We start from the raw sequence: 55,865 nt of genomic DNA on the forward strand, positions 1-55,865 counted from the left end.
GCGGCTCACCCCGCCACAGGCACCGGGTTCGGTGGCGACCGGAGCCGCGAGGGGGTGCAGGGTGGCCTTGATCCTCTCCGCGTCTTCGACGGTGCCGTAGCCCTTGAGGCGCACTCCGCCGTGGCCGTCCTCGGCGAAGGACAGGTGCCGGGCGTGGTGGGCAGCGCGTTCGGCCTTCGCCTTCTCCTTCTCGGCGTCGACGATCGCGCTGTCGGGGTCGAGGTCGCGCACCACGTCGCTGAACGCGGTCTGCAGGCCGGACGCGTCGTGGCCGTGGGTGTCGACCAGGTCCAGCATCGCGCCGGCGACCGCGGTTCGGAACTGCGGCACCCGCGGCAGGGTGTGCACCTTGGACGCGATCGCGCGGGCCTGGGGCAGGGTGACCCGACCAGTCTCGAGCGCGGCCTGGACCTCGGGCAGGTCCCGCAGCTGCTCCACCGCCCGGACCAGCCCACCACCGCTGCCCTTGTGGCCGCCGGTGAGGTGGGTCAAGAAGTCCTTGACCGTCGCCCACCCGAGGCCACGCACCGCGTCGGTGGCCTCGACACGTGCGATGCCCCGCAACAGGGCGGCATCGAGAAACGAACGGGCGGCGGTGATCGCCTCCACGCCCGCCACCGCGTCCGGACCGGCGAGCACGTCCCAGTCCTCACCGGCCAGCTCCGCGGCACGCTCGGCCACGGCTGTGGCCTGGTCGAGCGCCCCGAGAGAAGACATGCGCTCAGTCTAGTCGAACACATGTTCGAGTCAAGAGTCTCGGGGGGCGAGTTCCTTGTGATGTCTCAGGACATCGGTGACAGTTCTGCATCAGGACATCGGTGACATAGGGAGGGGTGTCGGTGGTGCCGCTCCTGCCCCGAAGGTCGGGCCGTGGCCGCCCAAGAACCCATCGATCCCCGTGTCCGGCTCGCGATCTCACAGTGGCCTGACGACGCACCCCGAACCCGACGCCCGAAGGCGAGTCCGTCGAGGCTGGGCGACGAGACCAGGGGCAAGCCGCCCGGGTCCGAGCCGCGCTGGAGTCTCGGGTCTACGCTGCGGACCGATGAGCGTGCACGACGAGATGCACGCGACGGGCCTTCGCGCCGTGCCCTCGACGGCAGCACCGTTCCGCTACCTCGACGACCAGCTCCTCGATGGCTTGCCCCTGTTCGACCAACCCACCGCGGGCAGGCGCCAGCAGGCACGAGTGACGCCACCGGCCCGAACCCGACGTGCGCCAGGTCGGCAACGGCAGACCCCGCGGCCCACGCACCCCAACGACCGAAGTGTCACGGAGGCGCGGGCCGATATCGCAGGACGAGCGCCCCCGACCGGAACTCATGGCGATCCACCAGCTCGAGCTCGATGCGTTCGCGCAGACCGGCGAGCAACGTCGGACCGCGTCCGGCAAGGACCGGATGCACGACGAACTCGTACTCATCGATCAGTCCCAGATCCGCCAATGCCAGCGGCAGCGTCACCCCGCCCAGCCACAGGCCCTCACCTGGCGCCTGCTTGAGCCGCCGAACCGCCTGACCCAGGTCGCCTTGCACCAGCTCGGCATTCCAGTCGACCGCGCTCAGCGTGCTCGACACGACGTACTTCTTGGCCCGGTCGATGGACTCGGCGAACGGGACATCCCACTCGTCCATCCAGTCCGGCCAGGTGCCCGACGTCGGCCTCCGCCAGGCCGACTCCATCATCTCGTAGGTCACCCGGCCGTAGAGCAGCGCATCGGCCCGCGCCATCTCGGCGGTCCAGTAGCGCATCGACTCCGCGTCCGGCGCGAGACCGGCCTCGTGATGGCAGCAGCCGTCGAGGGTGAGGTTGATCGAGTATCGAAGTGGTCTCATCTCGCCACGCTCCTTGATGCGCCCCGCGTTCACCGGTCGATACCTCCGACTCCCGACCGCACCCATTCTCATCGGTGCCCGGGGGTTTCGAGGCTCGTCGCTAGCGCTCCTCGCACCTCAACCACCGGGCGGCGCATCGCTAGCGCTCCTCGCACCTCAACCACCGGGCCGGCTCGTCGCTAGCGCTCCTCGCACCTCAACCACCGGGCGGCGCTTCGCTGGCGCTCCTCGCACCTCAACCACCGGGCGGCGCATCGCTGGCGCTCCTCGCACCTCAACCACCGGGCAGGCCCGGCCGCAGGAACGCCGACGGCCCGGCCCCTCCGAGGAGGGACCGGGCCGTCGTACGTCGCCGTCGTCTCGCGACGACCTCAGATCAGCTGCAGCCGGAGGTGCTGCCGCAGCCCTCGCAGACGTAGCAGGACCCGGCCGGCCGCATCTTCGTGCCACACGTCATGCACAGCGGGCTGTCGACGGCATGGCCGGTGATCTGCTCGAGGAGTTCGGCGGTGGTCTTGGCGACCTTCACCTCGGGGGCGCCGGCGAGGGGGTCCTCGTCGGCGACCTCGACGACCTCGGCCTCGACCGGGGCCGCCTTGGCGGGGGCACTCTCGACGAGCTCGGAGGCGTTGCCGGTCTCCTCGATCGGCTCGTAGGAGCCGGTCTCGAGGTGGCGCTGGCGCTCGTCGGCGGAGTAGATGCCGAGGGCCGAGCGCTCATCGAAGGACAGGTAGTCGAGCGCCAGGCGGCGGAAGACGTAGTCCATGATCGACTGGGCCATCCGCACGTCCGGGTCGTCGGTGAGGCCGGCGGGCTCGAAGCGCAGGTTGGTGAACTTCGAGACGTAGGTCTCGAGCGGGACGCCGTACTGCAGGCCGATGGACACGGCGATCGAGAAGGCGTCCATCACGCCGGCGAGGGTCGAGCCCTGCTTGCCGAGCTTGAGGAAGATCTCGCCGAGGGTGTTGTCGTCGTGGGCGCCCGAGGTCATGTAGCCCTCGGCGCCGGCCACCGTGAAGGAGGTGGTGCGGGCCTGGCGGGACTTCGGGAGGCGCTTGCGGGTCGGCGCGTAGACGACCTTCTCGACGACCTTCTCCACGACCTTGGCGTCCGCGTCGGCCGCCGCGGCGGCGTCCTTCTTGGCCTTGCCGCCGCCGTCGGCCAGCGGCTGGCCGACCTTGCAGTTGTCGCGGTAGATCGCGGTGGCCTTGAGGCCGAGCTTCCACGACTCCATGTAGATCTGCTCGATCTCCTCGACCGACGCCGACTCGGGCAGGTTGACGGTCTTGGAGATGGCGCCGGACAGGAACGGCTGGCAGGCGGCCATCATCAAGACGTGGCCCATGGGCTTGAGCGCACGCTCGCCCATGGCGGTGTCGAAGACCTCGTAGTGCTCCGGCTTGAGGCCGGGAGCGTCGACGACGTGGCCGTGCTCGCCGATGTAGGCGACAATCGCCTCGATCAGCTCCGGCTCGTAGCCGAGCTTCTTCAGGGCCCGCGGGATGGTCTGGTTGACGATCTGCAGCGAACCGCCGCCGACGAGCTTCTTGAACTTCACCAGGGAGAAGTCGGGCTCGATGCCGGTGGTGTCGCAGTCCATCATGAAGCCGATGGTGCCGGTGGGCGCGAGCACCGAGGCCTGCGCGTTGCGGAAGCCGTTGGTCTTGCCGAGGTCGACGACCTTGGCCCACTCCTCGGTGGCCAGCTTGTGGACCTCGGCGTCGGCGATGTGCAGGGTGCGCACGTCGTCGTTGGCGGCCTGGTGCTTGCGCATCACGCGCTGGTGGGCCTCGGCGTTGCGGGCGTAGCCGTTGTAGGGGCCGACGATCGCGGCGAGCTCGGCCGAGCGGCGGTACGACGTACCGGTCATCAGCGACGTGACGGTGGCCGCCATCGCGCGACCGCCCTCGGAGTCGTAGCCGAGACCCATCGCCATGAGCAGCGCGCCGAGGTTGGCGTAGCCGATGCCGAGCTGGCGGTAGTTGCGGGTGGTCTCGCCGATCGGCTCGGTCGGGAAGTCGGCGAAGCAGATCGAGATGTCCATCGCGGTGATGATCAGCTCGACGGCCTTCGCGAACAGCGGGGCGTCGAAGGTGTCGTCGTCGCGCAGGAACTTGAGCAGGTTCAGCGAGGCCAGGTTGCACGAGGAGTTGTCGAGCGACATGTACTCCGAGCACGGGTTGGACGCGGTGATCCGGCCGGTCTCGGGGTTGGTGTGCCAGTCGTTGATCGTGTCGTCGTACTGCAGGCCCGGGTCGGCGCAGGCCCAGGCGGCCTCGCTGATCTTGCGGAACAGGGTGCGCGCGTCGACGGTCTCGATGACCTCGCCGGTCATCCGGGCGCGCAAGCCGAACTCGGTGCCGTTCTCGACGGCGCGCATGAACTCGTCGTTGACGCGCACGGAGTTGTTGGCGTTCTGGTACTGGACCGAGGTGATGTCCTTGCCGCCGAGGTCCATGTCGAACCCGGCGTCGCGCAGGGCGCGGATCTTGTCCTCCTCGCGCCACTTCGTCTCGACGAACTCCTCGATGTCGGGGTGGTCGACGTCGAGGACGACCATCTTGGCCGCGCGACGCGTCGCGCCGCCCGACTTGATGGTGCCGGCCGACGCGTCGGCGCCGCGCATGAAGGAGACCGGGCCGGACGCCGTGCCGCCGCTGCTGAGGAGCTCCTTGGAAGAGCGGATCCGGGAGAGGTTCAGGCCGGCACCGGAGCCGCCCTTGAAGATGAAGCCCTCCTCCTTGTACCAGTTGAGGATCGAGTCCATGGAGTCGTCGACGGAGAGGATGAAGCAGGCCGAGACCTGCTGCGGAGCGGTGGTGCCGACGTTGAACCAGACCGGGGAGTTGAAGGAGAAGTACTGGTTGGCCAGCAGCCAGGTCAGCTCGTGCTCGAAGACCTCCGCGTCCGCCGCGCTCGCGAAGTAGCCGTTCTCCTTGCCCGCCTTGACGTAGGTCGACACGACCCGGTCGATGAGCTGCTTGAGGCCGCGCTCCCGCTCCGGCGTGCCGACGGCGCCGCGGAAGTACTTGGTGGTGACGATGGTGGAGGCGTTGAGCGACCAGAACTCGGGGAACTCGACACCGAGCTGCTCGAAGACGGTCTCGCCGGTCCTCCAGTTGGTCTGGACGACGTCGCGCCGCTCCCAGGTGATCTCGTCGTACGGGTGCACCCCCTCGGTGCTGAAGACCCGCTGGATCTTCAGTCCCTTCTTGGGGTAGCGCGCCGTCTCGCTGGGCGTGTGGCTGCGGGCCGTCTCGGTCATGGCTCTCCTGGTCTCCTCTGTGCGGCGGGTCTGTGCGGCGTGCGGTCGTCGGCGATGCAGCAGGAGCAACAGGCTCCTGCCCGGAAGGGGAAGATGGTGGCCCGGCAGGCAGCTTCCCCACTACCTGCCGGGCGTTTGTGGTCAGCCCGTCGTGGCGGGCTGAGGTCCCTCGGACTGGAGCTGGCGCTCGGCCCGCATCAGGGAGATCTCGTTCTCGAAGTCGGCGGCCGAGTCGAAGCCGCGGTAGACGGAGGCGAAGCGGAGGTAGGCGACCTCGTCGAGGCGACGCAGCGGCGGGAGGATCGCCAGGCCCACCTCGTGGGCGGCGATCTCGGGGCTGCCGGCCAGCCGGAGCTGGTCCTCGACCTCCTGGCCCAGCCGGGCCAGGTCGTCCTCGTCCACCGGGCGACCCTTGCAGGCCTTGCGGACGCCGGCGACGGCCTTCTCGCGGGTGAACGGCTCGGTGGCGCCGGAGCGCTTGAGCACGGTCAGCTGCATGGCCTCGACGGTCGTGAACCGCTTCTCACAGCTCGGCGACTGGCAGACCCGGCGGCGCCGGATCGAGCAGCCGTCGTCGGCGACGCGGGAGTCGAGGACCTTGGTGTCGTGGTGCTTGCAGTACGGACAGTGCATGGTTCCCCTCCTCCCGAGGCGGCGAGCTGTGAACAAGGTCCCCAGCCTGTGGAAAAGGTGGGGCGATCTGTGGGTTTCCACTCCGGCCCTGTGAGTGACGGGACGTCACTCTGTGGACTAGATGTGGAGAACTACATAGTTGTAACTACTAGATGTAGTGGTAACCGTACGCCCCGGCCACCACTGATGCAAGCGCGGGTCGCCACGAGTTCGGCGCCGGGCCGATCACCGGCGAGTTTGTGCAGGTCACCCCGCACGAGACCCGCGCAGCGGTAGGTTTCCGAGCGGCGTTGCGCACCCGTACGCCGACCCCCGCATCCCCCTGGAGAGGCCATGTCCGTCCGCACCCGCACCTCCCGCACCCGCCGGGCCGCGATCGCCGTCGCGGCCGCCGCCCTCCTCCCCCTGGGCCTGGCCGCCTGCGGCGACGACGCCGCCGAGAACGCCGCCGAGAAGGCCATCGAGGACGCCAACGGCGGCGACGTGGACGTCGACATCGACGGCGACAACGTCAAGATCGAGGGCAGCGACGGCGCCGTGCAGTACGGCTCCGAGCTTCCCGACGACTTCCCGCGCGACGAGGTCCCGCTCGTCGGCGAGGTGACGATCGGCACCTCCTCCACCACCGACGGCACGAAGGGGTGGACGGTCGCCACCACGACCGACGCCAGCCCGGACGACGCTTTCGAGGAGGCGAAGGCCGCGCTCGAGGACGCCGGGTTCGCGATCGACGGGATCGAGTCCGGCAACTACGCCCAGCTGAAGAGCGACGCGTACCGCCTGGTGCTGACCGCGTCCGAGGGCGCAGACGGCGCCCAGATCTCCTACATCGTCTCCACCGCGGACTGACCGGGCCGACCCCGATGGCGCGTTGGCTGAGCAATCCAGCCACCCATCAGCAACAATGACCGCCGTGACGGGTGGCAAGCGGGCTGGCGATCGGACGAAGGCGAGGTTCCGCCCCGCGCTGGCGCTGATCGCCGTCGGCGTGACCGCGTCCATCGTGGCGTGGGGATACCTCGTGGTGGCCGCCATCGACTTCGGCGCCACGGCCCGCCACGACGGCAAGACCAGCGCGTGGGCGCTGCTCGTCGTGGCCTCCCTGGGCGCCATGCTCTGCCTCTTCCTCACCTTCATGCTGGCCATCCGGCTCTCCCACGCCCTCGGCTTCAGCGCCGACCACCACGCGCCGCGCCCCAAGCGCGACCCCGCCGCCCCCAAGGGCGGCAAGCGCGCCGCCCGCTGAGTCGCGCACCCGAGGGCACCCGAGCCCGCGAGACGCGCGAGGGGCGGGATCCGGTTCGGTCGGATCCCGCCCCTCGTCTTCCCCATCTCCGCTGGGGTCGAGGCAGCGGAGAAGTCGTGGCCCAGCGCCTAGCGCGTGGGGACCCGCAGCTCCTGACCGACGTAGACGACACTGCCGTCGATCGTGTTGAGCTGCTGGATGGTGTCCATCATGTCGCGCACGTCGTCGCCCGAGGTCGCCGCGGCGTCGCTGGCGATGTCCCACAGGGTGTCGCCGGGGGCGACCGTCACCAACCGCACCTGCGGGTCGCCGCCGTCGACGCGGGTCGCCGCCGAGCCGGCCGCCAGCCAGATCGCGGCGAGCGCGACGGCGGCGAGGGCCAGCAGGAAGACGAGCGCGCGGCCGCGCCGGGTCAGCCGGACCTGCCCGCGGGCAGCGGGGCGGCGTACGGCGACGCTCGTCGGACGACGGACGGGGGCGACGCGCGGGGCGAGGGTGACGGTGCTCATGGTGACCTCCGGGGGAAGGGACGGGGCTGACTGCGACCAGGGAGGTTGTAGCCAGGGGGTCCGACGGAAGGTGTTCGACCAGACGTTCGATCGAACATGTGTACGAGACTAGATCAGGTGTTCGAACATTTCCAGCACCGTTCGAAAGTTCGTTCGACCGGCGTGTCGCGACACGCGCTTCGAACAGATGTTTGAAACCGCCGGGCCGGTTCGTTACCGTCGTGCCACGGGCCCGGTCGATCCGGGCCGCACCACCCGACCCGATCTGGAGGGCGATCCATGGCTGACCGCAAGGGCACTGAGCGCACGGGCGGCGGGCGGGCGAGCAGCGTCACGGAGCTGCCCGACGGACCCGCCGACGCGACCGGCCTGACCCCGCGCCAGCAGCGGGTCCTGGCCCACATCAAGGACAGCATCGAGAAGCGGGGCTACCCGCCGAGCATGCGCGAGATCGGCCAGGCGGTCGGGCTCACCAGCACCTCCAGCGTCGCCCACCAGCTGCGCACCCTCGAGGAGAAGGGCTACCTCAAGCGCGACCCCAACCGGCCGCGCGCCCTCGAGGTCTTCCTGCCCGAGGTGATGGCCGCCCGCCGCGCCATCGGCAACGTCGAGGACCCCGACCGCGCGACGTACGACGAGACCGGGATCGGCGACGCCGCGCCGGTGCCCGCCAACGTGCCCGTCGTCGGCCGGATCGCCGCCGGTGGCCCGATCCTCGCCGAGGAGCGCATCGAGGACGTCTTCCCGCTCCCGCGCCAGCTCGTCGGGGACGGCCAGCTGTTCCTTCTCGAGGTCAGCGGAGAGTCGATGATCGAGGCCGCCATCTGCGACGGCGACTACGTCGTGATCCGCCAGCAGCCGACCGCCGAGAACGGCGAGATCGTCGCCGCGATGATCGACGGCGAGGCCACCGTCAAGACCTTCCAGCGCAAGGGCGGCCAGGTCTGGCTGCTCCCCCACAACCCGGCGTTCGAGCCGATCGACGGCACCAACGCGACCATCCTCGGCAAGGTCACGGCGGTGTTGCGGAGGGTTTGAGGTCCGCCTCCATCAGGAGTGGCATAGGGTCGGACCGTCCTATCGCCATACCGAAGGCCGGTCCTGATGCCTCGTCGCAGCCACTTCCCCCTCCTCGGGCTGCCCTTCTCGCTGTTGGTCAGCGCGCTGCTCGCTGCCCTGCTGGCGGTGCCCTTCCTGGGCACCGCCGCCCAGGCCGACACCCCGGTCCCGATCGACGTCGACGACGTCGTCGCGCGGGCCGCGGCCGAGCAGGCGCTGGAGACGGTGCAGGACATCGTCGACCCGACGGCGGGCACCACCGGTCCGGCCGTGGCCGACGCCATCTCCGACGCCGAGCTGACCGTGGCGCTGCGCGACCTCGCGGTCACCCGCGACGACCTGCCCACCAGCCTGCAGGACGACGCCGCCCGGCTGCTCGCCCGCCCGCGGCGCGACGACCCGGTCAACGGCATCGAGTGCACGCCGGGCTCGCCCCTGCCGTGCTACGCCGACGGCACCACGGAGACCGCCACCTGCGGCGACGGGATCTGCGTGCACTACGTGACCTCGAGCGCCGACGCGCCGAGGGAGCCCGGCTACCCCGGCACGGTCCTCGACGTGATGAAGAACGTGCGCAACCGCTACGTCGACGCGGGCTACCGGCTGCCCCAGGGCGACGGCCTCAACGGCACCAAGACCGCCGTCCCCAACAACGGCGTCAACGTCTTCGACGTCTACCTCGCCAACCTCGGCGAGCGTGGCCTGTACGGCTACTGCACCACGGACACCCGCGTGTCCGGGCACATCACCGCTCCGGCCTACTGCGTGCTCGACAACGACTACGCCGAGTACGGCCCGGTGCCCGGACCGCTCGGCAACCTCCAGGTGACGGCGGCGCACGAGTACTTCCACGCCGTGCAGTTCGCCTACGACGTCAACGAGGAGGGCTGGCTGCTCGAGGCCACCGCGACGTGGGCCGAGGACGAGGTCTACGACGACATCAACGACAACCGCCAGTACCTCAAGGGCGGCCCGCTGCGGAAGCCCGCACAGTCGATGGACCACCGGCGCGGGATCGCGCCGTACGGGGCCTGGATCTTCTTCAAGTACCTCAGCGAGCGCTTCCCCGCCCTCAACGGTCCGGCCGGCATGCCGGTGATCGTGCGCGACATCTGGGAGACCGCGGCAGGCGCCCCGGACGCGCGCCAGGCCATCGGTGCCGCCCTCAGCGCGCGCGGCACCGACCTGCGCACCCAGTTCGCCTGGTTCTCGGCGGCCAACCGCCGCCCCGCCGCGAACTACTCCGAGGGCGCGGCCTACCCGCGCGCCCGCCTGTGGCGCGGCGTGAAGCTGAGCGGCTCCCGGCGCTCGTTCTCGGCCAGCACCGACCTCGACAACCTCGCCTCGCAGACCGTCCGGTTCCGCTCCAAGGTCGCCGGGCGGGCGCACCTGCGGGTCCATGTCGACGGGCCCTCGCGCAAGCGGGGCGGCTACGTCCTGGTGACGATCAGGCGCAAGGGCCACCCGCCGGTGACCCAGCGGGTCAAGATCAACGGCAAGGGCGACAAGACCAAGCGGTTCGCCTTCGGCAAGAAGATCAAGTGGGTCGAGATCACCTTCGCCAACTCGGGCAAGCGCGACGGCACCGCCACGGTCAGCGCGTCGGTCGTCCGCTGAGCCGGCCGAGCGCCTGGCGGACGACCTCCGGGTCGGTCGTCGTCCACATGGGCGGCAGGCTGGCCTTGAGGAACGAGCCGTAGCGGGCGGTGACCAGCCGGGGATCGAGCACCGCGACCACGCCGCGGTCGTCGGTCGTGCGGATCAGGCGCCCGGCGCCCTGCGCGAGCAGGAGCGCGGCGTGGGTGGCGGCGACCTGCATGAAGCCGTTGCCGCCGGCCTGGTCGGCGGCCTTCTGGCGCGCGCTCATCAGCGGGTCGTCGGGGCGCGGGAACGGGATCCGGTCGATGATCACCAGCTGGCAGGTGTCGCCGGGGACGTCGAGCCCCTGCCACAGGCCGAGGGTGCCGAACAGGCAGGTGTGAGGGTCCGCGACGAACTGGCGAGCCAGCTCGGGCAGCTGGGCCTCCCCCTGCGCGAGGGTGGTCAGGTGGGGCAGCGCCTTGCGGACGTGCTCGGCGGCGGCCTCGGCGGCCCGCCGGCTGGAGAACAGCCCGAGGGTGCGCCCGTCGGCCCGGTCGACGAGCTCGGTGATCTCGTCGAGCTGGGCCGGGCCGAGCCCGTCGCGCCCCGGCGGCGGCAGGTGGCGGGCGACGTAGAGGATGCCCTGCCTGGCGTAGTCGAACGGGCTGCCGACGTCGAGCCCACGCCAGGGCTGGGCGTCGGCGAGCCGGGAGCCGTCGCCGTCTCGTGACGGTCGCGGCGCGACCTCCTCCACCTCCGGGCGGTCGTGGACGCGTTCGGAGGGCTTGAGACCGACCGAGCCCGCGACGGTGGCGAAGTCACCGCCGAGCATCAAGGTGGCCGAGGTCAGCACGACCGTGTTGTCGGCCAGCAGCTTGTCGCGCATCTGGGCCCAGACCTGCAGCGGCGCGACGCAGAGCATCGGCGGGATCCGATCGGTCCCCTCGGTACGCCACAGCACGTCGGCCTCGGAGTTGGCAGCCATCCGCTCGGCGGTCGCGAAGACCTCCTGGACCATGCCCTTGGCCTGGGTCATGGCGGCGTCCGGGTCGCTGCCGGCCTCGGCCTTGGGGAACGCACCGGCACACGCGCGGGCCGCGTCGCGGACCAGCACGAGCGCGTCGGCCACCGCCTCCGGCACGGTCTCGAACCGGCCCGCCGGCGCCTCGCTCACCGCGGCACGCAGGGCGTCGGCGGCGTCGGCGAGCTCGTCGGCCTCGTCGCCCTCGACGTGGCGGATGCTGCGCCGGGCGGCCCGCTCGACCTCGGCGGCCCACAGCTCGTCGGTGGCGGCCTGGGTGACCCGCGCGGCGAGCTCGTGGGCCTCGTCGATGACCACGGCGTCGTACTCCGGGATCATCGGGATCCCCTCGATCGCGTCGATGGCGAGCAGCGAGTGGTTGGTGACGATGAGGTGGGACTTCTGCGCCTTCTCCTTGGCGCGCTCGGCGAAGCACTCCTCGCCGAACGGACACTTCGTCGCGCCCACGCACTCGCGGGCGGAGACGCTGACCTGGCGCCACTCCTTGTCGGTGTGCCGCGGGGCGTCGTCGCGCTCCCCGGTCTGCCGCTCCTCGGCCGCCTTCTCCGCCCAGGCGCGCAGCTCGAGGACCTTGCGCCCCATCGCGCCCATCGCGTCCTCGGCCTGGATCAGCTGGCCCTGGTCGTCGGGCGCTCCCTCACGGACCCGGTGGAGGCAGGCGTAGTTGGAGCGCCCCTTGAGCACGGCGTACGACGCGTCGACGCCGGGCACCGTCCCGACGGCCTTCACCAGCCGCGGCAGGTCGCGCTCGACCAGCTGGTGCTGGAGCGCGAGGGTCGCGGTCGCGATGACGACGCGCTGGTCGTGGAGCAGGGCGGGGACGAGGTAGCCGAGGGACTTTCCGGTGCCGGTGCCGGCCTGGACGAGGAGGTGCTCCTTGTCGGCGAAGGCCTCGGCGACCGCCTCGGCCATCGCGACCTGGCCGTCACGCTGCTGGCCGCCGAGCGCGGCCACCGCCGTCGCGAGCAGGTCACGAACCGGCGCGGTCCGGTCGGCAGCGGTGGTGGTCACCGGGAAACCCTAGAGGGTGGCACCGACGCTCTCGCGCGCCCCTCCACAGCTCAGCGCAGGAGCTCGCGCACCCGCTCCGCGACCCGGTCGCCGAACACCCGGTGGCCGGCGGCGTCGGGGTGCAGCAGATCGGGCAGGTAGCTCAGCTCGACGTCGAGCATGGACAGGTACGGCGTCCCCCGGGCCGCCGCGAGTCGGGCCAGCGTCGCGTCGACGGCCGCCACGTCGTCGTACGGCAGCAGGGGCGCGGGCGGCGGGCCGACGACGAGCACCGGCCGGTCGCCGAGCGCCCGGACGAGCCGCTCGTAGCCGGCCTCGAGGTCGGCCAGCGGCTGGTCGGCGTCGTTGAGCCCGCCCTCGACGACGACCAGGTCGACGCCGGCGAGCCGGGCGCGGGCGGCCCGGGTGGCGTACGAGACGTCGCCGCACGGGCTCGCGCCCACGGTGAACCCGCTGCCGGAGAACCCGTCGACGCGGACCCGGCCGGGCAGCCGCAGCGGCCAGGACTGGTCGGGCAGCACGCCGCCGCCGACCGCGTAGGAGTCGCCGATCACCAGCACCCGTGCACCCGATCCGCTCACCAGCACTCCCCTCTCCTCGGCCTGCTCCCCCTTCACCGCGCACGACTCCGAGCCCGCGCCGGCGCGGGCCAGCAGCGTCGTGCTCGCCGCGACGGCGAGGACGAGCGCGAGCAGCCCCAGGAGGAGTCGGCGCCGAGTCACTCCTGGATCATCGCCTCGTACCGGAGGTCGGGGTGGGCGAATCGGGGAAGTCGGCGCCGAAGCGTCACACGGCGTACGCCGCCAGCTCGCCGGCGAGCGCCTCGGTGGCGCGACCGGTGACCCGGGTCCCCTCGGCGGTGTGCTCGAGGGCGCCGATCTCGCCGTCCTTGTGGATGCGGTCGATCAGGTCGCCGCGGGCGTAGGGAACCAGCGCGGTGAACTCGACGCGCGGGCGCGGGAGCTCGGCCTCGACGGCGGCGATCGCGGCGGCGATGCCCTCGCCCGTGCGGGCGGAGACCGCGACCGCGTGGGGCTCGCGGCGCAGCACCCGGTCGACCACGACCGGGTCGGCGGCGTCGATCTTGTTGACCACGACCAGCTCGGGGACCTCGGTCGCGCCGATCTCGGCCAGCACCTCGCGCACCGCGGCCAGCTGGCCCTCGGGGTCGGGGTGCGAGCCGTCGACGACGTGCACGATCAGGTCGGCGTCGGCGACCTCCTCCAGCGTCGAGCGGAACGCCTCGACCAGCTGGTGCGGGAGGTGCCGGACGAAGCCGACCGTGTCGCTCATCGTGTAGACCCGGCCGTCGGCGGTCGCCGTACGACGGGTGGTCGGGTCGAGCGTCGCGAACAGGGCGTCCTCGACGAGCACGCCGGCGCCGGTGAGGCGGTTGAGCAGCGAGGACTTGCCGGCGTTGGTGTAGCCGGCGATCGCGACCGACGGGATCTCGTTGCGACGGCGCTCCTGGCGCTTGGTGTCGCGGGTCCCCTTCATCACCTTCAGGTCGCGGCGTAGCTTGGCGATCTTGTCGTTGATGCGACGGCGGTCGGTCTCGATCTTGGTCTCACCGGGACCACGGCCACCGATGCCCTCACCGCCGGCGGCGCGGCCACCGGCCTGGCGCGACAGGTTGCCACCCCAACCACGCAGCCGCTGCTTCATGTAGTTGAGCTGCGCGAGCTCGACCTGGGCCTGGCCCTCCCGGGACTTCGCGTGCTGGGCGAAGATGTCGAGGATCAGCGCCGTCCGGTCGACGACCTTGACCTTGACCCGGTCCTCCAGGTTGCGCAGCTGGGACGGGGCGAGCTCGCCGTCGCAGATCACCGTGTCGGCGCCGGTGGCCTGCACGATCTCGCGCAGGGCGTCGACCTTGCCGCGACCGATGTAGGTCGCGGGGTCGGGCGACTGCCGGCGCTGGTAGATCGCGTCGAGCACCTCCGAGCCCGCCGTCTCGGCGAGCAGCGCGAGCTCGGCCATCGCGTTCTCGATCTCCGCGATCGCACCGCCGGTCCACACACCGACGAGGACCACGCGCTCGAGGCGCAGCTGGCGGTACTCGACCTCGGTGATGTCCTCGAGCTCGGTGCGCAGGCCGGCGACCCGGCGCAGCTCGTGGCGCTCGACCAGGTCGAGAGCGCCGGTCGTCAGGTCCTCGGGATCGGGCTGGTCGGCGTAGCCGGACTCGAAGTCGTCGAATTCGGCGTCGGGGTCGTCCCAGCCCTCGGTGGCACGCAGCGCGGCGTCGAGGGAGAAGTCTTCAGCATGGTTCGTCATAGGCGTATCCAGCGTAACGACGAGGGTGCCGAGATGCTTCCCGATTACGGCTCCGGAGGTTTCGAGGCTCGCTGCGCTCGCACCTCAACCACCGGTGACGCTCGCTGCGCTCGCACCTCAACCACCGGTGACGCTCGCTGCGCTCGCACCTCAACCACCGGTGACGCTCGCTGCGCTCGCACCTCAACCACCGGAGGGCTCCGGCTCCAGCGCCCGCTCCCACAGCACGCTGCCCGCGCCGTCGTAGAGCCGCACGGTGAGCAGGCCGGAGGCGGCCAGGTCGAGCTGTCCGAAGTACTGGTTGGTGGGGTGCGGGGCGACGTCGAGCCTGCCGACCTCGGCCTCGCCCTGGGAGAAGACGACCTCGGGGCCGAAGGTCGAGTCGAGCTCGTCGTCCTTGAGCCAGAACGGCGAGGACGCGACCGGGCCGGAGATGAACTCCCAGAACGGGTCGAAGTCGGTGAAGCTCGCCCTCTCCGGGGTGTAGCGGTAGGCGGCGGTGTAGTGGACGTCGCCGGTGAGCCAGATGACGTTGCGGATGCCGTGCCGCTTGATGGCCGAGAGGATCCGGGCCAGCTCGGGCTCGCGGCCGAGCGGACGGCCGCCGTCCTTGTTGGCGTACCCGTCGAGGTCGGTGACCCGGTTGGTGGGCGCCGAGAGGGGCATGTCGGTGCAGATCGCCTTCCAGGTCGCCGTCGAGGAGCGCAGGCTGCGGACCAGCCACTCCTCCTGGTCGGCGCCGAGCAGGCCGGCCTGGGGCCGGTCGGCGGCGACCGCCGGGTCGGTGTCCGGGTTGGGACCGCGCCAGCTGCGCATGTCGAGGCAGAACAGGTCGAGGTGCTGGCCGCGCGGGACCCTGCGGTAGAGCCGCCGGCCGACGAACCCGTCGCCACCGGTGGCCACCAGCCGCCTGACCGGGACCGGCTGGTACTCCTGCCAGGCCCGGCGCCCCCGGGTCGCGAGCACGTCGGCCCGGCGCTCGCCGTACCGCTCGTCGTCGATGGTCTCGCCGGGCCACCAGTTGTTGCAGGTCTCGTGGTCGTCCCACATCGCCACGGTCGGGACGGAGGCGTGGAAGGCGCGGACGTGGTCGTCGCGCAGCGGGTAGCGGTGCCGGCCGCGGAGCTGGTCGAGGGTCTCCGAGACGACCATCACGTCCTCGGTGAGCTCGTTGCGCCAGGTGGAGCCGTCGGGGAGCAGGACCGTCTCGTCCATCGGCTCGTCGGCGTAGATGGTGTCGCCGACGTGGACGAAGAGGTCGGGGCGCAGCCCGAGCATGGTGCGGTACGTCGTCAGGCCGCCCCGGGCCCGGTCGATCCCCCACCCCTGGCCGCAGGTGTCGCCCGACCACACGATCGACTGCGCGGCGGCGTGGATGGGTGCGGTCGCGAAGGTGAGCGACTGGGGGGCGCTGCGCTCGCCGTCGGGGCTCTCGAACCACACCTCGGCGTCGTAGGCGCGGCCCGGCGCGAGGTCGGTGAGGTGCACGCGGGCGGTGAAGTCGGCTCGCTCGTCGGTCCACGGGCCGCGGACGACCCGCCGGTGTCGGCCGTTGCTCTGCATCCGGACCATCAGCCGGCTCGGTGCGAGGCCGCGCGACCAGATCACGGCGGAGCTGGTGGTCACCTCGCCACTGCGCACGCCCGAGGTCAGGTCGGGCCGCCGCTCGACGAAGGCGGGTGAGCGGCCGAGCAGCCCGAGGGCGGGGACCGAGGCCCCGGACAGGCCGGCCACGATCGTCGTACGACGGCCGACCCGGAGCTCTCCCAGGCGGTCGGTCAGGCGGGTCTGGTCGTCCCAGAGCAGCGTCACGTTGCGTCAGGGAACCGCCTCGCGACGACCGCCTCCTGATCAGGATGCTGCGCGTCGGTGAACACGGGAGGGACACCGTGGGACGGAACACGTCGAATGGGGGGCTCGCGGCCATAGCGACCGAGGGCGGTGGCTCGTTGCCGTGGTGTGCGTGCTCTTCGGCCGGGGGGCGAGAGCAGGACGTTCGTACTGATCGCCATCGCCTCCGTCATCGTCATCGTCGGCAGCTTCCTCTTCCTGCGACCTGGGTCGCCGGAGAGTGCGATCGACCCCGGTTCCCGGGCCCGGGACGACCGGAGCCTGCCCACCGGCGTGCCCTCCGCAGGTGAGCCGAGCGGGTCGTCGTCGGCGACCGTGCCGGCCACCGACGACGGGTCGGGGCTGTTCGGGGGCCACACCGGCGGGCTCGGCGTACCACCGGGGCTGCAGGGGGCCGGTGACTACTCACAGCTGCCCAAGCACCACCTGACCGTGACGATGTCGACGGCGGGCGTGCTGGGCACGGTCGCGTGGATCATCCCCACCAGCGTGGAGAACCACGAGGGCACCGCGGTCGTGCGCGGCGGCACCTGGTCGCTGAGCACCACCGTCTACGGGAACCCGGACTACGCGGTGGTGTTCGCCCAGCAGGGGCGGGTCGACCAGCCGGTGACCTGCACGATCACGGTCGACGGCCGGGTCACCGAGCGGCGCTCGACCAAGGGGGCCTACAGCGCGATGTGGTGCGAGGGCTAGGTCGGAGCCTGCGCGCCCCCGCACCCCATCGATCGTGCGTGGTGTCCTCGAGGACTACTTCGGGGGCATCCGGATGCCGCCGTCGACGCGGATGACCTCGCCGTTCATGTAGGAGTTGGTCAGGCACTCGATGACCATGCTCGCCAGCTCGTCGCCGGTGCCGAGGCGCTTGGGGAACAGCACGTTCTGGCCGAGGTTGGCCTTGAACGCCTCGGAGGCCTCGCCCTCGCCGTAGATCGGGGTGTCGATCAGCCCGGGGGCCACGGTGTTGAGCCGGATGCCGGCGGCCGAGAGGTCGCGGGCGACCGGGAGGGTCATGCCGACGACGCCGCCCTTGGACGCGGAGTACGACGCCTGGCCGATCTGGCCGTCGAACGCCGCCACGCTGGCGAGGTTGACGATCGCACCGCGGCAGCCGTCCTCGTCGGGCTCGTTCTGGCTCATCACGGTGGCGGCCTGGCGGACCATGTCGAAGGTGCCGATCAGGTTGATCGCGACGACCTTGGTGAAGGCCTCCAGCGAGTGGGCCGACTCCAGCTGGCCGTCTCGGCCGATGGTGCGCTGCGCCCAGCCGATGCCGGCCGAGTTGACCACGGCGCGGAGCGGGGCGATCTCGGCGGCGGCCTTGACGGCGCCGGCGATCTGCTCGGTGTTGGTGACGTCGACCTGGGCGAAGACGCCGTTGATCTCGGCGGCAAGGGCCTCGCCCTTGTCCGCCTGCAGGTCGGCGACGACGACGGTGGCGCCCTGGGCGGCGAGCGCGCGGGCGGTGGCCGCGCCGATGCCCGAGGCGGCGCCGGTGACGATGGCAGAGGATCCGGTGAGTTCCATGGTCGGGAGCATAGGTCCCGGCGCCGATCGTGACACCGTGGGTGTCAGGGTCAGAGACGCCGGGCTACAACCCGGTCGAGCCCTCGGCAACGACCACCGCGGGACCGGTCATCAGGATCCGGTCGTCGGCGGTCCAGGTGATCCGCAGCGTGCCGCCGGGCAGGTCGACGCGGTACGCCGTGCCGCGGGCGGCGCCGTCGGCGAGGGCGGTGGCGACCATCACCGCGCAGGCGCCGGTGCCACACGACCGGGTCTCCCCCGAGCCGCGCTCGTGGACCCTCATCGCGACGTGGCCGGGCGCGCGTCGTACGACGAACTCCACGTTGACCCCCGCCGGGTAGACCGCCCCGTCGTGCACGGGGGCGTCGAGCAGCGGGCCGGCGTCGCCGAGGTCGTCGACGAACGCGACAGCGTGCGGGTTGCCCATGTCGACGTGGAGGGCCGGCCAGGACCGCTCGCCCACGGAGACCGACGTCTCCTCGAGGACCTTCGCGATGCCCATGTCGACGGTGATCTCACCGTCGGCGGCACCACCGGCGAAGGTGAGCACCTTGACGCCGGCGCGGGTCGCGACCGGGACGGGCGTCGTCGGGTCGACCAGGCCCTGCTCGGCGAGGTGACGGCCGAAGACGCGCACGCCGTTGCCGCACATCTCCGAGACCGAGCCGTCGGAGTTGCGGTAGTCCATGAACCACTCGGCGTCCTGGCCCGCGCCGGCCTCACCGATCGCGGCGGTGCGGATCACCCGCAGCACGCCGTCACCGCCGATGCCGGCGTGCCGGTCACAGAGCGCGCGGACGCGCGCGGCGCTCAGCTCACCATGGACGGTGCCATCGGGGTCGGGCAGCAGGACGAAGTCGTTCTCGGTGCCGTGGCCCTTGAGGAAGGGGTACACGCCCCCAAGGATAGGGGGACCACGGGCGGATGCCGTCCGGCGCGGGATCCACCCACGGACCGACGCGGAGCAGGGTGGCCGGCTCCTAGCGTCGCCGTCATGACCCGCGCCCTCGCCCTGACCACCGTGGCCCTGGTGGCTGCCGTCGTCCTCGCCCCCGAGCTGCTCGCCACCCTGCTCGTCGGAGACGTCGCCAGCGTCGGGGCGCTCCGGGACTCGCTGCCGGCCGCGTTCGCCGACCACTGGCGGGCCGGCGACGGCGCGGTCTCCGGTGCGTTGGCCGACGCCGTGCGCTACTGGACGGCCTTCCACGTCGTGAAGGCGCTGGCCGCCGGCGCCTTGCTGGCGGTGCTGGTCGTCGCCCTGGACCGGCTACGACGCGGGCCGGGCCGGGTCGCCCTGCTGGCCCTCGCGGCCCTGGCCGCCGTGGTCCTGGTCGCGAACGTCCAGGGTGCCGTCGCTCCCCTGTCGTCACTGCTCTCGATGCTGCCGGCCGGTGCCGCCGACCTGGCCCTCGCGTCGTCCGGGACAGCCGCGTTCTCCGCGCTGGTCCGGGACTTCGCGTCCTACCACCTCGCGATGGTCGGGCTGGCCGGCGCTGCCGCGGTCGTCGTCGGCCGGCTCGGCGTGCGCGCCGCGCGGCACGGGCGCCGGGCGGCGGCGGGTGGAGCGGTCGTGCCCGTCGTACTGCTGGGAGTGGTGACGCTCGCCAACGCCAGCACCGTCGCCGCTCCCGAGCCCGCGCTGCGCGGGTTCCTCCAGGCCGCGGCGGCTCAGCGGTAGAGCCGCTCCTCGTAGCTCGGCCCGTAGTAGGCGTCGAGGTCCTCGAGACTGTCGTCCGGGCGCTCGAGCCGCTGGGAGAGCACCGCCCGACGCGGCACTCTCGCCTCCGGGTCCCAGGTCTCCGGGCGCCACAGCTGCGCGCGGAGCAACGCCTTGGCGCAGTGGAAGAAGACGGTCTCGATGTCGACGATCACCGCCAGCAGCGGGCGGTGGTCCTTGACCACCATCGCGTCGAAGAACGGCGCCTCGCTGACCAGCCGGGCCCGGCCGTTGATCCGCAACGTGTCACCGCGGCCCGGGATGAGGAAGTTCAGGCCCACCTGAGGGTTGGCGAGGATGTTGCGGTACCCGTCGGCCCGCCGGTTGCCCGGCCGCTCCGCGATCGCGAGGGTGGTGTCGTCGAGCACGTGGACGAGCCGGCCGGCCGGGTCGCCCTTCGGCGAGACGTCGCAGCGGCCCTGGGCGTCGGCGGTCGCGACCATGCAGAACGGCGACGACGCCAGCCAGTCGCGGTCGACGTCGGTGAGCGCGGACCGCTCCTTGTCGCGCGCCGCGTCGGTGGGGACGCCGAGCAGGGCGGTCAGGGCGGCGTCGTCGGTGATCTCGGTCCAGGTCACCGGTCCACACTAGGCCGGTCGTCGGGCCGGTCCTCGCGGAGCGGCCCGTCCACGGCGTAGCGCGCGGTCACGAACGCCCCGTTGCGAGCGGTCTCCTCGAGCCTCAGGTCGAGGCGGCGCGGCAGCAGCGGCCGGCCGGCGCCCAGCACGACCGGGGCGATCGACACGATGACGCGGTCGAGCAGGCCGGCGTCGGCGAGCTGGCCGGCGAGGTCGCCGCCGCCGACCACCCACACGTCCCGCTCCGCCGCGGCGGCCCGCAGGTCGTCGTACACGGGGGCGATGTCGCCGCGCGCGAACCGGACGTCGGCGCCCTCGAGGACGGGCAGCTCACGGGTGGTCATCACCCAGGTCGGCTGGCTGTAGAACCACGGCTCACCGGACTCGGCGAGGTGCGCGAGCACCCACTCGTAGGTCGTCGAACCCATCACGAGCGCACCGACGGTGGCGATGAAGTCCCCGTAGTTCTGGGGTCCTGACTCGTCGAGGTCCTGGCGCAGCAGCCAGGCGAGCGAGTCGTCGGGGTCGGCGAGGAACCCGTCGAGCGTGGTGGCGGTGTAGTAGACGGTGCTCATCGGTCCTCCCCGAGGTCGCGGCGCAGCCAGTTGATCGGGTCGCCCTCGTCGGCCTCGACGCCGGCGGCGCGCAGCCAGACCCGGACCAGCTGACGACGGTAGGCCGAGAAGGTCAGCACGTGCGCCACGACGCTGCTCAGCACGAACGACTCGGGCGGCTCGCACAGCGCGTCGACGATCCGGTCGTCCCAGGCGCCGCGCCGGTCGATGTCACGGACCGCGGACAGCCAGCGGGCGGCAGCCGCGTCGTGCCGCTCCAGCAGGCCGGCCGGGCTCGGCTGCCGGTCGACGTCGGGGAAGTCGGTGCCCTCGACCGCCGCCAGCCAGACCTCCTTGGCGAAGACGGTCCGTTCCAGCACGGCCGCGAGGGACTCCTCCGGCCCCTCCCACGACGCGACCTGGTGGCCGGGGCTGCGGACCTCGCGCCAGGCGGCGTCGTCGAGTCCCTTCGCGCGCTCGATCAGCTCACGGGTGTCGTCCAGGTCGTGGCGCACCATCTGGTCGGTGACCGGGTTCATCGTCTGCTCTCCTGCGCTGACCCACAGGCTCGTGGGCGGATGGAAGTGGATGCCGTTGGCCGCGGGCAGCCAGACGCTGCCCGCGTCCGCCCCGGCCTCGCTCGGCGGGTGGCCGTAGGCCCGGGCGAACGCGCGGCTGAATCCCTCCAGCGACTCGTAGCCCGCCTCCCACGCGGCCTCCGTGACCCTGCCCCCCTGCCGGATCCGCCAGGCCGCGCGCTCGAGCATCACCCGCCGCCGCATCGCCACCGGCGCCTCACCGGCGTCGCGGGACAGCACCCTGCTGAAGTGGTACGGCGACGCGAACGCCCCGTCCGCCATGTCGCCCAGCGTGCGGTTGTCCTCGTCGAGGACCGCGTCGAGGAGCTCGCGGAGGCGGTCACGGCCGGTCATGGGTCCAGTGTGGTGCCTGTGGCGGGAGTCGTGCTTGACCGTTCTTGCGCACCGGTGGTTGAGGTGCGAGCGCCAGCGAACCGCCGCCGGTGGTTGAGGTGCGAGCGCCAGCGAGCCTCGAAACCTCCGGCCGTGCTGCCGGAACCGTCCGGGCACAGTTCACGTCCGGAGGCCCGGAGGTTTCGAGGCTCCTCGCTAGCGCTCGTCGCACCTCAACCACCGGAGCACGAGCCCCTCCTGTCGCCGATCGTGAGGTCGATTCTCCCCACCCCGTCGATCGGGTTTCGCCAGTCCACAAGCGGGTTTCCGACCTCGGGTTGTGTCGAGGGCGGGTGGGAACATCCAGTCATGGATCTCGGAACCCAGCCCCGCTCGACGACAGCCTTGCTGTCGCGCGTGGGTGAGCGGATCCGCTCCCGCAACACCTTGGTCATCGAGGAATGGGAAGACATCGCCGCCTGGGCCGGCGACCACATCGTCACCGGACCCGAAGGCGCCGCCACCATCACCGAGGGCTACCTCGACACCGGCATCCCCATCGCCGGACCCAGTGCACCGCTGGTGTCCGAGTTCGCGGTCATGGAGCTCATCGCCGTCCTCGGCCGCACCCCCGACGGCGGGAAGGCCTATGTCGGGCGGGTCGTCGAGTGCGCCTGGCGCCTCCCGAACGTCTACGCCGCCGTGACCGCCGGGAAGCTGGCGCCGTGGCGGGCCGAACGCATCGCCGACCTCCCCCACGGCTTGTGTGCCGAAGCGGCGGCGTTCGTGGACCGGCAGCTGTTCCACGCCTCCGGCGTCGGATGGGCCCAACTCGAGAGGCTCGTCACCGAAGCGGTGCTGCGCTTCGACCCCGAGACCGCCGAGACCGACCGCAACAACGCAGCCGATCACCGGCACTTCGACATCGGTCAGGTTGACGAGCACGGCCTGGTCCACCTCGACGGGCTGCTCGATGCCGCCGACGGGCACGACCTCAACCTCGCGGTGGCACGGCGTGCCGAGGTCCTCGGGAAGCTGGGCGACGACTCGTCGCTGGATGTGCGGCGCTCGAAGGCTGCTGCCGAACTGGCCCGACAGGACCTCGCGCTCGACTTGCTCATCCCGGAGGACCTGGAGGGTCCGGGGGGCCCGGGGGTTTCGAGGCTCGCTGGCGCTCGCACCTCAACCACCGGGACTGGCGCTCGCACCTCAACCACCGGGCACACCGTGCCGGGCCGCAAGGTTGTATTGAACGTCCACCTCACCGACACCAGCCGCCTCGACGACCCGAACCCGTTCGCGAATCCCGTGGGCCGGTGGGAGGAAGGGCGTTGCCCGGTCAGCACCGCCCAGATCCGCGAGTGGCTGCGCGCGAAGGACACCACGATCATCGTGCGCCCGGTCATCGACCTGGCCGACCACGTCCCCGTCGGCTCCTACGAGATCCCCGACCGGCACCGGACCCGGGTGATCCTGCGCGACCACAGCTGCCGGTTCCCGCACTGCACCCGACCCGCGCAACGTTGCGACATCGACCACCATCACCCCTACGGCGAGGGTGGCGTGACCTGTCCGTGCAACCTTGCAAGTTGCAAAGGAGCCCCCTACAACCGTCAAATGCTGCTACGGCTCCGAGGGACACCTCGGCGGGTTAGAGTCGCCGCAGAAACTGGCGCAGCTCGCGTGACGCCGAGCCAGACCCTTAAGGACCGCGCATGACGGGCAACGCCTCCCATGGCGCAGCGACGTGGGCCCGGGAACCTGACGGAACCGTCTTTATCTTTCTTGACGAGAGTTACTCGCCGTTCGTGGCTTTCGCTGGCGTCGTTGTGGAGGAAAGCGATGCCCAGCGGCTTGAGAGTGGGATTGACAAGAATTTTCGGCGCATGCGCGCTTGGCATCAGTTGAGCGGACTGGACAGCTTTGACGACTTTCGAAAGCGAGGTTTCCACGCTTCGGCAAATCCACCTGAAGTCCGCTTCGCATTCGTGGCCTATTTGGCTGAGGTACTTAACTTCAAGTCGATGATCGTATACAGCGATCGATCTGAACGCCCAGACCTCAGCGACAAGAAGCGCTCTATCATCGTTCTTGATCGCCTGGCGAGAGATATTCTAAGAAAGTACCGAGATCGCCCCAAGTTGGTGTTCTACTTCGAATCCGCGCAAGCAATGGACCCGTTTGTTGAGCGGGTTGTGAGGCGCGCGGCGCGGGCAGTGGGCAAACGGAGGCAAGTAGTCGACGTGCGCTTTGGAACGAAACGGAACCCAGACCTCCTGGCGATCCCGGATTACGTGCTGCACATCTTCGGCAAGTGGAGGGTTTCCGCAGATGAATTGCCATTGTCCCTGGATGTATACGACAATCGCGTCCGGTCACTAGCGACGATCGCCGGTTCCATCTCCATGGCAAAACTTCTTGACCGACACGAAGTGATTCGGCGGACGTCACTTTGAGTGCCGCAGTGCTAGCATCGGCGTGCGCCGAGGGTGGAGCCATGTGGTGTGCGAGTTCGCACGCGTTCGGATCTGGTATCAGGCGCGGGGCCCACCCTCGGTCGCACTGGACGAGTCGATGATCGACGCGGACAAGCTGGCGGAGTCAAGCGGCATGACCGCCGACCACCTCAGGTATGTAGGCCAGCTGATCCAGGGCGGATCGGGATACTCACGAGTGGCCATTCCTCAGAGACGGCGTCGTCCCAGGCAAGTGCTTATGCCGTCTGTAGGCGTAGATCGAGCTCTCAAACAGTTGCGCATGGGCTTAGGATTCGTGTCGTCCTACGAGCCGCCGGACGCTGTTCACGGCTTCGTATCTGGGCGGGACATTGTGACCAACGCTTCCAAGCACCTAGGCCGGGACGTCGTACTAAAAGTAGACCTCACAGACTTTTTTGGATCCATCAACCGCGCGAGGGCAATATCGTCTCTTTCTCGCTTTGACCTCGACCCCGAATGCGCGAAGATGGTCGCGGACGTCAGCCTGGTCGACGACTCGGTGGCTCAAGGATTCAGCACCAGTCCATTGATCTCTAACATGGCTTTCCATTCGACTGACGAGATTCTGGAAGGTCTCGCCGAGGCGAATTCAGTGACCTACACGCGCTATGTTGACGACCTGGTCTTCTCTGGGGCCGTCAACCGGGTCAACGATGATCTGTTGACTGGCATTGAATTGAGCCTTCGGAATGAAGGGTGGTCAGTTAACCCCCGAAAGACCCGGTTTATGAGGCGGGGAAAGGCGCAGTATGTAACGGGGCTGTATGTGGGAGATGCGGACGGGACGCACATCCCTCGCGGCATGAAGAAGTTGTTGCGCCGCGAGGTCTACTTCGCCTCGCGGTATGGATTATCGAACGCGCGAGATCGCTCGCCGACGCCGATTGACGCGAAGCGTCTCGGCGGGTGGGTGCACTTCGCAGCTCATGCAGACCCGGCCTTTGGGCTGCCCCTTCGCGATGTCTGGAGAGAAGTGGTGCAGAGCGAGCCTCCGCCGGAGAGTTGGAGTTGGGACTCCGTGCTCGACGACGTTGGGTTCCCCGAGAATTGGTGACCATGGCGCCCGGGGCTTGAGCGGCGGGCGTCACGCCCTTGACTTGAATCAGCAACACAACTCGTCGGCGTCAGGGCCCGGGGTCGGACATGTGTCTTGCATGGTTGTAGTTCGTGTCGCATGATGGTGGGGCTTGGTTCGAAGGGACCGGGGAGAGCCCGGCATGATGACAAGAGATTGCGCGTCCCGCATCTGACAAGAGCGCGCGGGACGACCGGTTGGACTCGAGTACGCGAAGGGTCGAGGGTCCTGTAGTTCCGGTCAGCGGATGAGGCCTTCGCACGGAACCAGCAACTTCTGTTGCTGCGTCGTGCGAGGTCTTCTTGTCTGGTCCGTCTGGTCGTTCTGTCCGCGAACCCGCTGTTCGTGCGGGTTGGTTCTTGTCGTTGTATCCCGCTGCGGGTGAGGGCGGGGGTTGCTTCGTACCGAAGCGCGCGCGTCGGCCGTCGTTCGGCACTGGTGGTGGTGATCCTGAGCGGGCTCGGATGGAGGCCGCTCGGCGGGCTCGCGCCCGGTTGCGGCGCTACTGCGTGGCCAACGAGCTGAACCGTCTGGGGACGTTGACCTACGGGCCGCCGTTCTGCACCGACCCGGGTCAGGCCCGTGCTGACGTCGGGGTCTTCTTCCGTCGCCTGCGCGGCGCGCTGGGTGGGGAGGCGTTTCCGTATGCGTGGGTGCCGGAGTTCCACAAGGACCAGCAGCGGCTGCATCTGCACTTCGCGGCTGGGCGTTACATCAAGCGTTCGGTGATCGAAGAGGCCTGGGGGCACGGGTTCGTCCACATCAAGCGTCTCAGTGACGTTCCGGCGGGCAGCGGCACCCGTGGGGAGGCGCGGCGCGCGGCGGGGTATCTGTCGAAGTACGTGTCGAAGTCGTTCGCGGACCAGCGGATCAAGGGCCGCCACCGCTACGACGTGGCGCAGGGGTTTCGCCCGGAGCGGATGACGGTGTGGGGCCGTTCGGCTGGTGAGGTCATCGGCCTGGCCTCAGACCTACTCGGCCAGCGTGGGCCGCTGCACCTGTGGCACTCCGATGAGCAGCCGGGCTGGCAGGGCCCGCCGGCGGTGTGGGCGCAGTGGTCATGAGCGCACCGACGCCGGAGCAGATCGCTGCCTGGGTCGAGCACACGTGTGCGGTCCAGGGAGTTCCTGCACGGGTGGGTGATCGACGGGTCGTGACGCGGGTCGTGGCTCTCCTGACTGGCGGGGTCGGGGACCCGCCCGGCAAGCGAAGCGCGGACGGGGCCCCGACCCTGCCCGTTCGGCAGACAAGGAAGGCATCATGAGCAGACGACACAAGCCCCGCCAGCAGGCCCAGGGATCGCGCTATCAGCAGGCCCGGCGCAACGCAGCACGGTCGAAGCCAACGCGGGAACCCGAGGACGGTCCCGGCTTCGGCGGCGGCGACGGGGGCCTTGATCCGGCGGTGGATCTGGCGTTGGCGCAGTTGTTCCGCCGTGAGTGCAGCGACTGCGGCTCACAGCGGCTGCGCTGGTTCGTCGGCGCGGATGCGGACAGTGTGCTCGGTTCGGCACCCCGAGCGCCGGGGCGCCGGGGAAGAGCGAGGCGACGTGGCCGTCGGGCCCGACCCCGAGCATCAGCACGTCGAAGTCACCCGAACCCTGGGAGCGGATCGTGTCGGCGTACGCCGTCGCGGGCTGAGGCAATGCTGGTGCAGATGCCGGACGAGTGGCGGGCGGCTGCTGACTGCTGGGTCTGCCTGCGTTGCGGCGAGTCCGGCGCGTTCGGCCCCTCGGAGTGGGAGCCGTTCTAGCGGCCGCACCCCAGGTGGACCGGGCCAGGTGACCGGGCAGGGCGACCGGGCGGAGTGACCGGGCGGGGTGACCGGCCTGGTCTGCGGTGGTGGGGGGGGGGGGGGGGGGGGGGGGGGGGGGGGGGGGGGTCCCGCCCCCCCCCCCCCCCCCCCCCCCCCCACCCCGACCCAACGGAGCAGCAGGGGCCAGCGCCAGGACGGTGCCGGTCTTTCAACTGCGCCAGATGGGCTGCACGCGATCGAGCTCGACGGTGTGTACCCCGGCGCGTCCCGGGGCGATGACGGCGTGGTCGAGCACTGCTTTGACGATGGCGTGTTGGCGGTCGAGGTTCAGCGTGGCCCACGAGGCGCGTAGCTGGTGGCCGTTGCCGACCAGGCCGGTCAGTGCGGTGGTGCGGGTCAGGCGGGCCAGCGCACGGGTGTGCTGTTCGATGCTGGCTTCGATCGGGCGTCGGGCGGTGAGCCATTCGCTCATCGAGATCGCGCCGTCGCCGTAGGCCTTTGCCAGTTCGTCGCGGCGCTCGGTTGCGGCCTCGAGTTCGGCGGTGAGGTCACGGGTTCGGGTGTCGCTGCTGTTCCGGCCGGTCATGGCATCGGCGAGTTCGGGGCTGTCGAGGCGGTAGAGCACGGCCTGCGCGATCAGGTCCTCCAACGGTTCGGCGGTCACGGTCAGGCGACCACATCCGCCGTGGTCGGGACCGGACAGGCACACGTAGCGGCGGCGGCTCGCTCGGGGGCTGGAGAACAACCGGTTCTCGCATCGTCCGCACCGCAGCAGCCCGGAGAGCAGGTAGCGCTGCGGGGCACGTCGCCCCGAGGACGCGCGTTCGGCGAACGCGGCCAGGATCTTGCGGTGGGTCTCCTCGCTGATGATCGGCTCCCACTGCCCGGCACCGACGATCTGCCCACGATGGACACGCAGCCCGGCATAGCGGGGATTGATGAGCATCCCGCGCAGCGTGCTGGTGCGCCACTCCGAGCCCTTGACCGTCGGATACTGCTCCTCGTTGAGCCAAGCAGCGATCGAACGCGTGGACTCCCCGGCCAGGACCCGCTCGATGATCGCGCGGAACATGGCCGCTTCGTCGGGGTCGATCGTGACGAAGTCTGACCGGTACCCGTACGGGCGTGTGGAGCCACGGTGCGGGATGCCCTCGATCGCGTCCTGCTCATGCTTGCGCGCCACGCGCCGCGACTTCGATGCCGACTCGTTCGCTGCGACCGCCGCGAGCATCCGCACCACCAACAGCCCGTCGCCGGTGGTGATGTCGCTGTGCCCGGTCACGAACCGGACGTGTCGGACCTTGGCAGCGTCGAGCACGGCAAGGAACTGCTCCAGCTCGATCGGACGGCGGGTCAGACGGTCGAGGTGATAGACCAGCACCGCATCGACCGTCCCGTCGGCCAGGTCGTCGAGCAGTCGTTGGTACTCGGGGCGACGGCGACCGGAGTAGGCCGAGATGTCGTTGTCGACATACTCATCGACCACCGCCCAGCCCAGGGACGCGGCCAGCTTGCGGCAGTCGTCGAGCTGACGACCCACACCGGCGGCGTTGCCGTCACTGTCGTGGCTGATCCGGGCATAGATCGCGGCACACTGCGGGGTCGAGGTCATGGGGTCACATTACGGACGCAGCAGGAACGAAGTTCCGCTCTGTCGGCGCCACCACCGGGCGAAGACCCACTCGGCCTGGCGCTACGACATCGTGATGCCCGGCTCCTACGAGTGGACCAGCCCGAACGGCTTCCGGTTCCGCGTCGACCACCGCGGCACCCACCCGGTCCACCCGCCCGACGAGTAGCCGCCCCGCCCCGAACCCCGCAGGACCGACACCCTGCGGGGACATCGGCACGTCCGGGTGCAGCCGACGCCGGGTCAGCCGCCCGCCCGGACCAGCACCTCCGGGGCCAGCCACTTGCAGGCGATCAGGGCCAGCTCGAGATCGAGCCGCTCCTCGCCGAGCGCCTTGCCGCGGGCCTCGATCGCCCGGTCGACCCGGTACTTCACGGTGTTCTTGTGCAGGTGCACCCGGGCGGCGGTGGCGACGTAGCTCTCGCGCTCCTCGACGAAGGCCAGCAGGGTCTCGCGCAGCCGGGCCGCGCCGTCGGTGTCCTCCGCGAGGTCGCCGAGGGCGCCGCGGACCAGGAGGCGGGTGGCGGGCAGGTCGCGGGCGAGGAGCGCGGCGGCCCGGACGGTGGGGTCGTCGTACCTGACGACGTGGCCGGCCGGGTGCTGCCCGAGCTGGGCGACCTCCTGGGCCGCCGCCGCGCCCAGGTGACTGACCCGGAAGCCCGGCTCCCCGGCGCCGACCGGTCCCAGCGCGACCGACACCTCACCACCTCCGGCGACGAGGTCGTCGATCGCGGTCAGGTCGGGCTCGCCCGCCCGGCCGATGGGCACCCAGGCCCAGGCGGTCTCGCGGTCGCGCGGGACGAAGAGGGCGTGACCGGCGCCGACCCGATCGGCGATCAGGCCGACGGTCCGCTCGACCGCGGCCAGGTCGCCGGCGCCCGGCGCCGTCCAGAGCACGAGCCCGAGGTGGTGCTGACGCAGCCGGTAGCCGAGCGACGCCTCGGCGGCGGCGACGTCCAGCCGCTCGTCGCGCAACAGCGCCTCGACGGTCTCCCGCTGGACGGCGCTGCGGTTCGCCAGCCACCGCTCGCGCTCGGACTGGTAGGCGCCGATCACGTCCTCGGAGACGGCGTCGACGTACTCGAAGGAGGTCTGGGTCAGCAGGTTGCTGGTCTGCAGGGCGAGCAGGGGGTCGGGGACGCGCACCGCGATCTCCTCGACCGCCCAGGCGAGGATGAGCTGCTGGCCGAGCCGGTAGGCCCGCAGCAGCGCGCTCGGGGAGGTACCGCGTTGGGCCAGGCGCCGGGCGTACTCGACGGCCGCCGACGGCGCCCGGATCTGCTGCGCGGGCACGTGGCCGCGCAGCAGGTGGGCGAGGTTCTCGAGGTTGGACCCGGCGCTGCCGTGCAGCAAGGCCACCAGGGCCGGGTCCTTCGGCAGCTCGGGGATCCGCTCCCCGAAGGCCCGGACGAGCTCGTCGGTGAGCTCCGCGTGCCGCCCGGCAAGCAACGCGGCGATGCCCTGGAGCTCGGTCTCCGGGTCCGACATGGAACCTCCTGTTTGGGCCGTCGCACCAACGGTGACGGCGGTCACGCCATCGTGCCAGAGCGGTACGGCGGCCCGCCTTGGCCGCGTAACCCCGAATCAGCGCGCGGAGTTTGGTTCCTCGAACCAAGAGGGATCCGGTACGGCGGACCTACCGTTCCCGCATGACCCTGGACCACCTGCCCTGGCACCGCCCGGCGGCGTACGACGACCGCCCCTGTGTCCGCGACGAGCGGACCGAGCTCACCTACCGTGCGTTCGCCGAGCGCGTGGACGCCGCGGCCGGGCAGCTCGCCGGCCTCGGCGTCGGTCCCGGCTCGGTGGTGGCGGTGATGCTGCCCAACCGGGTCGAGCTGCTCGTCGCGATCATGGCGGCCTGGCGACTGGGCGCTGCCGCGACGCCGGTCAACCCGACCTTCACCGCGACCGAGGCCGGCCACCAGGTCGAGGACTCGGGTGCGGTCGTCGTGCTCACCGGCGATCCGGCCGCCCGGTTCGGGAGCGCGACGACCCTCGACGTCGCCGACCTCGCCACCGTCCCCAGCGGGGTCCCGCTCCCTGCGGCCCACACCGAGAGCGGCGACCTCGCGCTGCTCGTCTACACGAGCGGCTCGACCGGCCGTCCCAAGGGTGTGATGCTCGACCACGGCAACGTGGACGCGATGATCGCCAGCATGGGCGAGGCGATCGCGATCGGCCCCGACGACCACTGCCTGCTGGTGCTGCCGCTGTTCCACGTCAACGCGATCTGCGTCAGCTTCCTGACCCCGATGTCGGTGGGCGCCCAGCTGTCGGTGCTGCAGCGCTTCCACCCGGTCGAGTTCCTGCAGGCGGTCGAGACCCTGCGGCCGACGTACTTCTCGGCGGTGCCGACCATCTACTCCCACCTGGTCGCGCTGCCGGCCGAGGTCCGGCCCGACACGAGCTCGGTGCGGTTCGCGATCTGCGGTGCCGCACCGGCGCCGCCGGAGCTGTTCGCGGCGGTCGAGAGGAGGTTCGGGTTCCCGCTGGTGGAGGGCTACGGCCTCTCGGAGGGCACCTGCGCCTCGACGTGCAACCCGGTCGAGGGGCTGCGCAAGCCCGGCACCGTGGGACCCGCACTGCCCGGCCAGCTGGTCGCGATCATGGCGCCGGACGGCACCCTGGTCCCGACCGGCGAGCGCGGCGAGGTCGTGGTCAAGGGCGCCAACGTGATGCGCGGCTACCTCAACCGGCCCGAGGCCACCGCCGAGACCCTGGGCGACGGCTGGCTGCACACCGGTGACGTCGGGATCCTCGACGAGGACGGCTACCTGCGCATCGTCGACCGGATCAAGGACATGATCATCCGGGGTGGGGAGAACATCTATCCCAAGGAGATCGAGAACGTCCTGCACGGCGACCCCGCTGTGTTGGAGGCAGCGGTGGTCGGCGGCCCCGACCCGGTGTACGGCGAGGTGGTGGTCGCCTTCGTCTCCGCTCGCCCCGACCACGCCGTCGACGTCGACGTCGACGCGCTGCTCGCGCGCTGCCGTGCCGAGCTGACGAAGATCAAGGTTCCGGTGGCACTGCACGTGCTGGATGCACTCCCCAAGAACCCCGTCGGCAAGATCGACAAGCCCGCGCTGCGGGCTCGGCTGGCCCCGACGACCACGGCAGGGCGGGCCTGAGATGGGATTCGTCAACGGATCGCCGCAGCCGGTGCCGCCGGCACAGTTCCTCGCCCTGCCGCTGCGGGAGCGGTTGCGGATCCTGACCACGCACTGGGTCGACGACGGCTTCGGGACGCCGCGGATGCTGCACGTCGTCTACATCCTCAAGATGCTCGGTCTCTACTTCGCGATCGGCCTGGCGATCACCTCGTGGACCACCGACCACGTCCACTTCACCGACCCGGGCACGTGGTTCGACAACGTGGTCGTCTACCAGAAGCTCGCCGTGTGGCTGATGCTGTTGGAGGTGCTCGGGCTGGGCGGCACCTTCGGCCCGCTGTGCGGCCACTTCGTCCCGATGGTCGGCAACATCCGGTACTGGCTGCGCCCGGGCACGCTCCGGATGGCTCCGTGGGGGCGGCACGTGCCGTTCACCGGTGGTGACGAGCGAACCCTCTTCGACGTCGCCCTGTACGTCGCGGTACTGGCCAGTCTGGTGGTGCCGCTCGTCGCGCCCGCCGAACCGGTGGCGCTGCTTCCGGCCGGAACCGGGCCGCAGGAGCTGGTCGCGCCGGCGGCGTTCCTGCCGATCCTGGTGACGATGCCGCTGATGGGGCTGCGGGACAAGGTGATCTTCCTGGCCGCGCGCTCGGAGCAGTACCTGCCGATCATGGCCCTGTCCGCCGCGCTGGGGGCGATCGCGCTCGCCGAGGACGCCTCGCCGGCCGACTTCGTCAACCTCGTCGTGGCGTTCAAGATCGTGATCTGCGTGGTGTGGATCGGCGCCGGGGTCTCCAAGCTCGGCGAGCACTTCAGCAACGTCGTGCCGCCGATGATCTCCAACTCCCCCGGCCAGCTGAACCTCGTCAAGCGCCTGCACTACCGCGACGCGCCCCGCGACCTGCGTCCGAGCCGGTTGGCCACGTTCCTGGCCCACGTCGGCGGCACCACCGTGGAGATCCTGATCCCGGTGGCGCTGCTGCTGACCGCGAACAACACGGTCGCGATGCTCGGCGCGATCGCGATGCTCGTCTTCCACCTCTTCATCACCTCCACCTTCCCGCTCGCGGTGCCGCTGGAGTGGAACGTCTACTTCGGCTACGTCGCCGTCGTCCTGTGGGGCGGCACGGATCTCGGTGCCGGGTTCGACGCGTCGGTCTACAACATCGGGGAGTTCTCCAAGCCCTGGCTGCTGGTCCCGATCTTCGCTGTGCTGCTCTTCGGCCCCGTGCTGGGCAACCTGCGCCCGGACCTGGTGTCGTTCCTGCCCTCGATGCGGCAGTACGCCGGCAACTGGGCCTCCGCGGTGTGGGCGATGAAGCCAGGGGTGGAGGATCGGATCGCCACCCTCCCGCTCGCCGAGACCCAGGTCGCGCAGCTGCAGCGCATGCAGCCGATGCCCTACGAGGCCGGCGAGGCGGAGATGATGATCCAGAAGGCGCTGGCCTGGCGGGCGATGCACAGCCAGGGCCGTGGCCTGTTCTCGGTGCTCTACGAGCACCTCGACGACATCGAGTCCCGCACCGTGCGCGAGGCCGAGTTCGTCTGCACCACACTGCTCGGCTGGAACTTCGGCGACGGCCACCTGCACGACGAACGACTGATCGCCGCCGTGCAGAAGCGGCTCGGGCTCGAGCCCGGCGATCTCGTCGTCGCCTACTGCGAGTCGCAGCCGACGCCGTGGCGCAGGTCGCGGCCGCAGGAGTACCGGGTGATCGACGCCGCCCTCGGCGTCGTCGAACGCGGCAGCTGGGACGTGCGTGACTGCGTCCGGGAGCAGCCGTGGCTGCCCAACGGACCGATCCCGCTGCAGGTCGGATGGAGTGCCGACGGCTACCGTCGTCAGCACACCCTGACCAGCGGTAAGGACCCCGTCTCTTGACCAGTGCAGTCGTCGTGGGCAGCGGCCCCAACGGTCTCGCCGCCGCCATCCGCCTGGCCCAGGCCGGACTCGCCGTCACCGTGGTGGAGGCGCACGACCGGCCGGGCGGCGGGACCCGCACCAGCGAGCTCACACTGCCGGGACTGCTCCACGACGACTGCGCCGCCTTCCACCCCACCGGCGTCGCCTCCCCGTTCTTCGCCTCGCTCGACCTGGCGCGGCACGGCCTGCGCTGGCTGTGGCCCGAGATCGACCTTGCGCACCCGCTCGACGACGGCCGGGCCGGGGTCGCTGCTCGCGACATGGCGCTCTCGGTGGCCTCGCTCGGCGAGGACGGCGCCCGGTGGCGCCGGATCTTCGAGCCGATCGTGCGCCACTTCGACGACCTGATCGGCGAGGTCTTCCAGCCGCTGCTCCATGTGCCCCGACACCCGCTCACCCTGGGCCGGTTCGGCGCGAAGGCGTTGCTGCCGGCCACCTGGACCACCGCCCGGTTCCGCGACGCCCCCGCTCGGGCGCTGTTCACGGGCGTCGCCGCCCATGCGTTCGGCCGGCTCGACACCCCGCTGAGCGGGTCGGTCGGGCTGATGCTGACGGGTACGGCGCACGCGGTCGGATGGCCGGTCGCCGAGGGCGGCACGGAGGCGATCACGCGGGCGCTGCTGGCCGAGCTCGCGTCGTACGGCGGGCGCGTGGTGAGCGGTGTCCGGGTCACCTCGCTCGACCAGCTGCGCGAGGTCGTCGGGACGGTGCCCGAGGTGGTCGTGCTCGACACGGCACCGGCCGGCGTGCTCGACATCCTGGGCGACCGGCTGCCCGCACGGGTGCGCCGCTCGCTGACGCGCTACTCCTACGGGCCCGCGGCGTTCAAGGTCGACCTCGCGATCGAGGGCGACATCCCGTGGACCAACGAGGCCTGCCGCCGGGCCGGCACCCTCCACCTCGGGGGTACGGCGGAGCAGGTCGCCGCGATCGAGAAGGGCACCGTGCGCGGACGGATGGCCGACCAGCCGTTCGTGCTGCTCGGCCAGCAGTACCTGATCGATCCCACCCGGTCGAACGGCACCGCCAACCCGGTCTACGCCTACGCGCACGTCCCGCACGGCTACACCGGTGACGCGACCGAGGCGGTGCTCGGACAGATCGAGCGGTTCGCGCCCGGCTTCCGGGAGCGGGTGCTGGCCGTGTCGACCCGCAGCCCGGCGGACTGGGAGGCGTACAACCCCAACTACGTCGGAGGCGACATCTCCGCCGGCGCCAACACGGCCCGTCAGATCGCGTTCCGGCCGCGTCCGGCGCTGGATCCGTACGCGCTGGGCGTCCCCGGGGTCTACCTGTGCTCGTCGGCCACCCCGCCCGGCGCCGGGGTGCACGGGATGGGCGGGTTCCATGCGGCGGAGGCGGCGCTGCGGCGGCTGTGCTGAACCTGTTCCGCACCCCATGCGAATCGGTCGCGAAAGCGCCAAGATCACGACCATCACGCATGGGGTGCGGTAGGTCAGACCGCCCGGATCACCTCCAGCGCGCGGGTGACACGCTCCGGGTCGTCGTACGGCAGCCAGGTGATCCGCGGGTCGTTGCGCCACCACGCCAGCTGGCGGCGGGCGAACTGCCGGGTGGCGACGGAGGTCTTCTCGATCGCCTCCTCGACGCTCATCTCGCCGGCGAGGACGGCGATCGCCTGGCGGTAGCCGATGGCGAGCGCGGCGGTGCGGCCCTCGGCAAGGCCCTCGTCGAGGAGGCGGGAGACCTCCTCGAGCAGGCCGTCGTCGAACATCCGCCGCACCCGTACGGCGATCCGCTGGTCGAGGGTCTCCCGGTCGATCGAGACCCCGAGCTGGACGGTGCGCGGGTCGACGTACTCCTGCACGGGGAGGTTGGCGCTGAACGGGGCGCCGGTGATCTCGATGACCTCGAGGGCACGGACGACGCGACGGCCGTTCTCGACCTCGATCCGCTCGGCAGCCGGCGGGTCCAGCTCGCGCAGGCGCGCGTGGAGGGCGGGGCTGCCGACGACGGCGAGCTCGGACTCGAGCCGGGCGCGGACGGCGGGGTCGGTGCCGGGGAACTCGAACCGGTCGAGGATCGCTCGCGTGTAGAGGGCGGAGCCGCCCACGAGGACCGGTGTCGCGCCACGACCGCGGATGTCGGCGATCGCGGCCCGTGCCCAGCCCTGGAACTCCGCGACGGTGGCCGGGTCGCGCACGTCGAGGGTGTCGAGGACGTGGTGCGGGATCCCGCGACGCTCGGCGGGCGGCAGCTTCGCCGTACCGATGTCCATGCCGCGGTAGACCTGCATCGCGTCGGTGTTGACCACCTCGCCGTCCAGCGCCTGCGCGAGGTCGAGGGACAGCGCCGTCTTGCCGCTGGCCGTCGGGCCGACGATCGCGACGATCGGAGGCGTGGTGGGCGTGCTCGGCATGGGATTAGTGTGGCAATGACCCGCATCCAGCGGCCGACGCGGGGCCGGAGCAGCAGGCCGGAACGCAAGGAGGCAACGATGGGATTCCTGGACAAGCTGAAGGGCGCCAAGGACACGGTCGCCGACAAGGTCGGCGAGGCGGTCGACAAGCACGGCGACAAGATCGAGTCCGGTCTGGACAAGGCCGCGGGCTTCGTCGACGACAAGACCGGCGGGAAGTACCACGCCAAGATCGAGGGTGCGGCGGGCAAGGCCAAGGACGCGCTCGGCAAGCTGGAGGGCGACCACCCCGGCGACGAGCAGCCGCCCGGCGGCACCCCGCCGGCACCGTGATCCTCTAGGGTGACCGCGGCGGCTCAAGGCGGGCCGTCGCACTCACTGCGCTGGGGGACTCTCGTGGGCTTTCTCGATGACGCCAAGGACAAGCTGACCGACGCCGTCAACAGCCAGGGCGACAAGATCGGCGACGCGCTCGACAAGGCCGCCGACCTCGCCTCCGACAAGACCGGCGGCAAGTTCGATGCCAAGCTCGAGCTCGGCGCCGAGAAGGCCAAGGACGCCCTCGACTCGCTCGACGGCAAGAACGACGACATCAGCTGAGCGCCCACCGCCGGCAGAAGCGAGCACCTCGGTGACCGTCACGGACCCAGCAACCGGGAAGACCCGGTTCGCCGTGGTCCCCGCCTCCTACGTCTTCCTCCTGCGAGAGACCGGCCCCGGAGGCGGCGCCGGCACCGAGGTGCTCCTGCAGCTGCGGCAGAACACCGGCTACATGGACGGCTTCTGGGCCGCAGCTGCGGCCGGTCACGTCGAGCGCGGCGAGACCGCCGAGGTCGCGGCCCGGCGCGAGGCGCTCGAGGAGGTCGGCGTCGACGACCTCGACCTCACGTTCGTGACGGCGATGCAGCGCACCGCCCACGACCTGCCGATCGACGAGCGGATCGACTTCTTCTTCACCGCCCGGTCCTGGACCGGGGAGCCCCGCATCGTCGAGCCCGCCAAGTGCGCGGACCTGCGCTGGTTCCCGCTGTCCGCGCTCCCCGAGCCCCTGGTGCCGCACGAGGCGGTCGTCCTCGCGGGTCTGCGCGCCGGCGGGCTGCCGGCGCTGAGCCACCACGGCTTCGAAGAGGTCTGACCGGCCGGCCAGCGGTTACCACGTGTTCGGGTGCTCCCTGATCGAGAGGAGAGCCATGAACCAGGAACTGTCACCTCAGCCGAAGCCGGTCGCCGAGCCGCCGGCACCGCCGCCGGGCGGTCCGAACCGGATCGAGGGGGTCGGTGGGGACGGCGCCTACAGCACCGAGCCGCGCGACCCGAGCCCGTGGCGCAACCCCGCCACCGACGACGAGCTGCCCGCCGAGACGCTCACGTCCGAGGACACCGACACCGAGGCCACCAAGGGCAACCCCGACGTGCCTCCGGAGACGGAGTCACCCGCGTAGCAGCCGCGTCTCCAGCCGGGTCTCGACGGCCGTGCCGTCGGCGCCGCGCTCCACGAAGTACGCCGCCTTGCCGTCCTCCTCGCTCAGCGCCTCGACCAGCTCGGTGCCGCGGTAGTGGAGGCCGACGCCGTCGTCGGTGGCGTAGCCCGCCGGCAGCGCGCCGTCGGCGATCAGCTGCTGGAAGAGCGGGCGCCGCTGCTCCTCGGAGTCGTAGTGCACGCCGTTGGAGAACGGGACCAGGCCCAACCCGTTGGTGATCGGGCGCAGGTCCGGCCCGAACGAGTCGGTGGTGCCGCCGCTGTGCCAGCAGATCGAGCCGGCCGAGACGCCGGTCAGCACGACGCCGGCCTCCCACGCCTCGCGCATCACGTCACCGACGCCGTGCAGCTGCCACATCGCCAACAGACCCGCGACGCTGCCGCCCCAGACCCAGATCACGTCCTGCGACAGCAGGTGCTCGCGGATGTCGGCGACGTTGGGCATCGCGAACAGCGACAGGTGGTTGCCGTGGAAGCCGGCCTCCTGCGCCATGTCGTAGAAGTCCCGGACCACCGCGGGTTGGTCGCCGCAGGCGGTCGCGAGGAAGCAGACGCGAGGCGCGCGGCCCTCGACGCCGGCCAGGTCGACGGCGTACCTCGTCAGCGGGCCGACCGACCACCGGTTGCGCGGGCTCGGCACGACCCCGCCCGAGGTCGCGACGATCGTCGGTGCGTCGGCTGCCACGCGCTCAGCCGCAGACCGGTGCGTCCGGCAGCGGAGCCGGGACGCCGACCGACGGCATGCCGAGACCCACACCGGTCGACGGCGCGGGCGCGGCGGTCCGGCGCTCCCACGCATCCCCCGAGCGGGTACGACGCAGCGCGCGGACCGGCCCGTCGGCGACGAGGTGGTGCGGGGCGGCGTAGGTGACCTCGACGGTGACCATGTCGCCGGGGCGCGGCTCGCCGTCGACCGCCGAGAAGTCGGCCTCGAAGTGCACGAGACGGTTGTCGGGCGCGCGACCGGACAGCCGGTGCGTCTCGGCGTCCTTGCGGCCCTCGCCCTCGGCGACCATCAGCTCGAGCTCGCGACCGACCAGCCGCTTGTTCTCCTCCCAGGTGATCTCGTTGACCAGCTCGACGAGGCGGTTGTAGCGGTCGGTGACCTCGGCCTGCGGCACCTGGTTCTCGAGCTCGGCCGCCGGCGTACCGGGGCGCTTGGAGTACTGGAACGTGAAGGCCCCGGCGAACCGGGCCTCCCGGACGACCTTGAGGGTCTCCTGGAAGTCCTCCTCGGTCTCGCCGGGGAAGCCCACGATGATGTCGGTGGTGATCGCGGCGTCGGGCAGCGCGGCACGGACCCGCTCGATGATCCCGAGGAACCGCTCCTGCCGGTAGGACCGGCGCATGTCCTTGAGGACCTTCGAGGAGCCGGACTGCAGCGGCATGTGCAGGCTCGGCATCACGTTCGGGGTCTGGGCCATCGCCTCGATGACGTCGTCGGTGAACTCGGCCGGGTGCGGGCTGGTGAACCGGACCCGCTCCAGGCCCTCGATGTCGCCGCAGGCCCGCAGCAGCTTGGAGAAGGCCTGCCGGTCGCCGAACTCGACGCCGTACGCGTTGACGTTCTGGCCCAGCAGCGTGATCTCGGAGACGCCCTCGGCGACCAGCGCCTCGACCTCGGCGAGGATCTCGCCCGGACGGCGGTCCTTCTCCTTGCCGCGCAGGCTCGGCACGATGCAGAACGTGCAGGTGTTGTTGCAGCCGACGCTGACCGACACCCAGGCGGCGTACGCCGACTCGCGCTTGGTCGGCAGCGTCGAGGGGAAGACGTCGAGCGACTCGAGGATCTCGACCTGCGCCTCCTGCTGGACACGCGCGCGGTCGAGCAGTGCCGGCAGCGAGCCGATGTTGTGGGTGCCGAACACCACGTCGACCCACGGCGCCTTCTTCACGACGGTGTCGCGGTCCTTCTGCGCCATGCAGCCGCCGACGGCGATCTGCATGCCGGGCCGCTTCGCCTTGACTGGCGCCAGGTGGCCGAGGTTGCCGTAGAGCCGGTTGTCGGCGTTCTCGCGCACCGCGCAGGTGTTGAACACGACGATGTCGGCACACTCGGCCTGCTCGCCCTCGGCGTCCTTGTCGAACGGGAGGTAGCCGGCGTCCTCGAGGAGACCCGAGAGGCGCTCGGAGTCGTGGACGTTCATCTGGCACCCGTAGGTGCGGACCTCGTAGGTCCTCGGCTGTTCTGCGGTGGCGCTCATGACCGCTCAAGGGTACGAGCGTCACGCCGCATCCGGGAAACCCGAGGAGACGGACCGTGACGCAGCCGACTCCCCTTCCGGGCTCCGTTACACGGCAGCGCCGTCGGGCGACCCCGGGGCGTAACAAGCGCTCCCTACTCTCCGACGTCCGGGGACACCGGACGATGATCGAGAGGACCTTCGTGAGCACACGCAAGCACCTGACCTGGTGGGCGGTCGGGGCGACCACCGTGACGGCACTGGCCATCGGGACCACCGCCGCACCCACGCGCGCCGAGGCCCCCACCGGGACCACCGGCGCGGGTGGCTACCTGGCGCCGTACTACACCGCGGGCGACGTCACCGGCGACGACGAGATCACGAAGGCCGATCTCGACGTCCTGGTCCCGGCGGTCGGCACCGGCGAGGGCGACAGCGGCTGGGCCGACGTCTCCCCCGCCGACTACGACGACGACGGAGAGATCACCCTCGCCGACGTCGCAGCGCTCTCCGCCCGCATCCTGTACGACGACGGGTCGTTCGAGCTGGTCGAGGCCTCTGCCCTGGACATGCAGAAGGCGATGAACGCCGGCGTCGTGACGTCGGTCGAGCTGACCCAGGCCTACCTCGACCGGATCGCGGCCTACGACGGCCTGGTCGACGACGAGCACGTCCGCGCGCTCAACTCGATCATCAGCACCAGCGACGTGGCGCTGGCAGCAGCCGCCGCCAGCGACGCGGCCCGGGCCGAGAACGGCGGCCCGCGCAGCATGCTCGACGGCATCCCGATCGTGCTGAAGGACAACTACGACACCGCGGACATGCCGACCACGGGCGGCTGCGGCTGTTGGGACGACAACCAGACCACCGACGACGCCTTCATGGTCGAGGGCCTGCGCGATGCCGGCGCGATCATCCTGGCCAAGGCCACGCTCGACGAGTTCGCCTTCGGCTTCGCCTCCGAGTACTCGGCGTTCCTCCCGACCGGGACCTCCAAGCTCGTGGCCAGCCCGTACTCCCTCAGCCGCACCGCCGGCGGGTCGAGCGGCGGCACCGGCGCCTCCATCTCGGCCAGCCTCGGCGCGATCGGCTTCGGCACCGACACCGGCGGCTCGATCCGGGTGCCGTCGTCGTACAACCAGCTCGTCGGCGTCCGGCCCACGGTCGGCCTGACCAGCCGGGACGGGATCATCCCGCTCGCGCTGTCGCAGGACACGGGCGGTCCGATGGCCCGCAGCGTGTCGGACGCGGCGATCGCGCTGGACGCCGTGGTCGGGGTCGACCCGATGGACCCCATCACCTCGGAGCAGGCCGCCGGCGACGTCCCGACGTCGTACACCCGGTTCCTCGACCCCACCGCGCTGCAGGGCCGGAAGGTCGGCTATCTCGCCTCGATGCGAGGCTCCAACCCGACCACGACGCGGCTCTTCGACCAGGCGATCGCCGACCTGGTGGCCCAGGGCGCGACCGTGGAGGCCATCACGATCGACGGCATCAGCCCGGTCCTCGGCGAGGGCAGCGGCAGCACCAACGAGATGAAGCACGACCTCGACGGCTACATCGCGGCACACCTCTCCGACGACGTCACGGCCGACTCCCTGTCCGGCATCATCGACTCCGGCCGGTTCGTGCCGTCGCGGGCGAGCACCTACAGCACCCGCAACAGCATCACGCCGGCCCAGTACGCCGACTGGATGTCGACGCACACGGCGGCGATCGCGAACGGCGAGACGGTGCTGACCGGCGCCCTCGACGCCAACGGTCTCGACGCGCTCATCTACCCGAGCACCAACCCCTACTCCACCCTCAGCACCAACCTGCGGCTCAGCCCCAACACGGGCATGCCGTCGGTGACGGTCCCGATGGGCCAGGGGGTCGAGGGAGAGGCCATCCCGGGCGCGGGCGTGAACCTGGAGTTCATCGGACGCAACTACTCCGAGGGCGACCTGCTCGGCATGGCCTACGCCTACGAACAGGCCACGGCGCACCGCACCGCGCCTGCCGCCTACCCGGCCCTGGAGGGTGACGTGTTCCCGGGCCTCGGCAGCGACGAGACCGCCGAGGCGGGCACCGGCCTGGTCACCATCGGCGCGACCCCGGCCGATCTCGCGATCGGCGACGAGTTCACCGTGACCGTGTCGCAGTCGGCGGCCGACCTCTACGCCTATGGGCTGACGCTCGGCTACGACCCGACCCGGATCGCGTACGTCGACGGGAGCGCCACCACCGCCACCACCGGCAGCATCTACGAGAAGACGGGCGAAGGCTCGGTGTCGCTCACGCACACCAAGCTCGGCACGTCGCCGACCAGCTCGGGTGACACGGAGCTGGTGACGCTGACCTTCCGTGCGCTGGCCTCCGGCCCGGCGACGATCACCGGTTCCGCGCTGACCACGGTCGATGGCAGCGGTGCGACGACCGACGTCGGGGCCTTCGGCTCCGCGACCGTCGAGGTGGACCTGGACCCGGCCCCCAAGGCGGTCACGGCGCCCAGCATCAGCGGGACGCCGCAGGTCGGACAGACCCTGTCCGCCGCGCCGGCCGTCTGGGACCTCGACGCCGTCGTGACCAGCCGGCAGTGGCTCGCGGGTGGCACGCCGATCGCCGGGGCCACGGGAGCGACGTACCGGCTGCGGCCGGGCGACGTCGGCCGGCCGATCAGCGTCGTGGAGACCGCGACGCTCGACCAGCACGCCGACGGTCAGTCGACGTCGGCGCCGACCGCCGCGGTGACCCCGGCCGCCACCACGACCACGGCGAAGCTCAAGAAGAAGACGGTCGCGAAGGGAGGCAAGGCCCGGATCGCGGTCACGGTCTCCGCCGATCCCGCCACCGGCCTGGTGCCGGCCGGGTCGGTCCAGGTCGTCTACGGCGGCGAGGTCGTCGCGACGCAGGCGCTCCTCGCCGACGGGACGGCCACGGTGGCCTTCAAGGCCAAGCTCACCAAGAGGATCAAGAAGGGCGAGTCGGTCCTGCGCAAGGTGAAGGTCGTCTACCTGCCGGCGCCGGGCTACCAGACCAGTACGACGGTCCTCACGCTGAAGATCAGACGCTGACCTGCTGACCTGCTGTGCCCCGGTGCGCCACGCGCCGGGGCACAGCGCTTTCCACGTTGCCCGCATCCGGACGACATCACGACCGAGCCGCCGAGGATCGCCCGGTCCTCGGGGGGGGCTCGGTGGTGGGTTCTAGAGTCGGGCCATGCCCCAGAGCACGTCCCCCGGCTTCGTCGCCCGCAACAACGAGGTCATCGGCAGCGTCCTCAGCATCGTGGCCCTGCTCGTCTCGGTCGGCATGGGTGCCGGCCTGATGTTCGGCACCGGCACGCGTGGCGTCTCGGCCATCCTGACCGTGCTGACGGTCGCGGGCGGCATGTTCACGCTGCTCCTGCTCGGGATCGGCGCGGTGCTGCGAGGCATGACGCCGGCCGAGCAGTGGGATCGCGAGGAGACCGCCTGGCGGACCGAGCGCGGCCTGGACCCGCTCACCGCCGCCGACGAGGCCGCCTCCGCGAAGGCTCGGCGCAGGGCCGGGCTGCTCGCCGTCGCGGCACTGCTCGTCGGCCTGGCGCTCAGCGTGCTGCCCGACATCTTCTAGGGCGAATGCCGGCGGCGCGGCGCCGGCGGGGAGTCACAACTTGGTCTCGCGAGCATCTTCGCTCTAGCCGGGAGCCCGTCGGCGGGACTAGCGTCCACGCGTATGACCGTCACCGACGACGTTCCAGTTGACAACACTGCGCGCCGCTCGGGCGACCCTCTGGTCGAGCTCGTCGACGTGCAGAAGTGGTACGGCGGGCTGCACGTCCTGCAGGACATCAACCTCACCGTGGGCCGCGGCGAGGTCGTCGTGGTGATCGGGCCGTCGGGCTCCGGCAAGTCGACCCTGTGCCGCACCATCAACCGGCTGGAGCCGATCGACTCCGGGCAGATCCTGGTCGACGGCGCCGCGCTGCCGCAGGAGGGCAAGGCCCTCGCCCGGCACCGCGCCGACGTGGGCATGGTGTTCCAGAGCTTCAACCTGTTCGCCCACAAGACGATCCTGGAGAACGTCACGCTCGGGCCGATCAAGGTCCGCAAGCAGTCGAAGGCGCAAGCCGAGGACCGGGCCCGCGACCTGCTCGACCGGGTGGGCGTCGCGCACCAGGCGGACAAGTACCCCGCCCAGCTCTCCGGCGGTCAGCAGCAGCGCGTCGCCATCGCCCGAGCGCTCGCGATGGAGCCCAAGGTGATGCTATTCGACGAGCCCACCTCGGCCCTCGACCCGGAGATGATCAAGGAGGTCCTCGACGTCATGGTCGACCTCGCCGAGCGCGGGATGACGATGATCGTCGTCACCCACGAGATGGGCTTCGCCCGGACGGCGGCCAACCGCGTGGTGTTCATGGCCGACGGCCGGATCCTCGAGACGGCCGATCCCCACACGTTCTTCACCAACCCGCAGAGCGATCGGGCCAAGGACTTCCTCGGCAAGATCCTCAAGCACTGAGCGCCCGTCTTCTCGGGCAGACAAGGAGCAACAGATGCGATGGAGGAAAGCCTTCGCGGCGACCGCGGCCACCCTGGTCGTGGCCGGATCCCTCGCCGCGTGCGGGGACGCCGGGAACGACAAGGAGGGGCGCGACGTCAAGGCCAAGAGCGACTGCGACGGCAAGTTCGAGGACGGCTCGCGCATGGCCGAGCTCGCCGACGCCGGCAAGATCAACGTCGGCGTGAAGTACGACCAGCCGGGCCTCGGCTTCAAGGGCGCGACCGACGACGTCCCGAGCGGGTTCGACATCGAGATCGCCAAGCTCCTCGTGGCCGACCTGTGCATCGATCCCGCCGACACCAGCAAGGTGAACTGGGAGGAGACGATCTCCGACAACCGTGAGCCGTTCCTCGAGTCCGGCAAGGTCGACATCGTCCTGGCGTCGTACTCGATCACCGAGGACCGCCAGAAGGTCGTCGGCCAGGCGGGTCCCTACATGGTCACCGGCCAGCAGGTGCTGGTGAAGGCCGACAGCGACATCACCGGCATCGACGACCTCAAGGGCAAGGAGGTGTGCTCGGTGACCGGGTCCACCTCGCTGGAGAACGTCAAGGCGAAGGGCGCCAAGGGCGTCGGCGCCGACTCCTACTCCGAGTGCGCCGAGAAGGTCCTCGACGGCACCTATCGCGCCATGTCGACCGACGGCACCATCCTCGCGGGTCTCGCAGCCCAGAACGAGGGCCAGCTCAAGGTGGTGGGTGACCAGTTCTCCGAGGAGAACATCGGCGTGGGCTTCAGCAAGGACCGCCCCGAGATGTGCGAGTGGATCGACGGCGTGCTGTCCAAGTCGTTCGAGGACGGCTCGTGGGCCGACGCGTTCGAGCTGACGCTGGGCCCCTCGGGTGTGGACACGCCCGAGCCGCCGACGCTGCAGCCCTGCAAGTGACCCACGCATGACCCCGGAGCCGGGGCGCCGTCGTACCGGCGGGCCCCGGCTCCCCGACGGAGAGGGACGCGCTTGAACGCAGTGCTCGACAACCTCGACGAGTTATTCAAGGGGTTCGGCTACACGCTCTTCCTGTTCCTGGTGAGCGCCGTCGCCTCCCTGGTCCTCGGCACCGTCCTGGTCGCCATGCGCGTCGGGCCGATCGGCGTGCTCCGCGCCGTGGGGGCGATCTACGTGTCGGTGGTGCGCAACACTCCGCTCGTCCTCATCTTCATCTTCTTCCACTTCGCGGCGCCGATCCTCGGCATCAACTTCCGGTGGGTGCAGGTGCATGTCGGCGGCTTCGACTTCACCTCCGCGTTCGCGACGGCCTTCGTGGCCCTGAGCCTCTACACCGCCTGCTTCGTCTGCGAGGCGCTGCGCTCGGGGGTCAACGCGGTGCCGATGGGCCAGGCCGAGGCGGCGCGGGCGATCGGTCTGCCGTTTGGGGGCGTGATGACCCAGGTCGTGCTTCCCCAGGCCGTGCGGGCCTCGGTGCCACCGCTCGCCAGCGCGCTGATCGCCATGCTGAAGAACACCTCGGTCGCGGGTGTCTTCTTCCTCGCCGAGGCCCTGGCCACGATGCGCGGTCTCACCAACGACTACAGCAGCGAGCGGATCGGCATCTTCGCCTGCTTCGCGGTCGGCTACATCCTCCTGGTCGAGATCGTCTCGATGATCTCGTTGGGCTTCGAACGACGATGGAGGATCGCCTGATGACCGCCAGTGTCCTCTTCGACGCACCCGGTCCGGCCACCCGGGTGCGGCACCGCATCTACACGGTCGTGGCCTCCGCGGCGATCGCGGCACTCGTCGTGTACGCGGTGTGGAAGCTCGGCGACGACGGCCAGTTCGAGTACAGCCTCTGGGAGCCGTTCCTCACGCCCGACTACATCTCGGCGCTCCTCGTCGACGGCCTGGTCGTGACGGTCACGATGGCGGTCTTCGCCATCGTCGGCGCCGTGGTGTTCGGGTTCCTGTTCGGCGTCGCGAAGATGTCCGAGCACGCCTTCGTCCGGTGGCCGGCCTGGCTGGTCGTGGAGTTCTTCCGGGCGATGCCCGTGCTGCTGCTGATGATCTTCGTCTACTACGCGTGGTTCATCGGGACCCACGGCAGCTTCTTGTGGGTCGACGAGCGCGGCGGCTTCCTCGCCGTCGTCATCGCGCTCACCTGCTACAACGGCGCCGTCCTCGCCGAGGTGGTCCGCGCCGGCGTGGGCGCGATCCCGAAGGGGCAGGCCGAGGCGGCGTACGCCGTCGGCATGCGCAAGACCCAGGTGATGACGCTGATCCTGCTGCCCCAGGCGGTGAAGGTGATGCTGCCGGCGATCATCAGCCAGATGGTCGTCGCGCTGAAGGACACCAGCCTCGGCTATGCCGTGGCCGCACCTGGCCTGACCAAGATCGGGCAGCAGATCTACAAGGAGTTCCACAACCAGGTGCCGACGGCGATCGTCCTCGGCGTGCTCTACGTCGGGCTCAACCTGCTGCTCACCCTGCTGGCCACGTGGATCCAGAAGCGCTTCGTGGGCGAGAGGAGGATCGACGTCGTCGCCGCGGCCGCCGGCATCGACCAGGACCGCGCCTGAGCGCGGCGGCCCCGGCGCGCCTCACTTCTTGCTGGTCACCCACAGGTCGATGGTGCCCTCGATGACGACGGTGCCGTCGGCGAGTTCGCCGCGGACCCGCACGGGCAGGTCGCCCTCGGCGGCGTCCCACTGCTCCTGGTCGGTCTCGGCGATGCAGGTGACGTCGCCGGTCGCCTTGGCCGTGTAGGACACGGTCATGCCCTTGGGGATCCACCGCTTGGCGCTGGGGATGGTGGCCTCGGCCAGACCGCCCATCGCCATCTCGAGGCCGTTGCACAGCGCGATCGCGTGGACCGTTCCGATGTGGTTCTGCACGCTGCGGCGCTTCGGGATCACGACCGAGGCGTAGTTGGGGCGCAGCTCGGTCACCCGGGGGTGGATCGAGGCGAAGTACGGCGCCTTCTGGCTGAACGCGATCGAGAACGCGCGCTTGCCGAGGGTGCCGCCGACCACGGGGAGGCTCGTGGCGGTCTTCCAGAGGCTGTGGACCTGAGTCATGGACCTCACATTACTCGCCGGTAACCTTCGCGGCGAGTGCCGGTCACCGCTTCGTGCCGGCGATCACACCGTCGGGGCCGGCCCCGACCCCGACCGACGGACCCGGCCCCGGCAGGTCGAGCTCGATCGTGACGCCCTGCCGGCCCCCACCCGGCAGCGTGATCGTGAGCGGGCCCGCGCAGATTCGGCGATCACCGCACCCGGGCGGCTTCGGCTGGCCCGGGGGCGGCACGACGACCGGCGGAGCCCCCGGGGGGCCGGCAGGAGCCGCGGGTGCCGCCGGTGCCGCTGAGTGCGCCGGGGCCGCCGCAGGTGCTGCCTTCTGCGGCGAGGAGGGCGCCGGCGCAGCCGGCTGCCGGGCCGACGGGCTGGGAACGGGGACCGCGGACACGTCGGCCGGCTGCGTGGCGGCCGGGGCCGGCTCGACGGGGGCCGGGTCGGGGGTGCGCGGGTCGGCGAGCACGGCGCCCGGTGTCGCCTTCGCCACCGGCCGCGAGGCCGCTGGCGTGCGGTCGGGATGGTCCTCGCCCCCGAGGGTCGCGAAGGCGCCGGCCGCGACGGCAGCCACGGCCACGGCGGCCGCGACCGCCACGGCGGCACCGCCCGAGGCACCGCCCGAGGCGCCGCCCGAGGCACCGCTCGAGGCACCGCCCGAGGCACCGCTCGAGGCAGCGGCGCCGCCGGCCGCCGTAGCTCCCCAGATCACGCCCTTGCCGCCGAGAGGCAGGGACAGGAGCACGATCGGGAGGACGTGGACGGCGAGCTTCTGGTTGACCTCGTCGACGACCAGGAAGGCGCGCTGGCACGAGCCGCAGGCGTCGAGGTGCGCGCCGAACCGCTGCTCGGCGCGGGTGCCGAGCTCGCCACGGGCGTACTGGCTCATCCGGTGGTGGACCCAGCGGCACTGCTCGCGAGCCGGCTCGGGGCCGGCGTGCAGGTCGAGGTAGGCGCGCTTGAGGCCCTCGCGCGCACGGTGGGCGAGGGAGGAGACGGCGCGCGGCTTGAGGTCCATCAAGGTCGCGACCTCGGCAGGCTTGCGCCCCTCGACCTCGACGTGCCACAACACCGTGCGCCAGCTCTCGGGGAGGGTGGCGAGCGCGTCGACCGCGACGGTCTCGTCGAGCATCTCGACGGCCTGCTCGGGGGTGACCTCGGCCGTCTCGGCCTGATCGAAGAGCCACGGCTGGTCGGAGGCGACGGACTCGCGCTGGGAGCGCAGGCCGTCGCGGTACCCGTTGCGGATGGTGACGTGGAGGTAGGAGCGGAAGCTCGAGGTGGGACCGCCACCGGAGCTCAGCTGCCCCAGCACCCGCGAGAACGACTCGGCGACGAGCTCCTCGGCCGCGTCGGTGCCGACCAGGATCCGGGCGAGGTGCCGAGCCCCGTCGACCTGGTCGCGGTACAGCTCCTCGAACGCACCGGTGTCGCCGGCACGCACGCGCGCGAGGAGCTCCTCCTCGTGGGTGCGGGACGCGTCCTCGCCCATCCGATCCTCCGCCCTTCCCGGCTGGTGTGTCGCGCGCCGCTCGACGGTCCGCGGCACCCTGCCCAACGACCGAGTGCGCCCGATGATGCACCGATTCGGGAAAACTCTCGAACTCGTCGACAAAACCGCGTGATGTTCTGCTCCGCACTTCGTCCAGTTCGGTGACAGCCCCGCCCGGGGGCGCCACCGACCGATCGGAGACAGATGAGCACCACGCGCTCCACCACCGCGCGCGACGCCCGTCCGCTGCCCCCGGTCGTCGCGCTGCGGCCCCGCTCGCTGTCCCGCCGGGCCGGGATCTTGCAGGGGCGCCTCCGCGACCGGCGCGAGGCCGGCCTCCCCCACGAGGAGATGCTCCTCGACGTCGTCGACGGCGTCCTGGCCCGCACCGGCGGCGTGGGCGCCGACGACCTCGACGTCTGGGCACGGCTGGTCGCGCTCGTCGAGGAGCACGACGACCTCTCCCACACGCTGCCCGCGTGCGCCGCCACGGCCAACCTGGTCGGGCTCGCGCTGTTCGGCGACATCGAGGACCACGCCGCTGTGTGCGGACTCGCCGACGAGCTGGGACACCGACGCCTCGCAGGCCTGCAGCACCGCTACGGCAGCGCGCTCGAGACCGACTCCCGGCTCCCCCTCACCACCGCCGCGATGCGCCGACTGCTCGTCCCCGGCCTCGGCCGGCGGCTTGCGACGCACCCACGGACCGCGGCCCGTAGCGAGGCCGTCGACGACGCGAGCCTGCGCGCCGCCCACGCCCTGCTCGTGCAGGGCATCGACCGCGCCTGGACCGTCCCGCCGCTCGACTCCGTCGAGGAGTTCGTCGACATCGCGGTCCACGGCACCGTCAACGAGTGGCGGCACCACGTCGCGATGATCGTCACGGACCCCTGGTCGCCGTACGCGGCCCGGGTCATCGAGCTCGCCCGGCAGGTCGGTACGTCGCACCCCGCCTTCGTGGTCACCGCCCTCGTCGCCCTGTGCCGCGAGCAGACCCTCGACGGGCTCCCGGGCCGGGCCCGACCCGCGCCCCGCCGGACCCGGTACCCGAGCGGCCGGGCGGCCCCCTGAGCTGCCGAGGCGACTGCAGCGTCGTTCCCGTCCGTCGGGGGGCGGGCCGGAACGGCGGGGGCCCGAAGCATCTGGGGGGTGCTGCGGGCTCGGCGTCCTGGGAGCAGGAACTGCAGTCGCCTCGGCGCGATGCCCACCACCACGGGTGGGAGCAGCGGCCGCCGGGGTTCCCCGGAGGGAGGGGAATCCCGGCGGCTGCACCTGGAGCAGCCTCAGGGCGTGCGGGCCACCACGAAGATGCGACGGAACGGCAGCACGACGCCGTGCCCCTCGTCGGGATAGGCCGCACGCAGCCGCGCCTTGAGCTCGTCCTCGAATCCGGTCCGCAGGTCGTCGGGCAGCGCCTGCAGCGTCGGCCGGGCACCGGTGCAGGACACCCACGCGAAGACCGGGTCCTGCCCGTGCAGCACGTGCAGGTAGGTCGTCTCCCACGCATCCACCTCGCAGCCGAGCGCCTGGAGCGCGCGCAGGTAGACCGCCGCGCCGTGGGCGTGCGGGGCAGCGGCGCCGGCGGTGTGGGCGGCGTACGGCGGCTCGGCGGCGAGCTCCGCGCGCAGCGTGTGGCTGGGCTGGTCGTGGTTGCCCGGGACCTGGAACGCGAGCCAGCCGCCGGGCCGCACGGCACGTACGAGCGCAGGCATCAGGTCGAGGTGCTCGGGCAGCCACTGCAGCGTCGCGTTGGAGACGAGGACGTCCACGCCTGCCCGCGGAGCGGCGCCGAGCCACTCGCGCAGGTCGGCCCTGTGGAAGGCGACGCGTTCCGCCGCCGAACTGTCGGAGGCTGCGCGGATCATGGCGTCGCTGGAGTCGACACCGGTGATCGTCGCGGCCGGCCAGCGATCAGCGAGAAGGGAGGTGAGATTGCCGGGTCCACAACCGAGGTCGACCACGACCTGGGGATCGACGGCAGCGACCCGGCCGACGAGGTCGACGAAGGGGCGCCCCCGCTCGTCCGCGTAGGCCAGGTAGCGGTCGGGATCCCAGGCCAGGGTCATCGGCGCGCACCTTCGCGCAGGTGGTCGAGGATGCGGGCGTTCACGACGTCCGGACGCTCGAGCTGCAGGAAGTGCCCCGCGTCGTCGACGACGCCCACGCGACTGCCGGCCGGCAGGCGGTCGCCGATCCGTCCGGCCCATCGCACGTCCAGGCAGCCGTCATCGGCACCGTGCAGGTACAGCAGCGGCACCCGGGGTTCGCGGGTCCAGTCGTGCGCCAGCGACTGGTACCGCGCCGGGAGCCGGCGCAGCCGCGGCTGTGCCCGGTAGTAGCCGATCACGGCCGACCGGTGGGCCTCGTCGGGCACGGCGGCCGCGAGGTGCGCGAGGTCCTCGGCGGCGTCATAGCCCGGCGACCAGCGCCGCCACAGGTGCGCGACGAGGACGTCGAAGCGCCGCTCGGGCAGCCGCGGCAGCTGGTTGAAGAGCGTGTACCAGCTCAGGCCGGCCTGGCGCGGCACGATCCGCAACCAGCGACCGAGGTCGTCGCGGCGCGGGTTCATCACGGAGAAGGGAGGAACGGACAGCGACACGATCGCGCCGAACGGGTTCGCCGCGCAGGCCGCGACGCCGTTGGCGGTGATCGCGCCCCAGTCGTGCCCGACGAGGACGGCCCGTCCGTCGCCACCGAAGGCGCGGTGCAGGCCCAGCACGTCGTGCATGAGTGCCGGCACGTGGTAGCTGCCGTCGGCGGGAATGCCGCTGGGGGCGTAGCCGCGGGTGAAGGGAGCCACGACGCGGTAGCCCGCGTCGGCCAGGGCGGGGCCGAGGTGGCGCCAGGTGTGGGCGGTGTCGGGGAAGCCGTGCAGGAGCACGGCCAGCGGCCGGTCCCGGTCGTCGGGGTCGCCCCAGACGAGGCTGGTCAGGGCGACCGGGCCGAGGTCAGCAGTACGGGTGTCCACGGGGCCGACCCTACGCTCGACTTATCTTGATATAAAGATTCTCGATCGTTCGGATAGAGTGGGTCCATGCGGGACGAGGTGGACGAGCTGATCGAGGCGTGGGCGCGCGAGCGCAGCGACCTCGACCTCGCTCCGGTGTCGGTGTTCAGCCGGATCTCCCGGCTGGCGCACCACGTCGACCGGGCCCGCCGGCAGGCCTTCACCACCCACGACATCGAGTCGTGGGAGTTCGACGTGATGGCCGCGCTGCGGCGGGCGGGCGAACCGTACGAGCTCTCCCCCGGCCGGCTGCTGCGCGAGACCCTGGTGACCAGCGGGACGATGACCAACCGCGTCGACCGACTCACCACCCGCGGCCTGGTCGAGCGACACCCCGACCCGACCGACCGCCGTGGCGTGCTGGTCCGGCTCACCCCGGACGGCAAGGACGCCGTCGACGGCGCCTTCGCCGCGCTGCTCGAGGCCGAGCGCGAGCTGCTGAGCGGCCTGTCGGCCGAGGACCAGGCGGTGCTGGCCGGCCTGCTCCGGCGCCTGCTCGTGCCGTTCTCCGGCTGAGCGCCCCGGCTCGGGCGCTACTCGAGGACCTCGGCGGCCTCGAGCCACTCCAGCTCGGCCGCCTCCTTCTCCTCCTGCAGAGCGGTGAGCTCGCTCCCGATCGCGGTCAGCTTCTCCGGATCGCTGGCGTGGGCGGCGAGGTCGGCCGTCAGCTCGGCCTCCCGGGCGGAGAGCCGCTCGAGGACCTTGTCGAGGCGGGCGACCGTCTTCTTCGCCGCGCGCTCCTCGGCCGAGCCGGCCTTGGCCTTGGCGGTGTCGGTGGCGGCGGCGGGTCCCTCAGATCGTTCGATCGAACGATCTGAGGGCGTCGCCGCCAGCGCCGCGGCCCGGCGCTCGAGGTACTCGTCGACGCCCCGGGGCAGCATCGAGATCTGGCCGTCGCCGAGCAGGGCCCACACGGAGTCGGTGACCCGCTCGAGGAAGTACCGGTCGTGGGACACGACGACGAGGGTGCCGGGCCAGCCGTCGAGGAAGTCCTCGAGGACGTTGAGGGTCTCGATGTCGAGGTCGTTGGTGGGCTCGTCGAGGAGCAGCACGTTGGGCTCGGTGAGCAGCAGCCGGAGCAGCTGGAAGCGGCGGCGCTCGCCGCCGGAGAGGTCGCCGATCCGGGCGGTCAGCCGGTCCCCGGTGAAGCCGAAGCGCTCGAGCATCGAGGTCGCGGTGATCTCGCCGTCCGCGGTCTTGGTGACCCGCCGGATCGACTCGACGGTGGCGAGCACCCGGGCCTCGGGGTCGTCGACCTCCACGTCCTGGGTGAGGTGCTGGAGGGCGACGGTGCGCCCGTGGCGGACCCGGCCGGCCGACGGGGCCGCCTCGCCGGAGAGCAGCGAGAGGACCGAGGTCTTGCCGGCGCCGTTGACGCCGACCAGGCCGATCCGGTCGCCGGGGCCGAGCCGCCAGGTGGCGTGGGACAGCAGCTGGCGGGTGCCGCGGGAGAAGTCGACGCCCTCCACGTCGATGACGTCCTTGCCTAGCCGCTGGGCGGCGAACCGCTGGAGCTCGAGGCGGTCGCGCGGCGGGGGGACGTCCTCGATGAGGGCGTTGGCGGCGTCGATCCGGAACTTGGGCTTGGAGGTACGGGCAGGCGCCCCGCGGCGCAGCCAGGCGAGCTCCTTGCGGACCAGGTTCTGGCGACGCTGCTCGGAGGCAGCGGCCTGGCGCTGGCGCTCGGCCTTGGCGAGCACGAAGGCGGCGTACCCGCCCTCGTACAGGTCGACGACCCCGTCGTGGACCTCCCAGGTCTGCTGGCACACGGCGTCGAGGAACCAGCGGTCGTGGGTGACGACGACGAGAGCCGAGGACCGAGCGGCGAGGTGGGCGGCGAGCCAGGCGACGGCCTCGACGTCGAGGTGGTTGGTGGGCTCGTCGAGGACGATCAGGTCGTGGTCGCCGAGCAGCAGGCCGGCCAGGGCACAACGCCGGCGCTCGCCGCCGGACAGCCCGTGGACGGCTCGGTCGAGGTCGACCCCGGCGAGGAGGACCTCGACGATCTCGCGCAGCCGGGAGTCGGCGGCCCACTCGTGGTCGGCCTTGCCCTGGAGCACGACCTGGCGCACGGTGTGGGCGTCGTCGAAGTCGTCCTGCTGGGAGAGGACACCGACGAGCAGACCGCGCTGGCGCGAGACCCGGCCCTCGTCGGGCTCCTCGGCGCCGGTCATGATCCGCAGCAGCGTGGTCTTGCCGTCGCCGTTGCGCCCGACGATGCCGATCCGCTCGCCGGCGCCGACGCCGAGCGAGACGTCGGTGAGGAGCGGGCGCACGCCGTACGACTTGGAGACCCGCTCGAGGTTGAGGAGGGACCCGGCGCTCATCGGTGGATCTCCTGCTCAGGCATAGGTCACCACGTGGGCGCCCGCGACGGGACCGGGGGCGAGGGTGCAGCGGTAGCCCTGGGCGGTGAGCTCCGCGACGGTGGTGCGGGCCTCGTCGACGTCCTCGTGCAGCACGAGCAGGGTCGGGCCGGACCCGGACAGCAGGACGCCGTCGGGGGCCATGCTGCGCAGCGTGACCTCGACGTCGACCAGGTCGGGACGCAGGTCGCGGGCGGCCGGCCAGAGGTCGTTGGCGAGCAGGTCGCCGATCTCCTCGGGGCAGCCGCCGGCGAGGGCGGCGATCAGCGCGTCCGGGACGGGCGGCTCGGCAGGAGCGTCGGGCGAGAGTTCGTCGAAGTGGCCGTAGACCGCGGGCGTGGACAGGCCCTCGTCGGAGAGGACGACCACCCACCACACCGAGCTGGTGTCCTCGACCGGCGTGACGATCTCGCCGTGGCCGGTGCCGAGCGCGGTCCCGCCGAGCAGCGCGAACGGCACGTCGCTGCCGAGGGTGCCCGCGATCCGGAGCAGGTCGTCGTCGGAGGTCTGCAGGTCCCACAGCCGGTCGAGGGCGAGCAGGGTCGCGGCGGCGTCGGCCGATCCGCCGGCCATGCCGCCCATCACGGGGATGCCCTTGGCGATGGTGATCCGGGCGGCGCGGTCCAGGCCGTGGTGGGCGGCCAGCGCCCGTCCGGCACGCAGGGCGATGTTGTCGTCGTCGAGGGGTACGCCGTCGACCGGCTCCGTCAGCCCGACCGACCAGCTCTCGGCCTCGACGGCCGTGACGTCGTCGTAGAGCCCGACGGCCTGGTAGACCGTCGCGAGGGCATGCTTGCCGTCCGGCCGCAGCCCGCCGACTCCGAGGTGGAGGTTGATCTTGGCGGGTGCCCGGACCGTCACCTGTGTCATGAATCGCCCTTCGGGCCGTCGGCCGTCGCATGGAGGGCGACCGTGATCGCCACGAACTCGTCGATCCCGAGTGCCTCGCCGCGGGTCAGCGGGTCGATGCCCGCCGCCTGCAACGCGGCTTCCGCCTGCTCGGCGCCGCCGGCGAGGGTGCGCAGCGCGCCGCGCAGCGCCTTGCGCCGGTGCGCGAACGCTGCGTCGATCACCGCGAACACCTGCTCCCGCGTCACCTCGTCGGTCGGCGGGGCGTGGTGGGTCCAGGCGACCAGCCCGGAGTCGACGTTGGGCGCGGGCCAGAAGACGTTGCGTCCGATCGCACCGGCCCGGCGTACGTCGGCGTACCAGGCCGCCTTCGCGGACGGGACACCGTAGGTCTTCGATCCGGGGGGCGCGGCCAGGCGGTCGGCGACCTCGGACTGCACCATGACCAGGCCGTGCTCGAGCGACGGCAGCAGCGCCATCAGGTGGAGCAGGACCGGCACGGAGACGTTGTAGGGCAGGTTGGCCACCAGCGCCCGGGGCGGCGGACCGGGGATCTCCGTGACGCTCAACGCGTCGGCGAGCACCACCCGGAACCGCGCGGCCTGGTCGGGGGCGAAGGTCGCGATGGTGGCCGGCAGCTCCGCGGCGAGCAGCGGGTCGATCTCGATCGCGGTGACCTCGGCGCCGACCTCGAGCAGCGCGAGGGTCAGCGAGCCGAGGCCGGGACCGACCTCGAGCACGGTCTCGCCCGCGGTGACACCGGACTCGCGGACGATCCGGCGCACCGTGTTGGCGTCGATGACGAAGTTCTGGCCACGCTGCTTGGTCGGGCGCACGCCCAGCCGTGCTGCGAGCTCCCGAACCTCCGCCGGGCCCAGCAGCCGCGGCGCGGAGGTTTCAGGCATGGGGTCAGGCTATCGGTCTATCGGGGCAGGCCGAGCTTCGCGGCGCAGCCCGGCCAGGCGCCGTACCCGCCCGAGG

The 55,865-nt window shown here is 71.3% G+C and carries 54 protein-coding genes (1 of these 54 running past the window's edge); 26 read left to right on the forward strand and 28 right to left on the reverse strand.

The annotated features are described in order from the left end of the window. The 4 genes from KU893_RS02855 to nrdR all read right to left on the reverse strand — a co-directional run. Positions 1–717: DUF222 domain-containing protein (locus KU893_RS02855; protein WP_218232816.1), on the reverse strand; the 717-nt coding region annotated here is incomplete at its 3' end. 554 nt (positions 718–1,271) lie between these two features. Further along, positions 1,272–1,868, reverse strand: coding sequence for a dihydrofolate reductase family protein (locus tag KU893_RS02860; protein ID WP_257440831.1), 597 nt, complete (start codon positions 1,866–1,868; stop codon positions 1,272–1,274). Positions 1,869–2,211: 343 nt separating this feature from the next. Then, positions 2,212–5,100 carry a vitamin B12-dependent ribonucleotide reductase gene (locus KU893_RS02865; RefSeq protein ID WP_218232817.1) on the reverse strand — a complete coding sequence of 963 codons (2,889 nt, stop codon included), beginning with the start codon at positions 5,098–5,100 and terminating at the stop codon, positions 2,212–2,214. Between the two features lie 141 nt (positions 5,101–5,241). Continuing rightward, entirely contained in the window at positions 5,242–5,733 is a 492-nt protein-coding gene (gene nrdR, locus KU893_RS02870) for a transcriptional regulator NrdR (protein WP_218232818.1), read from the reverse strand. A 333-nt stretch (positions 5,734–6,066) separates the two neighbouring features. On the opposite strand from nrdR, the gene KU893_RS02875 reads away from it, so the two are divergent. Together KU893_RS02875 and KU893_RS02880 are read left to right on the forward strand one after the other, a co-directional pair. Beyond that, complete coding sequence (locus KU893_RS02875) at positions 6,067–6,582, forward strand: hypothetical protein (RefSeq protein WP_218232819.1); 516 nt, start codon at positions 6,067–6,069, stop codon at positions 6,580–6,582. A gap of 64 nt (positions 6,583–6,646) precedes the next feature. Beyond that, the gene (locus KU893_RS02880; protein ID WP_218232820.1) at positions 6,647–6,979 is read left to right on the forward strand and encodes a hypothetical protein; all 333 of its coding nucleotides are present in this window, start codon (positions 6,647–6,649) and stop codon (positions 6,977–6,979) included. A gap of 128 nt (positions 6,980–7,107) precedes the next feature. Here the strand turns inward: KU893_RS02880 and KU893_RS02885 are convergent, their stop codons facing one another. Further along, positions 7,108–7,488 (reverse strand): LysM peptidoglycan-binding domain-containing protein, encoded by a 381-nt coding sequence (locus tag KU893_RS02885; protein WP_218232821.1) that lies wholly within the window; start codon positions 7,486–7,488, stop codon positions 7,108–7,110. A gap of 279 nt (positions 7,489–7,767) precedes the next feature. Between KU893_RS02885 and lexA the strand changes: the two genes are divergently transcribed. Together lexA and KU893_RS02895 are read left to right on the forward strand one after the other, a co-directional pair. Then, a complete protein-coding gene (lexA, locus tag KU893_RS02890) occupies positions 7,768–8,526 on the forward strand; it encodes a transcriptional repressor LexA (protein ID WP_218232822.1) in 759 nt (252 codons plus the stop codon). A 66-nt stretch (positions 8,527–8,592) separates the two neighbouring features. Then, complete coding sequence (locus tag KU893_RS02895; RefSeq protein WP_218232823.1) at positions 8,593–10,164, forward strand: MXAN_6640 family putative metalloprotease; 1,572 nt, start codon at positions 8,593–8,595, stop codon at positions 10,162–10,164. Here the strand turns inward: KU893_RS02895 and KU893_RS02900 are convergent. From KU893_RS02900 to KU893_RS02915, 4 genes are all read right to left on the reverse strand, one after another. Next, positions 10,142–12,181, reverse strand: a complete 2,040-nt coding sequence (locus tag KU893_RS02900) for an ATP-dependent DNA helicase (protein WP_257440832.1) — start codon at positions 12,179–12,181, stop codon at positions 10,142–10,144. The genes KU893_RS02895 and KU893_RS02900 overlap by 23 nt on opposite strands. A gap of 50 nt (positions 12,182–12,231) precedes the next feature. Beyond that, a complete protein-coding gene (locus KU893_RS02905) occupies positions 12,232–12,903 on the reverse strand; it encodes an SGNH/GDSL hydrolase family protein (RefSeq protein WP_218232824.1) in 672 nt (223 codons plus the stop codon). 64 nt (positions 12,904–12,967) lie between these two features. After that, the gene (gene hflX / locus KU893_RS02910) at positions 12,968–14,458 is read right to left on the reverse strand and encodes a GTPase HflX (RefSeq protein WP_218232825.1); all 1,491 of its coding nucleotides are present in this window, start codon (positions 14,456–14,458) and stop codon (positions 12,968–12,970) included. A 183-nt stretch (positions 14,459–14,641) separates the two neighbouring features. After that, positions 14,642–16,270, reverse strand: coding sequence for an alkaline phosphatase D family protein (locus tag KU893_RS02915; protein WP_218232826.1), 1,629 nt, complete (start codon positions 16,268–16,270; stop codon positions 14,642–14,644). Between the two features lie 312 nt (positions 16,271–16,582). Between KU893_RS02915 and KU893_RS02920 the strand changes: the two genes are divergently transcribed. After that, the gene (locus KU893_RS02920) at positions 16,583–17,005 is read left to right on the forward strand and encodes a hypothetical protein (RefSeq protein WP_218232827.1); all 423 of its coding nucleotides are present in this window, start codon (positions 16,583–16,585) and stop codon (positions 17,003–17,005) included. Between the two features lie 54 nt (positions 17,006–17,059). Here KU893_RS02920 and KU893_RS02925 read toward each other — a convergent pair whose 3' ends face one another. Together KU893_RS02925 and dapF are read right to left on the reverse strand one after the other, a co-directional pair. Beyond that, positions 17,060–17,836, reverse strand: a complete 777-nt coding sequence (locus KU893_RS02925) for an SDR family oxidoreductase (protein ID WP_218232828.1) — start codon at positions 17,834–17,836, stop codon at positions 17,060–17,062. Between the two features lie 64 nt (positions 17,837–17,900). Then, entirely contained in the window at positions 17,901–18,731 is an 831-nt protein-coding gene (gene dapF / locus KU893_RS02930) for a diaminopimelate epimerase (protein WP_257440833.1), read from the reverse strand. 99 nt (positions 18,732–18,830) lie between these two features. On the opposite strand from dapF, the gene KU893_RS02935 reads away from it, so the two are divergent. Beyond that, positions 18,831–19,514: a hypothetical protein gene (locus KU893_RS02935; RefSeq protein WP_218233159.1), complete on the forward strand. Its 684-nt coding sequence runs from the start codon at positions 18,831–18,833 to the stop codon at positions 19,512–19,514. Here the strand turns inward: KU893_RS02935 and KU893_RS02940 are convergent. The 3 genes from KU893_RS02940 to KU893_RS02950 are packed head-to-tail and all read right to left on the reverse strand — an operon-like array spanning position 19,505 to position 21,617. Beyond that, the gene (locus KU893_RS02940) at positions 19,505–20,131 is read right to left on the reverse strand and encodes an MSMEG_1061 family FMN-dependent PPOX-type flavoprotein (protein WP_218232829.1); all 627 of its coding nucleotides are present in this window, start codon (positions 20,129–20,131) and stop codon (positions 19,505–19,507) included. The two genes, KU893_RS02935 and KU893_RS02940, sit on opposite strands and share 10 nt — an antisense overlap. Continuing rightward, positions 20,128–20,706, reverse strand: coding sequence for a dihydrofolate reductase family protein (locus KU893_RS02945; RefSeq protein ID WP_218232830.1), 579 nt, complete (start codon positions 20,704–20,706; stop codon positions 20,128–20,130). Before KU893_RS02945 ends, KU893_RS02940 begins: the two co-directional genes overlap by 4 nt. Then, positions 20,703–21,617: a helix-turn-helix transcriptional regulator gene (locus KU893_RS02950; RefSeq protein WP_218232831.1), complete on the reverse strand. Its 915-nt coding sequence runs from the start codon at positions 21,615–21,617 to the stop codon at positions 20,703–20,705. Before KU893_RS02950 ends, KU893_RS02945 begins: the two co-directional genes overlap by 4 nt. 348 nt (positions 21,618–21,965) lie before the next feature. On the opposite strand from KU893_RS02950, the gene KU893_RS02955 reads away from it, so the two are divergent. The 4 genes from KU893_RS02955 (at position 21,966) to KU893_RS02970 (ending at position 26,233) form a co-directional block, all read left to right on the forward strand. Continuing rightward, a complete protein-coding gene (locus KU893_RS02955; protein WP_218232832.1) occupies positions 21,966–23,315 on the forward strand; it encodes an HNH endonuclease signature motif containing protein in 1,350 nt (449 codons plus the stop codon). Next, positions 23,312–24,052, forward strand: a complete 741-nt coding sequence (locus tag KU893_RS02960; RefSeq protein WP_218232833.1) for a hypothetical protein — start codon at positions 23,312–23,314, stop codon at positions 24,050–24,052. The genes KU893_RS02955 and KU893_RS02960 overlap by 4 nt, the downstream gene beginning before the upstream one ends. Positions 24,053–24,368: 316 nt before the next feature. After that, a complete protein-coding gene (locus KU893_RS02965) occupies positions 24,369–25,148 on the forward strand; it encodes a reverse transcriptase family protein (protein WP_218232834.1) in 780 nt (259 codons plus the stop codon). Positions 25,149–25,678: 530 nt separating this feature from the next. Then, positions 25,679–26,233, forward strand: a complete 555-nt coding sequence (locus KU893_RS02970) for a rolling circle replication-associated protein (protein WP_218232835.1) — start codon at positions 25,679–25,681, stop codon at positions 26,231–26,233. A 194-nt stretch (positions 26,234–26,427) separates the two neighbouring features. Here KU893_RS02970 and KU893_RS23455 read toward each other — a convergent pair whose 3' ends face one another. Then, on the reverse strand, positions 26,428–27,093 hold the full coding sequence (locus tag KU893_RS23455) for a 6-phosphogluconolactonase (RefSeq protein WP_308167165.1): 666 nt from the start codon (positions 27,091–27,093) through the stop codon (positions 26,428–26,430). A gap of 39 nt (positions 27,094–27,132) precedes the next feature. Continuing rightward, positions 27,133–28,536 (reverse strand): recombinase family protein, encoded by a 1,404-nt coding sequence (locus KU893_RS02980; protein ID WP_218232836.1) that lies wholly within the window; start codon positions 28,534–28,536, stop codon positions 27,133–27,135. On the opposite strand from KU893_RS02980, the gene KU893_RS02985 reads away from it, so the two are divergent. After that, entirely contained in the window at positions 28,535–28,723 is a 189-nt protein-coding gene (locus KU893_RS02985) for a hypothetical protein (RefSeq protein WP_218232837.1), read from the forward strand. The two genes, KU893_RS02980 and KU893_RS02985, sit on opposite strands and share 2 nt — an antisense overlap. A 74-nt stretch (positions 28,724–28,797) precedes the next feature. Here the strand turns inward: KU893_RS02985 and KU893_RS02990 are convergent, their stop codons facing one another. Beyond that, positions 28,798–30,042, reverse strand: a complete 1,245-nt coding sequence (locus KU893_RS02990) for a PucR family transcriptional regulator (RefSeq protein ID WP_218232838.1) — start codon at positions 30,040–30,042, stop codon at positions 28,798–28,800. Positions 30,043–30,203: 161 nt separating this feature from the next. Between KU893_RS02990 and KU893_RS02995 the strand changes: the two genes are divergently transcribed. Genes KU893_RS02995 through KU893_RS03005 form a run of 3 tightly spaced genes read left to right on the forward strand, consistent with a single transcriptional unit; the run spans position 30,204 to position 34,976 of the window. Continuing rightward, positions 30,204–31,688, forward strand: a complete 1,485-nt coding sequence (locus KU893_RS02995; protein ID WP_218232839.1) for a class I adenylate-forming enzyme family protein — start codon at positions 30,204–30,206, stop codon at positions 31,686–31,688. 1 nt (position 31,689) lies between these two features. Continuing rightward, positions 31,690–33,552: a DUF3556 domain-containing protein gene (locus KU893_RS03000; RefSeq protein WP_218232840.1), complete on the forward strand. Its 1,863-nt coding sequence runs from the start codon at positions 31,690–31,692 to the stop codon at positions 33,550–33,552. Further along, a complete protein-coding gene (locus KU893_RS03005) occupies positions 33,549–34,976 on the forward strand; it encodes a phytoene desaturase family protein (protein WP_218232841.1) in 1,428 nt (475 codons plus the stop codon). Before KU893_RS03000 ends, KU893_RS03005 begins: the two co-directional genes overlap by 4 nt. Before the next feature lie 74 nt (positions 34,977–35,050). Here KU893_RS03005 and miaA read toward each other — a convergent pair whose 3' ends face one another. Next, a complete protein-coding gene (gene miaA, locus KU893_RS03010) occupies positions 35,051–35,974 on the reverse strand; it encodes a tRNA (adenosine(37)-N6)-dimethylallyltransferase MiaA (RefSeq protein WP_218232842.1) in 924 nt (307 codons plus the stop codon). Between the two features lie 78 nt (positions 35,975–36,052). On the opposite strand from miaA, the gene KU893_RS03015 reads away from it, so the two are divergent. From KU893_RS03015 to KU893_RS03030, 4 genes are all read left to right on the forward strand, one after another. After that, complete coding sequence (locus KU893_RS03015; RefSeq protein ID WP_218232843.1) at positions 36,053–36,307, forward strand: antitoxin; 255 nt, start codon at positions 36,053–36,055, stop codon at positions 36,305–36,307. A gap of 63 nt (positions 36,308–36,370) precedes the next feature. Then, positions 36,371–36,574 carry an antitoxin gene (locus tag KU893_RS03020; RefSeq protein WP_218232844.1) on the forward strand — a complete coding sequence of 68 codons (204 nt, stop codon included), beginning with the start codon at positions 36,371–36,373 and terminating at the stop codon, positions 36,572–36,574. A 31-nt stretch (positions 36,575–36,605) separates the two neighbouring features. Continuing rightward, entirely contained in the window at positions 36,606–37,109 is a 504-nt protein-coding gene (locus KU893_RS23100) for an NUDIX hydrolase (RefSeq protein ID WP_257440835.1), read from the forward strand. A gap of 55 nt (positions 37,110–37,164) precedes the next feature. After that, complete coding sequence (locus tag KU893_RS03030; protein WP_218232846.1) at positions 37,165–37,416, forward strand: hypothetical protein; 252 nt, start codon at positions 37,165–37,167, stop codon at positions 37,414–37,416. On the opposite strand, the gene KU893_RS03035 is transcribed toward KU893_RS03030, so the two are convergent. Together KU893_RS03035 and miaB are read right to left on the reverse strand one after the other, a co-directional pair. Further along, positions 37,405–38,139 (reverse strand): Type 1 glutamine amidotransferase-like domain-containing protein, encoded by a 735-nt coding sequence (locus tag KU893_RS03035; RefSeq protein WP_218232847.1) that lies wholly within the window; start codon positions 38,137–38,139, stop codon positions 37,405–37,407. The genes KU893_RS03030 and KU893_RS03035 overlap by 12 nt on opposite strands. 4 nt (positions 38,140–38,143) lie before the next feature. Then, positions 38,144–39,658, reverse strand: coding sequence for a tRNA (N6-isopentenyl adenosine(37)-C2)-methylthiotransferase MiaB (gene miaB / locus KU893_RS03040; RefSeq protein ID WP_218232848.1), 1,515 nt, complete (start codon positions 39,656–39,658; stop codon positions 38,144–38,146). Positions 39,659–39,840: 182 nt separating this feature from the next. Here miaB and KU893_RS03045 point away from each other — a divergent pair, with 182 nt between their 5' ends. From KU893_RS03045 to KU893_RS03070, 6 genes are all read left to right on the forward strand, one after another. Beyond that, positions 39,841–42,693, forward strand: coding sequence for an amidase family protein (locus tag KU893_RS03045; RefSeq protein ID WP_218232849.1), 2,853 nt, complete (start codon positions 39,841–39,843; stop codon positions 42,691–42,693). 145 nt (positions 42,694–42,838) lie between these two features. Further along, positions 42,839–43,234 carry a hypothetical protein gene (locus tag KU893_RS03050; RefSeq protein ID WP_218232850.1) on the forward strand — a complete coding sequence of 132 codons (396 nt, stop codon included), beginning with the start codon at positions 42,839–42,841 and terminating at the stop codon, positions 43,232–43,234. Between the two features lie 102 nt (positions 43,235–43,336). After that, complete coding sequence (locus KU893_RS03055) at positions 43,337–44,122, forward strand: amino acid ABC transporter ATP-binding protein (protein WP_372449656.1); 786 nt, start codon at positions 43,337–43,339, stop codon at positions 44,120–44,122. A gap of 34 nt (positions 44,123–44,156) precedes the next feature. Then, the gene (locus KU893_RS03060) at positions 44,157–45,050 is read left to right on the forward strand and encodes a glutamate ABC transporter substrate-binding protein (RefSeq protein WP_218232851.1); all 894 of its coding nucleotides are present in this window, start codon (positions 44,157–44,159) and stop codon (positions 45,048–45,050) included. A gap of 81 nt (positions 45,051–45,131) precedes the next feature. Next, entirely contained in the window at positions 45,132–45,806 is a 675-nt protein-coding gene (locus KU893_RS03065; RefSeq protein WP_257440872.1) for an amino acid ABC transporter permease, read from the forward strand. Further along, the gene (locus tag KU893_RS03070) at positions 45,806–46,678 is read left to right on the forward strand and encodes an amino acid ABC transporter permease (protein ID WP_218232853.1); all 873 of its coding nucleotides are present in this window, start codon (positions 45,806–45,808) and stop codon (positions 46,676–46,678) included. The genes KU893_RS03065 and KU893_RS03070 overlap by 1 nt, the downstream gene beginning before the upstream one ends. 21 nt (positions 46,679–46,699) lie before the next feature. Here the strand turns inward: KU893_RS03070 and KU893_RS03075 are convergent, their stop codons facing one another. Beyond that, positions 46,700–47,176, reverse strand: coding sequence for a hotdog fold domain-containing protein (locus tag KU893_RS03075; protein WP_218232854.1), 477 nt, complete (start codon positions 47,174–47,176; stop codon positions 46,700–46,702). 43 nt (positions 47,177–47,219) lie between these two features. Next, positions 47,220–48,662: a sigma-70 family RNA polymerase sigma factor gene (locus tag KU893_RS23105; protein ID WP_218232855.1), complete on the reverse strand. Its 1,443-nt coding sequence runs from the start codon at positions 48,660–48,662 to the stop codon at positions 47,220–47,222. Positions 48,663–48,866: 204 nt separating this feature from the next. On the opposite strand from KU893_RS23105, the gene KU893_RS03085 reads away from it, so the two are divergent. Next, entirely contained in the window at positions 48,867–49,733 is an 867-nt protein-coding gene (locus KU893_RS03085; RefSeq protein WP_218232856.1) for a hypothetical protein, read from the forward strand. A 212-nt stretch (positions 49,734–49,945) separates the two neighbouring features. Here the strand turns inward: KU893_RS03085 and KU893_RS03090 are convergent, their stop codons facing one another. Together KU893_RS03090 and KU893_RS03095 are read right to left on the reverse strand one after the other, a co-directional pair. Next, positions 49,946–50,728: a methyltransferase domain-containing protein gene (locus KU893_RS03090; protein ID WP_218232857.1), complete on the reverse strand. Its 783-nt coding sequence runs from the start codon at positions 50,726–50,728 to the stop codon at positions 49,946–49,948. Beyond that, positions 50,725–51,630 carry an alpha/beta fold hydrolase gene (locus KU893_RS03095; RefSeq protein WP_218232858.1) on the reverse strand — a complete coding sequence of 302 codons (906 nt, stop codon included), beginning with the start codon at positions 51,628–51,630 and terminating at the stop codon, positions 50,725–50,727. Before KU893_RS03095 ends, KU893_RS03090 begins: the two co-directional genes overlap by 4 nt. Positions 51,631–51,696: 66 nt before the next feature. On the opposite strand from KU893_RS03095, the gene KU893_RS03100 reads away from it, so the two are divergent. Further along, on the forward strand, positions 51,697–52,185 hold the full coding sequence (locus tag KU893_RS03100; protein ID WP_218232859.1) for a MarR family winged helix-turn-helix transcriptional regulator: 489 nt from the start codon (positions 51,697–51,699) through the stop codon (positions 52,183–52,185). A gap of 17 nt (positions 52,186–52,202) precedes the next feature. Here the strand turns inward: KU893_RS03100 and KU893_RS03105 are convergent, their stop codons facing one another. The 4 genes in view from KU893_RS03105 to KU893_RS23110 are tightly spaced (at most 17 nt apart) and all read right to left on the reverse strand, a layout consistent with a single transcriptional unit that may run on beyond the window. After that, a complete protein-coding gene (locus KU893_RS03105) occupies positions 52,203–53,996 on the reverse strand; it encodes an ABC-F family ATP-binding cassette domain-containing protein (protein ID WP_218232860.1) in 1,794 nt (597 codons plus the stop codon). A 15-nt stretch (positions 53,997–54,011) separates the two neighbouring features. Further along, positions 54,012–54,905, reverse strand: a complete 894-nt coding sequence (locus KU893_RS03110; RefSeq protein ID WP_218232861.1) for a 4-(cytidine 5'-diphospho)-2-C-methyl-D-erythritol kinase — start codon at positions 54,903–54,905, stop codon at positions 54,012–54,014. Continuing rightward, the gene (gene rsmA / locus KU893_RS03115; RefSeq protein WP_218232862.1) at positions 54,902–55,789 is read right to left on the reverse strand and encodes a 16S rRNA (adenine(1518)-N(6)/adenine(1519)-N(6))-dimethyltransferase RsmA; all 888 of its coding nucleotides are present in this window, start codon (positions 55,787–55,789) and stop codon (positions 54,902–54,904) included. The genes KU893_RS03110 and rsmA overlap by 4 nt, the downstream gene beginning before the upstream one ends. Before the next feature lie 17 nt (positions 55,790–55,806). After that, positions 55,807–55,865, reverse strand: the final stretch of a protein-coding gene (locus KU893_RS23110; RefSeq protein ID WP_308167166.1) for a resuscitation-promoting factor. Its footprint extends 1,132 nt past the window's final position; the window shows 59 of its 1,191 coding nt (coding positions 1,133–1,191); its start codon lies off the right edge, out of view; it ends in the stop codon at positions 55,807–55,809.

Origin of the sequence: Nocardioides daeguensis, from assembly GCF_019192965.1 — a bacterium.
In the GTDB taxonomy this organism is placed as follows: Bacteria; Actinomycetota; Actinomycetes; order Propionibacteriales; family Nocardioidaceae; genus Nocardioides; species Nocardioides daeguensis.

Excerpts from the sequence above, each read along its gene's own strand:
- miaB (WP_218232848.1), bottom strand. The coding sequence starts at position 39,658 with ATGAGCGCCACCGCAGAACAGCCGAGGACCTACGAGGTCCGCACCTAC.
- rsmA (WP_218232862.1), bottom strand. The coding sequence starts at position 55,789 with ATGCCTGAAACCTCCGCGCCGCGGCTGCTGGGCCCGGCGGAGGTTCGG.
- KU893_RS03085 (WP_218232856.1), top strand. The coding sequence starts at position 48,867 with ATGAGCACCACGCGCTCCACCACCGCGCGCGACGCCCGTCCGCTGCCC.
- KU893_RS03060 (WP_218232851.1), top strand. The coding sequence starts at position 44,157 with ATGCGATGGAGGAAAGCCTTCGCGGCGACCGCGGCCACCCTGGTCGTG.
- KU893_RS03100 (WP_218232859.1), top strand. The coding sequence starts at position 51,697 with ATGCGGGACGAGGTGGACGAGCTGATCGAGGCGTGGGCGCGCGAGCGC.
- KU893_RS03030 (WP_218232846.1), top strand. The coding sequence starts at position 37,165 with ATGAACCAGGAACTGTCACCTCAGCCGAAGCCGGTCGCCGAGCCGCCG.
- KU893_RS03015 (WP_218232843.1), top strand. The coding sequence starts at position 36,053 with ATGGGATTCCTGGACAAGCTGAAGGGCGCCAAGGACACGGTCGCCGAC.
- KU893_RS23105 (WP_218232855.1), bottom strand. The coding sequence starts at position 48,662 with ATGGGCGAGGACGCGTCCCGCACCCACGAGGAGGAGCTCCTCGCGCGC.
- hflX (WP_218232825.1), bottom strand. The coding sequence starts at position 14,458 with ATGACGAACCATGCTGAAGACTTCTCCCTCGACGCCGCGCTGCGTGCC.
- KU893_RS02980 (WP_218232836.1), bottom strand. The coding sequence starts at position 28,536 with ATGACCTCGACCCCGCAGTGTGCCGCGATCTATGCCCGGATCAGCCAC.
- lexA (WP_218232822.1), top strand. The coding sequence starts at position 7,768 with ATGGCTGACCGCAAGGGCACTGAGCGCACGGGCGGCGGGCGGGCGAGC.
- KU893_RS02990 (WP_218232838.1), bottom strand. The coding sequence starts at position 30,042 with ATGTCGGACCCGGAGACCGAGCTCCAGGGCATCGCCGCGTTGCTTGCC.
- KU893_RS02945 (WP_218232830.1), bottom strand. The coding sequence starts at position 20,706 with ATGAGCACCGTCTACTACACCGCCACCACGCTCGACGGGTTCCTCGCC.
- KU893_RS03055 (WP_372449656.1), top strand. The coding sequence starts at position 43,337 with ATGACCGTCACCGACGACGTTCCAGTTGACAACACTGCGCGCCGCTCG.
- KU893_RS03000 (WP_218232840.1), top strand. The coding sequence starts at position 31,690 with ATGGGATTCGTCAACGGATCGCCGCAGCCGGTGCCGCCGGCACAGTTC.
- KU893_RS02985 (WP_218232837.1), top strand. The coding sequence starts at position 28,535 with ATGGGGTCACATTACGGACGCAGCAGGAACGAAGTTCCGCTCTGTCGG.
- KU893_RS03110 (WP_218232861.1), bottom strand. The coding sequence starts at position 54,905 with ATGACACAGGTGACGGTCCGGGCACCCGCCAAGATCAACCTCCACCTC.
- KU893_RS02885 (WP_218232821.1), bottom strand. The coding sequence starts at position 7,488 with ATGAGCACCGTCACCCTCGCCCCGCGCGTCGCCCCCGTCCGTCGTCCG.
- KU893_RS02875 (WP_218232819.1), top strand. The coding sequence starts at position 6,067 with ATGTCCGTCCGCACCCGCACCTCCCGCACCCGCCGGGCCGCGATCGCC.
- KU893_RS03090 (WP_218232857.1), bottom strand. The coding sequence starts at position 50,728 with ATGACCCTGGCCTGGGATCCCGACCGCTACCTGGCCTACGCGGACGAG.
- KU893_RS02995 (WP_218232839.1), top strand. The coding sequence starts at position 30,204 with ATGACCCTGGACCACCTGCCCTGGCACCGCCCGGCGGCGTACGACGAC.
- KU893_RS02955 (WP_218232832.1), top strand. The coding sequence starts at position 21,966 with ATGGATCTCGGAACCCAGCCCCGCTCGACGACAGCCTTGCTGTCGCGC.
- KU893_RS02960 (WP_218232833.1), top strand. The coding sequence starts at position 23,312 with ATGACGGGCAACGCCTCCCATGGCGCAGCGACGTGGGCCCGGGAACCT.
- KU893_RS02925 (WP_218232828.1), bottom strand. The coding sequence starts at position 17,836 with ATGGAACTCACCGGATCCTCTGCCATCGTCACCGGCGCCGCCTCGGGC.
- KU893_RS02935 (WP_218233159.1), top strand. The coding sequence starts at position 18,831 with ATGACCCGCGCCCTCGCCCTGACCACCGTGGCCCTGGTGGCTGCCGTC.
- miaA (WP_218232842.1), bottom strand. The coding sequence starts at position 35,974 with ATGCCGAGCACGCCCACCACGCCTCCGATCGTCGCGATCGTCGGCCCG.
- KU893_RS03075 (WP_218232854.1), bottom strand. The coding sequence starts at position 47,176 with ATGACTCAGGTCCACAGCCTCTGGAAGACCGCCACGAGCCTCCCCGTG.
- KU893_RS03050 (WP_218232850.1), top strand. The coding sequence starts at position 42,839 with ATGCCCCAGAGCACGTCCCCCGGCTTCGTCGCCCGCAACAACGAGGTC.
- KU893_RS03105 (WP_218232860.1), bottom strand. The coding sequence starts at position 53,996 with ATGAGCGCCGGGTCCCTCCTCAACCTCGAGCGGGTCTCCAAGTCGTAC.
- KU893_RS03070 (WP_218232853.1), top strand. The coding sequence starts at position 45,806 with ATGACCGCCAGTGTCCTCTTCGACGCACCCGGTCCGGCCACCCGGGTG.
- nrdR (WP_218232818.1), bottom strand. The coding sequence starts at position 5,733 with ATGCACTGTCCGTACTGCAAGCACCACGACACCAAGGTCCTCGACTCC.
- KU893_RS02895 (WP_218232823.1), top strand. The coding sequence starts at position 8,593 with ATGCCTCGTCGCAGCCACTTCCCCCTCCTCGGGCTGCCCTTCTCGCTG.
- KU893_RS02950 (WP_218232831.1), bottom strand. The coding sequence starts at position 21,617 with ATGACCGGCCGTGACCGCCTCCGCGAGCTCCTCGACGCGGTCCTCGAC.
- KU893_RS02865 (WP_218232817.1), bottom strand. The coding sequence starts at position 5,100 with ATGACCGAGACGGCCCGCAGCCACACGCCCAGCGAGACGGCGCGCTAC.